Source organism: Streptomyces sp. NPDC030814 (assembly GCF_055572155.1).
This window is the reverse complement of sequence record NZ_JBVIDX010000004.1, coordinates 153,020-194,105: the sequence shown is the minus strand read 5'-3', so window position 1 is coordinate 194,105 and position 41,086 is coordinate 153,020. Positions and strand designations below refer to the sequence as shown.

34 protein-coding genes and 3 pseudogenes (1 of these 37 only partly in view) are annotated in these 41,086 nt (G+C 71.8%); 19 read left to right on the top strand and 18 right to left on the bottom strand.

Annotated elements, in window-relative coordinates; all coding sequences use genetic code 11:
• Positions 1 to 99: 99 nt before the first annotated feature.
• Positions 100 to 1,287: a hypothetical protein gene (locus ACZ43N_RS11105; protein ID WP_468096712.1), complete on the bottom strand. Its 1,188-nt coding sequence runs from the start codon at positions 1,285 to 1,287 to the stop codon at positions 100 to 102.
• 282 nt (positions 1,288 to 1,569) lie between these two features.
• On the opposite strand from ACZ43N_RS11105, the gene ACZ43N_RS11100 reads away from it, so the two are divergent.
• Positions 1,570 to 2,628 (top strand): hypothetical protein, encoded by a 1,059-nt coding sequence (locus ACZ43N_RS11100; protein ID WP_468096710.1) that lies wholly within the window; start codon positions 1,570 to 1,572, stop codon positions 2,626 to 2,628.
• Here the strand turns inward: ACZ43N_RS11100 and ACZ43N_RS11095 are convergent.
• Positions 2,603 to 3,196 carry a TlpA family protein disulfide reductase gene (locus tag ACZ43N_RS11095; protein WP_468096709.1) on the bottom strand — a complete coding sequence of 198 codons (594 nt, stop codon included), beginning with the start codon at positions 3,194 to 3,196 and terminating at the stop codon, positions 2,603 to 2,605. The genes ACZ43N_RS11100 and ACZ43N_RS11095 overlap by 26 nt on opposite strands.
• Before the next feature lie 164 nt (positions 3,197 to 3,360).
• Complete coding sequence (locus tag ACZ43N_RS11090) at positions 3,361 to 3,852, bottom strand: DUF3515 family protein (RefSeq protein ID WP_468096708.1); 492 nt, start codon at positions 3,850 to 3,852, stop codon at positions 3,361 to 3,363.
• A 158-nt stretch (positions 3,853 to 4,010) separates the two neighbouring features.
• Between ACZ43N_RS11090 and ACZ43N_RS11085 the strand changes: the two genes are divergently transcribed.
• Together ACZ43N_RS11085 and ACZ43N_RS11080 are read left to right on the top strand one after the other, a co-directional pair.
• Complete coding sequence (locus ACZ43N_RS11085; RefSeq protein WP_468096707.1) at positions 4,011 to 4,562, top strand: RICIN domain-containing protein; 552 nt, start codon at positions 4,011 to 4,013, stop codon at positions 4,560 to 4,562.
• Positions 4,563 to 4,815: 253 nt separating this feature from the next.
• On the top strand, positions 4,816 to 5,256 hold the full coding sequence (locus ACZ43N_RS11080) for a hypothetical protein (RefSeq protein ID WP_468096705.1): 441 nt from the start codon (positions 4,816 to 4,818) through the stop codon (positions 5,254 to 5,256).
• 265 nt (positions 5,257 to 5,521) lie between these two features.
• On the opposite strand, the gene ACZ43N_RS11075 is transcribed toward ACZ43N_RS11080, so the two are convergent.
• Entirely contained in the window at positions 5,522 to 5,872 is a 351-nt protein-coding gene (locus tag ACZ43N_RS11075; RefSeq protein WP_468096703.1) for a LuxR C-terminal-related transcriptional regulator, read from the bottom strand.
• A 240-nt stretch (positions 5,873 to 6,112) separates the two neighbouring features.
• Between ACZ43N_RS11075 and ACZ43N_RS11070 the strand changes: the two genes are divergently transcribed.
• Positions 6,113 to 6,841: a hypothetical protein gene (locus ACZ43N_RS11070; RefSeq protein ID WP_468096702.1), complete on the top strand. Its 729-nt coding sequence runs from the start codon at positions 6,113 to 6,115 to the stop codon at positions 6,839 to 6,841.
• Positions 6,842 to 6,994: 153 nt separating this feature from the next.
• Here the strand turns inward: ACZ43N_RS11070 and ACZ43N_RS11065 are convergent, their stop codons facing one another.
• From ACZ43N_RS11065 to ACZ43N_RS11050, 4 genes and pseudogenes are all read right to left on the bottom strand, one after another.
• Positions 6,995 to 9,043, bottom strand: a complete 2,049-nt coding sequence (locus ACZ43N_RS11065) for a SpoIIE family protein phosphatase (RefSeq protein WP_468097068.1) — start codon at positions 9,041 to 9,043, stop codon at positions 6,995 to 6,997.
• A 1,983-nt stretch (positions 9,044 to 11,026) separates the two neighbouring features.
• A pseudogene (locus tag ACZ43N_RS11060) lies at positions 11,027 to 11,194 on the bottom strand (hypothetical protein); the annotation flags it as partial.
• A 446-nt stretch (positions 11,195 to 11,640) separates the two neighbouring features.
• A complete protein-coding gene (locus ACZ43N_RS11055) occupies positions 11,641 to 12,033 on the bottom strand; it encodes an SCO5389 family protein (RefSeq protein ID WP_468096700.1) in 393 nt (130 codons plus the stop codon).
• 188 nt (positions 12,034 to 12,221) lie between these two features.
• Positions 12,222 to 13,187 (bottom strand): ATP-binding protein, encoded by a 966-nt coding sequence (locus tag ACZ43N_RS11050; protein ID WP_468096699.1) that lies wholly within the window; start codon positions 13,185 to 13,187, stop codon positions 12,222 to 12,224.
• A 476-nt stretch (positions 13,188 to 13,663) separates the two neighbouring features.
• On the opposite strand from ACZ43N_RS11050, the gene ACZ43N_RS11045 reads away from it, so the two are divergent.
• The gene (locus ACZ43N_RS11045; RefSeq protein WP_468096697.1) at positions 13,664 to 14,581 is read left to right on the top strand and encodes a hypothetical protein; all 918 of its coding nucleotides are present in this window, start codon (positions 13,664 to 13,666) and stop codon (positions 14,579 to 14,581) included.
• A gap of 106 nt (positions 14,582 to 14,687) precedes the next feature.
• On the opposite strand, the gene ACZ43N_RS11040 is transcribed toward ACZ43N_RS11045, so the two are convergent.
• Positions 14,688 to 14,831: a hypothetical protein gene (locus ACZ43N_RS11040; protein WP_468096695.1), complete on the bottom strand. Its 144-nt coding sequence runs from the start codon at positions 14,829 to 14,831 to the stop codon at positions 14,688 to 14,690.
• A gap of 543 nt (positions 14,832 to 15,374) precedes the next feature.
• Here ACZ43N_RS11040 and ACZ43N_RS11035 point away from each other — a divergent pair.
• Positions 15,375 to 15,773 (top strand): GtrA family protein, encoded by a 399-nt coding sequence (locus tag ACZ43N_RS11035; RefSeq protein WP_468097066.1) that lies wholly within the window; start codon positions 15,375 to 15,377, stop codon positions 15,771 to 15,773.
• A gap of 89 nt (positions 15,774 to 15,862) precedes the next feature.
• Positions 15,863 to 16,318 (top strand): hypothetical protein, encoded by a 456-nt coding sequence (locus tag ACZ43N_RS11030; protein WP_468096693.1) that lies wholly within the window; start codon positions 15,863 to 15,865, stop codon positions 16,316 to 16,318.
• A 7-nt stretch (positions 16,319 to 16,325) separates the two neighbouring features.
• Here ACZ43N_RS11030 and ACZ43N_RS11025 read toward each other — a convergent pair whose 3' ends face one another.
• Entirely contained in the window at positions 16,326 to 16,802 is a 477-nt protein-coding gene (locus ACZ43N_RS11025) for a DUF6174 domain-containing protein (RefSeq protein ID WP_468096691.1), read from the bottom strand.
• 514 nt (positions 16,803 to 17,316) lie between these two features.
• Here ACZ43N_RS11025 and ACZ43N_RS11020 point away from each other — a divergent pair.
• Positions 17,317 to 17,506, top strand: a pseudogene (locus tag ACZ43N_RS11020) (AbfB domain-containing protein); the annotation flags it as partial.
• 106 nt (positions 17,507 to 17,612) lie between these two features.
• Positions 17,613 to 18,209: a hypothetical protein gene (locus ACZ43N_RS11015; protein WP_468096690.1), complete on the top strand. Its 597-nt coding sequence runs from the start codon at positions 17,613 to 17,615 to the stop codon at positions 18,207 to 18,209.
• A gap of 215 nt (positions 18,210 to 18,424) precedes the next feature.
• On the opposite strand, the gene ACZ43N_RS11010 is transcribed toward ACZ43N_RS11015, so the two are convergent.
• On the bottom strand, positions 18,425 to 22,396 hold the full coding sequence (locus tag ACZ43N_RS11010; RefSeq protein ID WP_468096688.1) for a glycoside hydrolase family 2 TIM barrel-domain containing protein: 3,972 nt from the start codon (positions 22,394 to 22,396) through the stop codon (positions 18,425 to 18,427).
• Positions 22,397 to 22,647: 251 nt separating this feature from the next.
• Between ACZ43N_RS11010 and ACZ43N_RS11005 the strand changes: the two genes are divergently transcribed.
• The 5 genes and pseudogenes from ACZ43N_RS11005 to ACZ43N_RS10985 all read left to right on the top strand — a co-directional run bounded on the left by ACZ43N_RS11005 (position 22,648) and on the right by ACZ43N_RS10985 (position 26,715).
• Positions 22,648 to 23,559: a hypothetical protein gene (locus tag ACZ43N_RS11005; RefSeq protein ID WP_468096686.1), complete on the top strand. Its 912-nt coding sequence runs from the start codon at positions 22,648 to 22,650 to the stop codon at positions 23,557 to 23,559.
• A gap of 237 nt (positions 23,560 to 23,796) precedes the next feature.
• Positions 23,797 to 23,986 (top strand): annotated as a pseudogene (locus ACZ43N_RS11000) (hypothetical protein); the annotation flags it as partial.
• 165 nt (positions 23,987 to 24,151) lie between these two features.
• A complete protein-coding gene (locus ACZ43N_RS10995; RefSeq protein WP_468096684.1) occupies positions 24,152 to 25,591 on the top strand; it encodes a serine hydrolase domain-containing protein in 1,440 nt (479 codons plus the stop codon).
• Between the two features lie 52 nt (positions 25,592 to 25,643).
• A complete protein-coding gene (locus ACZ43N_RS10990) occupies positions 25,644 to 26,240 on the top strand; it encodes an exonuclease domain-containing protein (RefSeq protein WP_468096682.1) in 597 nt (198 codons plus the stop codon).
• 127 nt (positions 26,241 to 26,367) lie between these two features.
• Entirely contained in the window at positions 26,368 to 26,715 is a 348-nt protein-coding gene (locus ACZ43N_RS10985) for a DUF1330 domain-containing protein (protein WP_468096680.1), read from the top strand.
• Positions 26,716 to 26,841: 126 nt separating this feature from the next.
• On the opposite strand, the gene ACZ43N_RS10980 is transcribed toward ACZ43N_RS10985, so the two are convergent.
• Positions 26,842 to 27,321, bottom strand: a complete 480-nt coding sequence (locus ACZ43N_RS10980; RefSeq protein ID WP_468096678.1) for an HIT family protein — start codon at positions 27,319 to 27,321, stop codon at positions 26,842 to 26,844.
• A gap of 104 nt (positions 27,322 to 27,425) precedes the next feature.
• Here ACZ43N_RS10980 and ACZ43N_RS10975 point away from each other — a divergent pair, with 104 nt between their 5' ends.
• Entirely contained in the window at positions 27,426 to 27,932 is a 507-nt protein-coding gene (locus ACZ43N_RS10975; RefSeq protein WP_468096677.1) for a hypothetical protein, read from the top strand.
• A 68-nt stretch (positions 27,933 to 28,000) separates the two neighbouring features.
• Here the strand turns inward: ACZ43N_RS10975 and ACZ43N_RS10970 are convergent, their stop codons facing one another.
• The gene (locus tag ACZ43N_RS10970; protein WP_468096676.1) at positions 28,001 to 29,356 is read right to left on the bottom strand and encodes an outer membrane protein assembly factor BamB family protein; all 1,356 of its coding nucleotides are present in this window, start codon (positions 29,354 to 29,356) and stop codon (positions 28,001 to 28,003) included.
• Positions 29,353 to 29,916, bottom strand: coding sequence for a SigE family RNA polymerase sigma factor (locus ACZ43N_RS10965; RefSeq protein ID WP_468096675.1), 564 nt, complete (start codon positions 29,914 to 29,916; stop codon positions 29,353 to 29,355). The genes ACZ43N_RS10970 and ACZ43N_RS10965 overlap by 4 nt, the downstream gene beginning before the upstream one ends.
• A 169-nt stretch (positions 29,917 to 30,085) precedes the next feature.
• On the opposite strand from ACZ43N_RS10965, the gene ACZ43N_RS10960 reads away from it, so the two are divergent.
• On the top strand, positions 30,086 to 30,379 hold the full coding sequence (locus ACZ43N_RS10960) for a hypothetical protein (protein WP_468096673.1): 294 nt from the start codon (positions 30,086 to 30,088) through the stop codon (positions 30,377 to 30,379).
• 115 nt (positions 30,380 to 30,494) lie between these two features.
• On the opposite strand, the gene ACZ43N_RS10955 is transcribed toward ACZ43N_RS10960, so the two are convergent.
• Positions 30,495 to 30,671: a hypothetical protein gene (locus ACZ43N_RS10955; RefSeq protein WP_468096671.1), complete on the bottom strand. Its 177-nt coding sequence runs from the start codon at positions 30,669 to 30,671 to the stop codon at positions 30,495 to 30,497.
• A 129-nt stretch (positions 30,672 to 30,800) separates the two neighbouring features.
• Here ACZ43N_RS10955 and ACZ43N_RS10950 point away from each other — a divergent pair, with 129 nt between their 5' ends.
• A complete protein-coding gene (locus ACZ43N_RS10950) occupies positions 30,801 to 31,400 on the top strand; it encodes a hypothetical protein (RefSeq protein ID WP_468096670.1) in 600 nt (199 codons plus the stop codon).
• Positions 31,401 to 31,479: 79 nt separating this feature from the next.
• Here ACZ43N_RS10950 and ACZ43N_RS10945 read toward each other — a convergent pair whose 3' ends face one another.
• Complete coding sequence (locus tag ACZ43N_RS10945; RefSeq protein ID WP_468096669.1) at positions 31,480 to 32,550, bottom strand: SCO2400 family protein; 1,071 nt, start codon at positions 32,548 to 32,550, stop codon at positions 31,480 to 31,482.
• A gap of 387 nt (positions 32,551 to 32,937) precedes the next feature.
• Here ACZ43N_RS10945 and ACZ43N_RS10940 point away from each other — a divergent pair, with 387 nt between their 5' ends.
• Both ACZ43N_RS10940 and argG read left to right on the top strand, forming a co-directional pair.
• Positions 32,938 to 34,653 carry a lysyl oxidase family protein gene (locus ACZ43N_RS10940; protein WP_468096667.1) on the top strand — a complete coding sequence of 572 codons (1,716 nt, stop codon included), beginning with the start codon at positions 32,938 to 32,940 and terminating at the stop codon, positions 34,651 to 34,653.
• 455 nt (positions 34,654 to 35,108) lie between these two features.
• Positions 35,109 to 36,563, top strand: coding sequence for an argininosuccinate synthase (gene argG / locus ACZ43N_RS10935; protein ID WP_468096666.1), 1,455 nt, complete (start codon positions 35,109 to 35,111; stop codon positions 36,561 to 36,563).
• Between the two features lie 223 nt (positions 36,564 to 36,786).
• Here the strand turns inward: argG and ACZ43N_RS10930 are convergent, their stop codons facing one another.
• Positions 36,787 to 39,219 (bottom strand): non-reducing end alpha-L-arabinofuranosidase family hydrolase, encoded by a 2,433-nt coding sequence (locus ACZ43N_RS10930; RefSeq protein ID WP_468096665.1) that lies wholly within the window; start codon positions 39,217 to 39,219, stop codon positions 36,787 to 36,789.
• A gap of 575 nt (positions 39,220 to 39,794) precedes the next feature.
• Positions 39,795 to 41,086, bottom strand: partial view of an SDR family NAD(P)-dependent oxidoreductase gene (locus tag ACZ43N_RS10925; protein WP_468096664.1) — the 3' portion only. It continues 11,395 nt past the right edge of the window; 1,292 of the gene's 12,687 nt are visible here — the last part of the coding sequence; its start codon lies beyond the right edge, outside the window — the gene reads right to left on this strand; it ends in the stop codon at positions 39,795 to 39,797.

The following is a 41,086-nucleotide window of genomic DNA, read 5'->3' as shown; positions in this document are numbered from 1 at the left end:
TCACCAATGCCTCACCAGCTCCTCCGCCCCGGGACACGCGCGGCTCTGCCCCCCCCCCCCCCCCCCCCCCCCCCCCCCCCCACCCCCGGAGGGAACCCGTCAGAACTTGCCGTAGCGGCCCGTCAGGTCCGCCTCGGGGCAGGTCGCCGAGCCGACCAGGCATGCTGTGCTGCCGTGCTTACGGGTGTACACCTTGGTGACCCGGCCACCGTCGTAGATGTAGATGAAGTGGTTCGGGTACAGCCGGTGCTTGCCGGAGCGGATGGTCCAGTTGCCGCTCTTGGTCATGTTGATGGTGAACGCGCCGGACGCCGCGCCCTTCACCCCGCCGAGGCCCTTGCAGAACGGGTTGGTGGCGTGGACGTTCATCCTGATGTCCACGGAGTTGCCGCTCCCGCCCAGCTTCTTGGCGTAGACGTTCTTGGCGCTGGCGGTCTTCTTCGCGACGAACTTGCTCGTCTTCTTCACATAGACCGTGGTGGGGTTGATGTGCTTGTTGGCCACCACCTTCTTGTTGCTCCATGTGATGGTGGCGTGCAGCGCGAAGCGGTACTTGCTGGACTTCCAGTCGAAGTCGCTGTGGTTGTCGCCGCCGAACTTGAAGTTCCGGCCGTAGTCACAGCCGGCCAGCGGGGCGGCCACGTACTTCTGCGGGATGAAGCCCACCCAGCTCAGCGTGGTCGTCGAGGCCGCCGCCGCGGCAGAGGCCCGCTCGACGGCCGCCGCCCGCATGCCCGTCAGCGACGAGGACTTGGGCACGGCCACCTTCATGCCGTACAGCTGGGAGCCCTTGGCGCCGCCCTTCGGCAGGATCGGGATGATCTGGTACGTGTACTGGGCGCCCGCCTCGACCGCCGTGTCGCGGAAGGAGGTCACTCCCGCGCCCAGGGTCGCGATGTCCTTGCCGTCACGGGCGACGACATACCGGGCGCCGTCCGCGTAGCCCTTCCAGGACAGCTCCACGAAGCCCTTGCCGGCCGCCGCGGTGACACCCTGACGGGCCATGGAGGAGTCGACGACCGCCGTCTCGCCCGCCGAGGACCTCAGCACACCGAAGCCCTGCGCCTTCAGTTTCCTGCCCTGCGCGGAGTCCGCGGCGAAGCCGGAGACGTCCTTCAGACCGGTGTCGGCCTTCGCGGACAGCGCGGACGCGGAGAACGCCGCGGCGGCCGGCCGTGCGCCCGCCGCGTCCTGCCCGCCGAGCGCGTTCGCCTGGTAGGCGCCCGCGACGAGAGTGAGCGGAGCCACGGACAGGGCTGTTGCCTTCGCCAACCGGGAAAGCTGCATGTTCTTCTCCTTCGTCCACTGCGATGACGCCGGCGCCCGTGGGAGGGACAGCCTTCGGGTGTCTCGTGTCAGGCGCCTGTCATGACCCTAGGTAGGGGAGGTGACGGTGCGTAAGTGACTCCTGGGGCAGTGCCCTTGGGGGCAGTGGCCCGAAGGGCAAGGCGGCGCGCCGCGGGACGACGCCGTCCGGCGACGCTCACCCGTATGCCCCCCCTCCGCTGGTGGGCCGGACCGGGCGGTGCTGCGGTGGACCCAAACGCCGTGTCCCCGAAAGGCTCCGCCATGCGCCGTCGTACGCGTTCTCGTACGTCTCGTCGTACGCCCCGTACGTGCCGTGTCCTCGCCCCGCTTCTGGGCGCCGGGCTGCTCCTCGGCACGGCGACGGCCTGTGTGGCCGACCGGCCCGGACCGCCGCGCGGCTTCCCCGAGGCCGCCGTCGACGAGGCCACCCTCCCCGCCTCGCCGACCTCCGGGCCCGCCGCCGCCTTCACCGACGCCCGCGCCCGCAGCGCGCTGCTCCGCGAGGGCGACCTCGGCGGCGCCTGGTCCGGCACCCAGGGCGCGGCGACCTGGCGGGACGGCCTCCTCAAGGGCCGCACCGACCGCCCCGAGTGCCAGGAACTCCTCGACGCCTTCTACGCCGAGGATCTGTTCGGCCCGCCCGGGGGCGGCAGGGCCGTCACCGGCTTCGACGACTACGAGTACGGCTCCCAGCTGCGCTACCAGGTGGCCGCCTACGACAAGGCCCAGGTCGACGAACGGCTCGACCACTTCCGCCGGCTCGCCGAGGAGTGCCGAGAGTTCACCATCACCGGCTTCGGGGACCGCGAGTACGCCGCCGAGGCCGCCCCCATCGACCTCCCCGCCGGCATCGGCGACGCCCGGCAGGGCCTACGGCTGGTCGTCAGCGGCGACATCGGCGGCGAGGACGGCGCCCTCACCCTCGACCTCGCCGCGGTCCGCGTCGGCGACACCGCCGTCCTCCTCACCCACGGCGGCCTCAACGGCATCGACGAGACCGCCACCCGCGAGGCGGCCCGCGCCGGCGCCGAGCGGCTCCGGCAGGTGCTCGACGGGAAGAAGACGAAGACGAAGAAGGACGAGAACGAGACGCGGGCGAAGGACCTGGACGAGGAGGAAGAGGGCCGGGAGGAGACGGGTGAGCGGGGCGAGTCCTCGGACGAGTACACCGAGCAGGCCCCGGACGGTGACACCGACGGCTCCGTGGAGGAGCCCACCGAGGACGGCGACACCGAGTCCTACGAGTTCTACGAGTCCTACGACTCCTCGGACGGCTACCAGGACGAGGCCCTGGCTACTTCTCCTTCAGAATCGTCGTGACGGCGTCCCGCACGTCGTCCTTGGTCACCGGGGTCTGGGTCGCCCCGGCGATCCGGCCCTCGCGGTCGATGTAGAGGGTGAAGGGGAGGATCTGCGGGTTCACCAGGCCGCGCGGCAGCTTCAGGAACTGCTTGCCGCCCGGGTCGTGCAGGCTCGGGTAGGAGAGCTTCAGCTGCTTCTGGAAGGCGAGGGCGTTCTTCCGGCCGACGTCGGTGCTGACCCCCAGCACCCGTACGCCCTGGTCCTTCAGCTCCCGCTGTGCCCGGTCCAGCGCGGGTGACTCGGCACGGCAGGGGCCGCACCACGTGGCCCAGGCGTTCACGACGACGACGTCGCCCCGGTAGTCCGAGAGGCGGATCGGCCGGCCGTCGACGGTGGTGCCGGAGAAGTCGGGCGCGTCCTCGCGCTGGGCCACCGGAATGCGCCGGAGCGCGGACCCGCCCGACTGCTCGGACCGCCCCGTCCCGCGCGCGTCGGTCTGCAGCGTCTTCGTCGTCGTACAGCCGGAGAGCACGACACCGGCCGTGATCGCGCACACGACCGTCCGCGAGATCCTCTTCGTCGCCACCTGTGTCCCTACTCCCTGCCCCGGCTTCCCCCGGCAGTGCCCCGGCTTCCCCCGGCACTCCCTGCCCCGGCTTCCCCCGGCCTACAGCCTAAGTCGTCGTCCGTGGATCATGTCCCGGCCCGTGGGGCGCGGCAGGCACAGCCGCGGCGGCCCGGCGCCGGCCGCTACGGGGTGTCCGCGAGGGACAGGCACTCCCCGCTCTGCTCGATCGGTTTCACGATGCCGGACAGGCCGATCAGGACCGCGTCGGTGGCCGCCTTGTCGGGGGCGACCTGGACCTCGACGGCGGGCTCCCGGCCGTAGGTGATCAGCAGCTGTCTGCCCTCGCGCCGCTCGTCCGCGCGCCACACCCAGTCCACGCCGTCGACCTGGGTACAGGGGTCTTCGGTGGGCCGGGGCCTGGGGAACCCACAGCGCACGACGATCGCCCCGTCGCCCCACACCGCGGCGCTCTTCGTGTCGGTGTCCGCCCGGTCCAGCCCGGCCAGCCGGTCCGGGTACTCCGCGCTGACCCGGGCGCAGACGGGATCGGCGGCGCGGGGGGCGGCGGCGAAGCTGTAGGAGGGCTCGCTGAGCACACCCACCGTGACCGCGGTGGCGGCGGCAAGCGCGACGGCGCCTGTGGCCAGGAGGGCGATACGGGTGCGGCGAACCATGACGGGATCGTACGGCGGCCGGGTGCGGACACTGCGGGCGGGTCGGTGGCGACACCGTGACACGTTGCACTTTGGGGCAGTGCCCCAAGAGCCAATACCGCTATCACCAGGGAGAACCTAGGCTCCTGGTGATCTGAGTACGCGATTGCGAAGGGGACGTGGTCCTGGTGAAGAACGGGGCGAAGGGTCTGGTGCTCGCGGGTGTCGCGGGTGCGCTGCTGGCGGGCGGGGCCCTACCGGCGTCGGCGGCCTCCGCGGGGGCGCAGGACACCATTCCGAAGGGCTACGGCAACGTGCGCCTGGAGAAGGTGTGGGGTCAGAGCGGCATGTGCCTGTCGATGGACAACGCCAAGGGCAACGGGGCCGTGCTGAAGCTGCGCGGCTGTTCCCGGACGGCGGCCACCCAGCGGTGGGACCTCGTCTGGATCAACAACAACAAGCCGAACCAGACCCGGCTGTTCGTGATCAAGAACAAGCACTCGAAGAAGTGCCTGTCCGTGGCGTCGGCCGCGACGAACACCCAGGTCAAGCAGTCGAGCTGCAACAAGTCCAAGGGTCAGCAGTGGGCCCTCGGCGGCAGCAAGATCTACAGCAGGCTCGCCAACAAGGTGATCACGGCAGGTCGCGACGCGTCCGGCACGAAGATCACGATCACGCCGTCCGGCAGCTCGGACGCCGCGCGCAAGAAGCAGGAGTGGGGTCTGTCCTGACCCGCCCCCGTCGAACCCGCCGGCCGCGGCGGGGGACATGGCGAGCGGCCTGCTCATCCGAGGGGATGAGCAGGCCGCTCGCCGCGCACGTGGTGCCGGGCACCCGGGCCGGGTCCGTGGTCGACGCGCGGGCACCCGAGGCGTGCGGGCGGCGCGCCGGCTGACAGACTCCTGTCGTCCTCGTCCGGTCGACCACGGCGGGGACCGTCGCCGGTCGACCGCCGGCGGCGACGGGGACGCGAGGAGCGAGCGCATGCTGACACCGTGGAGCCGAGCGGCCGGATACGCCGCCCTGGTCACCCTGCCCTCCTGGCTCTGGGGCGTGCTCGTGGTGAACGTGGGCGGGGGCTTCTCGCTCTCCGCCATCGGCCCGGAGATGATCGCCGGGGGCGGGCTGTTCTTCCCTCCCGCGGCCATCATCGTGCTGACGGTCGTACGGAAGGCGCTCCCGGCGCTGTCACGTTGGCGCACGATGACCATCGACGTCTCGGTCTACGCGTTTTTGGTGCTGGTGTGCGCGGTGGTGAGCGGGGCGTGGGGCGAGGCCGGGCTCGCGCAGGCTGTGGACTGGGCCTTCGTGGTGATGACCGTCGCCCTGCTGGATCTGCAGTTCGTGATGGCGATGGGGTTGAGCGCCTGGGGGTACGACCGGCTCGTCCCGACGGCGCCCTCGGGCCGGGTGATCCGGGCATGAGTGGGGGCCCGCCTCCCGGCGGACCCCCACTCGCAGGTCAGCTCCGCGAGCCGGACACCGGTCCGGGTCTGGCCGCGATACACATGGCTTCGGATATTCGACGCATATTCATATTCACCCCGTAAGTCGTTTCCGTTGCTGATGAGTTGTTTGAGCTCTCCCGCTGCGGAGAGTCAAAATTTCCACAAGTGAACGTCAAATCCGCGCCGTGCAACGCCCTTCGGGGAAGCGTGGTCGAGGGCGCTGGGCCGGTCGCGGCCGACGCTCAGACCGCGGATGCCCCGACGAGTCGGGACGGCAGCGGCGCGGCCGAGCCGCACGCGCACCGGGGGTCGGCGCACAGCAGCTCATGGGCGAGGACGGAGAGCACCGCGACCTGGAGCCGGGTCTCCTGCTGCAACTTCTCCACTATCCGGGCGACATGCGCTTTCACCGTACGCTCGGCGATCCCGAGTTCACGGGCGAGCTGCCGGTTGCCCAGGCCCGTCCCCAGCAGTAGCAGGACTTCCTTCTCCCGGTCCGTCAGCGTCTTGAGCCTGCTGATGTCCCGAACCGGATCGGCCCCCGTGCGCCGGTAGGCGCAAGCGGTGTCCCCTGCGTCAGACCTCTTGGTCATGGGTCTGTCCTTCCCGATGCCGCTTCTCCCGACAGAGCCCCGTGCCCCGGGTGCGGCGGCGATCTCCCTCCAACTTAGCGTCCGCTACTGCCAAGAAGAACCCTGTAATGACACGGCCACGTCACAGTGAAGGGATCCCCCAAGGTCACTGCCCAAAGGGACAATTTCGGCCAACTGGTTTGATCCCTAAGCTCGTTCGCGAGCAGCACCAAACGGCACACCACCAACGGGGAGAACACTGTGCACAGCCGTTTCACCACGCGTCGCCTCACCGCCGCCGCCGTCGCCGGAGCCGCCGCCATCGCGGTGCTGGCGCCGGCCGCGTCCGCCACCGAGTTCGGCCCGCAGCAGGGTGTACAGACGGTCGCCGACCAGGCTTCCGGGAAGCTGCCGGCGAAGCTGACGGTCGGCAGCTACGTCGCCTACCTCAAGGCCCAGAAGACGCCCGAGGCCAAGAGCACCCTGAAGAGCTTCTCCGCGCTGCCGGCCGCCAAGAAGGCCAGGTTCGTCGGGTACCTCCAGGACGGGAAGATCTACGCGTCCCTCTTCAAGCAGCTCAAGGGCACCGTCAACCGCCCGGTGACGAACGTCACCTCATACAACGCGGACGTCAAGTTCGTTCACAGCGTGTCCTCGAAGGGCGGCCTCAAGGGGGGCCACCTGGTGACCTACTCGGCGACCGAGAAGATCTACGACATCCCGGTCACCACCGAGAAGCTGACCCTCCGCTACAACGTGGTCAAGGGCAAGGTCCAGCGCAACGCCCGCGCCCAGGCCCAGGTCACCAACGTCAACGCCGCGTACGCCATCAAGGGCGGCCCGGTCAAGGTCGCCGTCAAGGGCATCGCCCGTGCCGACGTCACGTGGAAGGCCACGCCGCGGGTCCAGGCCGTCGGCGAGGCCGTGGCGAAGGACCAGGCCGTCACCGGTCACACCAAGACCTGGACCGCTCAGCTCATCCACGGCTGACGTCCGGTCTCCCTCACTCTCCCGGGGGAAGTGGCTCCCATCCTTCCCCCGGGAGCCCCACCCGCCGGGACGCGCGCGGCACCCTCAGGCTCCTGGTCAGGGCCGATCCCATCCGGGGGTGCCGTGTCGCGTGACCGGGCACGGACGGGGTCGTCACCCCGGAGGGTCCGCCAGGGACTGTTCCGCCCAGATGACCTTGCCGTCGGGGAGGAAGCGGGTGCCCCAGCGCTGGGTGAACTGGGAGATGAGGAACAGACCGCGGCCGCCCTCGTCGGTGGTGCGCGGGTGACGCAGATGGGGCGCGGTCGCGCCGCCGTCGAACACCTCGCAGATCAGGGTGCGTTCGAGGATGAGCCGGAGCCGGATCGGTCCGGCCGCGTGCCGGATGGCGTTGGTGACGAGTTCGCTGACGACGAGTTCGGTGGTGAACGCCAGCTCGTCCAGGCCCCACACGCCGAGCTGACGAGCGGTGGTCTTGCGGGCCTCCGCGACGAGCGCCGGGTCGGCGGGGATCTCCCAGGAGGCGACCCGGTGATCGGGCAGCCGCCGGGTGCGGGCGAGGAGGAGTGCCACGTCGTCGGTCGGGCGGGCCGGGGCGAGGGCGTCGAGGACGTGCTGGGCACGCCGGTCGAGGGAAGGCTCGGGCCGGGCGAGGGCACGGCACAGGGCGTCGGGGTCGGCCTCGGCGAGGAGGCCGTCGGTGTGGAGGGCGATGACGGTGCCCTCGGGGAGGTCCAGCTCCACGGCCTCGAAGGGCTGCCCGTCGACACCCAGGGGCGGGCCCTCGGGCAGTTCGGGGCAGGTGACCGTGCCGTCGGGGGCGACCAGGGCGGGGGCCGGGTGGCCGGCCGTGGCCATGGCGCAGGTGCCGGACACCGGGTCGTGGACGACGTACAGACAGCGCGCTCCGACCGTCTCGACACTTCCCCCGCCCGGCTCCGCGCCCTCCTGCCGCGCCGACTTGGCGACCATGTCGTCCAGGTGGGCGAGCACCTCGGCCGGCGGCAGATCGAGGTCGGCGAGGGTGCGGACGGCCGTACGGAGGCGGCCCATGGCGGCGGCGCCGTCGATACCGTGGCCGGCGACCTCCCCGACGACGAGGGCGAGGCGGGCGCCGGAGAGCGGGATGACGTCGTACCAGTCGCCGCCGACGCCGGTGAGTTCGTCGGCGGGCCGGTAGCGGACGGCGACCTCGGCCGCGTCCTGGTCGGGCAGCCGGCGCGGCAGGAGGCTGCGTTGCAGGACGAGCGCGGCGTCCCGTTCCCGTGTGTAGCGGCGGGCGTTGTCGACGCAGACGGCGGCGCGGCCGACGATCTCCTCGGCGAGGCCCAGATCGACGGCGTCGAAGGGGTCCTGGCGGTCACGGCGGAAGAACGTGGTGATGCCGAGGGTGATGCCGCGGGCCCGGATCGGCACGATCATCACGCTGTGCAGGCCCAGCGCGTCCGCGGACAGTTCCCGGCCGCCGGGCACGGCCTGCGCCCACTCGGCCGACCTCGGGTCCAGGTTCGGCTCCGACCACGACCGTCCGTCGACCAGCACGCGCACGGGCGGCGAGCCCGCCGCGTACGAGGCGACGGCGCCGATCTCGACGACGGCCTCCGGCACTCCGGGGCGCACGGACTGCTGCCCGGTACGGCGCAGCGGGACGCAGCCGTCGCCGAGGGGGCCGGGCTCTGCGCCGCGCAGCACGGAGTCCAGCAGGTCCACGGTGACGAAGTCGGCGAGCGCCGGGACGACGACGTCGGCGAGCTCCTGGGTGGTGCGCCGCACGTCCAGGGTGCGGCCGATGTGTTCGCCGGCCCGGTCCAGCAGGGCGAGCCGGGTGCGGGCGCGGTGGCGCTCGGACACGTCCACCACCGTGTAGTACACGCCGATGGGGCGGCCCTGGTCGTCCTCCAGCCGGGTGAACGACATCGCGTGGGCGGTCTCGCGGTGCGGTGCGGACCTGACGCGGCCGACGTGTTCGTAGTCGAGCACGGGGACGCCGGTCTCCAGCACCTTGCGCATCTGGGCCTCGATGCGTTCCGCGTTCAGTCCCGGCTGCACCTCGCCCAGGCGCAGCCCCACCCTCTCGTACGCCCTTCCGCCGCCGAACCGCTCCAACGCCGCGTTCGACCACACGAACCGCAGATCCGTGTCCACGATCGCGATCCCGACCGGCGACCGCGCCGTCATCCGCTCCAACACGGCCCGACTCATGTCCCAACCGGGCGCCTCGGTCGCATCGGACACCAGAGCGATCCAGTGCGCGGGCCGGAGGGGACTGGGGTGGGCCGACGTGCTGGTGCTGGTGCTGGTGCCGTGGCCGGGGTCCGTGGGCCGGTGGGGAGTCGGGGTCCGATGTGACTCCGGCGGCAGGGCCGCTTCGGGCGCGGCGAGGGTCGCGTCCGGGTGCGGCTCCGGCAGGGCGGCGTCCCACGAGGCCGCGGAGGGCTGAGGCGCGGGCCCGTCGGCGGGCCTGGCGGCCGGGCGGGGAGTGCTGTGTGTGGGCTGGGTCGTTGGGCGGGGGGCTTGGGGCGACGGGTCTGTGGGCGCGTGCGGGGTGTCGTGTGTGGGCTGGGTCGTTGGGCCGGGGGCCCCGTGGGGCGGCCCTGTAGGCGTGTGTGGCATGCCCGCTGCGGGCTGGGCAGTCGGGCGTGGGGTCCTGGGGGAGGAGCCTGCGGGCGGGCGCGGGGGGTTGTGGGACGGCGACGCGGTCGGGCTGAGGGAGGCGTGGGGTGGGGGTGTGGTGCGGGGCGTCGGATTCGTCGGTGGGGGTGGCGTGCCGCGGGGCGGTTCCGTGGACTTGGTCCCGCGGGCCGGCCCCGGTTCGGCCGGCGAAGGTGAGGCCGGAGCACCGAACCGGGGTCCACTCGGGCCGGCGGGGCGCGGCTTGGCCGAGGGCGTGGGCCGCACGGGAACCGCCGTGGACCGCCACGACGACGGCGCGGGCCCGACCGGCTCGACCGGGGGACGCGCCGCATGGTCCCGGTGCGCTTGCCCGGCTGCCGGGCGGGCCGGCTCGGCCGGGGTGGTGTGGTCGGTCGCGGGGCGGATCGGTTCCGCTCGGTGGTGGGCCGGCTGGTGCTGGTCGCTCCGGCCGGGGGGCTGGGTGTGGCCGGGCGTGGGCGTCCGGTTGCCCTGGTCGGCGGGCCTGTCGCCGGTGGCCTCGTCCTGGCCGGTCGGTGTCACGCCGTCGATCCGACCCGTCGCGACGTCGGCCCTCGCGGTGATGCGCGGCCTGCTGGTCTCGGCGGGGATGCCCCGCCGACCGGCCCTGCCGGCCGCGGTGCCCGGGACTCCGGCGCCGGCGGCATCACCCTGCTGTCCGCCTCCGGTGGTCTCGAGCCGGTCGCCTCCACTGGCGGGGCCTTGCTGTCCGCCTCCGGTGGTCTCGAGCCGGTCGCCTCCACTGGCGGGGCCTTGCTGTCCGCCTCCGGCGCGCATCCCCGGCTGTCCGCCTCCGGCGCCGGCGGCATCACCCTGCTGTCCGGCCCCGTTGGTCCCGAGCCGGTCGCCCTCACTGCCGGGGCCCTGTTGTCCGCCTCCGTTGGTCTCGAGCCGGTCGCCTCGACTGGCGGGGCCTTGGTGTCCGGTCCCGTTGGTCTCGAGCCGGTCGCCTCGACTGGCGGGGCCTTGCTGTCCGGTCCCGGTGGTCTCGAGCCGGTCGCCTCCACTGGCGGGGCCTTGGTGTCCGGTCCCGGTGGTCTCGAGCCGGTCGCCTCCACTGCCGGGGCCTTGCTGTCCGCCTCCGGCGCGCATCCCCGGCTGTCCGCCTCCGGCGCGCATCCCCGGCTGTCCGCCTCCGGCGCGGATCCCCGGCTGTCCGCCTCCGGCGCGGATCCCCGGCTGTTCGCCTCCGGCGGTAGCCCCCCGCCCGTCGCCCTCGCCGGTGTCGCCCCGCACTTCAACTCCGGCGGCGCTTCCCCGGTGGTTCTCGGCGGCGCATCCCTGGGCCTCGGTGCCCAACCCGCGCTGTCCGCTCCCGGGGGCACCACCCAGCCCGTCGGTCTCGCCGGTGTCTCCCCGCTCGCCGACCCCGGCGGCGCTCCCCCCGTGGGTCTCCGCCGTGCTTCCCGGGGCGGCCCCGGCGGTCACTCCCCACTTCTCCGCGTCAGCCGTGGAGCCGGCCCCCTCGCTCCCCACGGCCTCGTGGGCCGGGACCACGCGCACCATCACCCGGATGTCGTGGCCGTCGTGGTGGCGGGCGGTGAGGAGGCCGGACCAGCCGCCGCGGGGGCGGTGGGTGTCGGCCAGGTGGGCGATGCGGGCGCCCTCCTCGGGAGTCAGGAGGACATGGACGCTGCGACCCAGGATCTCGGCAGCCGGGTACCCGAAGAGCCGCTCGGCGTCCCGGGTCCAGCCCGTCACGATCCCGTCCGCGTCGATGAGCAGCGGCGCGGCGTCGGCCACGTCGAAGCGCTGACGGGTGAGTGCACTGTCCCTGTCGGTCCCCACGGCGACCCTCTCTGTCGCTGAGACGCCCTCCGGACCCCATTATTCACCTTGTGTGATCGCGAATAGGCCAACTTGTGACGGCCTGATTCACCAGGCGACACACCATGGCGCGTCGACGGGGACACCACGGGCGCCCGCCCACGCCTGACACGGCGCCGGATCGGGCGGGAACGGGACGAAGCCGTACGTGCGAACGCCACGGAGCCACGGGGGCCTCGCCCCCGTCCCCGCCGGACGTGCGGCTGTACGCCGGTAATGCGCCCCCGTACGCCCCCCGCGCTCCCGTGTGTCGGACCGACCGCCCCCTCCGCGAGAGGGGGGTGGAGGGAACGGTCGGTCCTGCTCAGGGGTCGCGAGGGTCAGCAGTCGCGGAACTCCGGTGACTGGTTGAGGATCTGAGACCGCAGCGAGGTGAACTTCGTGTAGGCCGCCCCGCCGCGCGCCTCCGTCGGGAAGACCGCCACCCGATGGCAGTTCTGGAAGGCGAGCGCCACCCCGAAGTGCCGCTCCAGGCTGCCCCGGATCGCGTCACTGGACAGCGCCCGCAGCAACTGCCCGCGCTCCCTCTCCGACGGCGGCGGGGTCTGGTTGTCGGCGAACTCCGCGCTTGCGGAGCGCAGTTCCCCGACGAGGGAGGCGATCAGGTCGTACGCGTACGGCAGTGACGTACGCACCGTCTCCACGAACTCCTCCTCCCGTACCTCGCCCTTCTCTGCGTCGGCGAGCAACTGCGGGGAGACGTCGAGCGACATGGGTTTTCCTGTTCTGTGGACGTGCTTGAGGGATCGGGACGTGCGGGGAAGAGCCGGAAGGGGCCGGACGGGAGGCCGTCCGGAAAGGGCCGGATGCGAGGGCCGGACGTGCTGAGAGGGCTGGAGGGCCGGCCGGAGGTGAGGCCGGAGGGGCCGGCCGGGGGTGAGGCCGGAGGGGCGGCGGTCGCTCAGGACACCGTCGGGGCCGTCAGTGCCTCCGGGCCGTGCCGGAACTCCGGGTCGATCTGGGTGGCGAGGTCGTGCCCGGTTGCCGCGTCGGCCCAGGCCGCGGCGTTGCGCAGGTGGAACTCGACGGCGTGCCGCTGGAACGCCGCCCAGTCCTTCGTACGGGCGTCGACGGCGTCCTTGAGCCGCTCCAGCGTGCGCCGGTTGTGGGCCTCCAACTCGCCCTGTTCCCTGCCCTGTTCCTGTGCGCGGACGTAGGAGGACTGCACACAGTGCGCGAGCAGGTCGTCGCCGACGTGCTCCTTGAGGAAGAGGAGGTCGTCCTCGCCGGTGACCTTGTTGCCGACGACGGCGACGGGGACGCCGAACTCCGCCGCGTGCTCCTGGTACTGCCGGTACACCGACACGCTCTTCCGGGTCGGCTCCACCACCAGGAACGTCATGTCGAACCGGGTGAACAGCCCGGAGGCGAAGGCGTCGGCGCCGGCGGTCATGTCGACGACGACGTACTCGCCGGGACCGTCCACGAGATGGTTGAGGTACAGCTCCACCGCGCCGAGCTTGGAGTGGTAGCAGGCGACCCCGAGGTCGCTCTCGTCGAAGGCGCCGGTGACCATCAGCGGGACGCCGCCGACCTCGCGCACGTGCGTGCCGTGGACGTCGTCGTCGCCGAGCAGCCGCAGCAGCCGCGAACCCCGTCCGGGCGGGGTCGTCTTGACCATCGTCTCGCGGGAGGTGATCCGCGGGTTGGTACCGCGCAGGTGGTCCTTGATCTCGCCGGTGCGGGAGCTGAGCGGCGGGGCGCCGAACGTCTCGTCCTCGTCGAGGCCGAGCGCGTGCGCCAGATGCTGGTTGATGTCCCCGTCGATCGCCACGAGCGGAGCGCCGCAGCGGGCGAGATGGCGGGCGAAGAGCGCGGACAGCGTCGTCTTGCCGCTGCCGCCCTTCCCTACGAAGGCGACACGCACGGACGACCACCCCGCTCGGCGGCACGCGCGGGGAGCACGGCACCACAAATGAAAATGAATGTCATGAACGTAGACTCGGGAGCGGGTCGGGCGTTGTCAAATCACGCCCCGGCGGGTCGCCCTCGGACGGAACGCGTTGGTGAGGACTTTGCGGGCCGATGGGCGTTCGACGGGGCGCTCATGGGGAGCCGATGACGGCACCGGAGTGCGGGATTCCCTATGTGTCCCGAATGTGCGGGGGGTGTGCGCACGCCGCTGCGCCGACCCAAGTGACCTTGTGTTTACCGAGGTTGACAGCCCCTACTCGGTGGTAAACGATGTGCTCACTCCGCGGCTCATGTGACCAGTGGGCCCGGTGCTTCTTCGACGACCTCACGCTCCGGCGCGGCCCCGGTGACCCGGTGCTGCCCTGTGTCGCCGCGCGCCCGCCACCGTGCCCGGGGTCTCGCACCGCCAAGTTCGAGAATGGGATCTGCATGTCCATAGCGAGACGTGTCACCATGCGCCGCCTGCTGGGGACGGGCGCAGCCGCACTCGCCCTGACCGCTGCCGCCTCCGGCTCCGCCTGGGCCACCGGTACGCCCGGTGGCGACGGCTGGGGCGAGAAGAGCTACGCCCCCGGCCAGGGCGCGGGCACGGCCACCGAGACCGACCGCTGCGAGTTCTCCCTGGACGGTGTGCAGTTCGCCGACTGGGTCAAGCTCGACGACCAGAACCTCAAGCCCACCGAGGACGGCAAGGTCCACATCAAGGTCCGCACCGCCGCGGACGCCACGACCTGCACGGTCTCCCTCGCCTCCTACCTCGCCCACGGCCCGACCTTCGCCACCTCCGGCGAGCAGGTCTTCGTCGACTTCGACACGGTCACGGTGAAGCCGGGCGCCACGGACTCCCTGGACATCGCGGTCCCGGACGCAGGCTGCTACGCCCAGATCGACCTCTACCGCGGCAAGGTGAAGTTCGACGGCAAGCTGGACGCGGCCGACGGCTTCGAGCACGGCGACGTCCCCAAGGGCCCCGACCGCCCGGTCATCAAGGACAAGCTCATCGCGGCCTGGAACGGCGGCACCAAGAACTGCGTCCCGACCGAGGACCAGCCCCCGGCGGAGGAGAAGCCGCCCACGGACGAGAAGCCCCCGGCCGACGAGAAGCCCCCCACGGACGAGAAGCCTCCGGCGGACGACACCCCCACGCCGTCCGAGTCCCCGAAGACCCCGTCCGACACCGACACCCCGGACTCGACCCCGAGCCCCAACGGCGGCTCCGGCGATCTCGCCGAGACCGGCGGCGGCAACGCGATCCCGCTCGCGCTCGGCGCGGCCGGCCTGGTGGCGGCGGGCGGTGTCATCTTCGCGGTGACCCGCCGCAAGTCGGCGGGTCGTACGGGCGCCTGAGCCCCGGCCCTCCGCGGTCCGCGGGTGTCCCCGTGGTCATCCGCACGCGGTGACGTCCGAAGGCGCCCGGTCCCCTCCGCCCCGAAGGGACCGGGCGCCCGACCGTTCAGCGCACGTCGACGAGGTCCCAGCCCGCCTTGGCGGCGGAGGCCGTGCTGTTGCCGGCGAAGGTCCACCGCCGGTAGCCGTCGGCGGTCTGCCTGACCGTGGTCTTCCGGGCGCCGTCGGCGCCGCTGGTCACCGTCTTCACGGGCGTGTACGTGGACGTGCCCGCCGCGCGGAACGCAGGCGCACCGTACGGCCCGGGCATCCGCCGTACGTGCGGGCTTCCACTCCGCGCGGCTCAGCCTGCCGGTCACGGTGAGCGGCGCGTTCTTCCCCCACCGGCTCGGGGCCCGCGTCGGCCTGCAGCCTGGCGAGCCGGCGCACGGTGCAGGTGGCGGCCCGGTCCGTGTCGATCCAGTCCCCGTCCCTGCCGGTCACATGGGTGTCGATGAACCAGTGGTCATCGGCCGGGCCATTGCCGTGGAAGGGCGGTGCCCGGCGGACGGATCGGGCACCAACCGTCGCAGGGGAACGGGGCGATGAGAGGGAAATCACCCGAAACGACCGTCCGTCAGGCGCTGATGTCGTACGCGTCGGCAGCGGCGCGGTGTCACGGTGGAGTCCACCGCCGGGGCGCCGGCACGACAGACGCACCGACGGAGGGGCCCCAGCCGTGCAGCACGACCGAGGACCGGGTCCCGTGACCCACACTGCGCCACGAACGCAGGCGGGGGATCCGACGGCGCTCCTGGCCCCGCCGACGCGAGCGCCGCGACCGCTCGCGGGCCAGCTGCTCACCTTCGCCGTCATCGGTGTGATCAACACGGCCACGTACTACGGCCTCTACCTTCTGCTCCTCGCCGTCGTTCCCTATCTGGCCGCCCACCTCGTCGCCTTCGCGCTCAGCCTGACCGGTTCCTTCTTCCTCAACGCCCGGTTCACCTACCGCACCCGCCCGACGCTCCGGAAGTTCCTGCTCTTCCCGCTGAGCAACGCCACGAACTTCCTGATCACCACCGCGGGCATCCATGTGGCCGTCGACGTGCTCCACCAGGGCCATCGCTTCGCCCCGCTCCTGGCGTCCGGGGTGGCGATCCCGGTGACGTTCCTCGTCTCCCGCACCATCATGTCGCCGGGCCCGCGCTGAGCATTCCGGCGCCCGCCTACGTACGGAAGGGGAGCCCACGCGGCAGGAAGCACTCGGTACGAAGCACGCGGAACGGAGTACGGCACGTGGTGAGGAAGCTGACGCGCGGAGTCACGGTGGCGGCCGGGCTGGCCGTGCTGCCCCTGGTGACGGGGTGCGGCGGCGGTGACGGCGACAAGGCGGCGGAGAAGGCGACGGACAGGTCCAGCCCGGTCTCGGCGGTGGTGGCCCCGGCCAAGGTCGAGGTGCTCGCCGCGCTCACCGACTGCAAGGTCAAGATCCGTACCGAGGCGGAGGAACTCCGCGAGGGCGTCTGCCACACCCCGGCCGGTGACTACCTCATCACCACGTTCCCCAAGGAGGAACTCCTCCAGGTCTGGCTGGAGTCCGCCTCCCTCTACGGCGGCAAGAAGCTGGTCGGGCCCCGCTGGGCCATCTCCGCGAAGGAGGAGGTGCTGAAGCCGCTGCGGAAGAAGGTCGGCGGCACGATCCAGGACCTGAGCGCGTACGGCAGGACAGCCGGCCCGAAGCCGGGCGCCTCGTGACCCTCGCTCACCGTCCGTCCTGGCCGGGTCCGCCCGCCGGCCGGTAGTCGCCGAGGTCGTACACCGCCTCGTCGTCGATCGCGTTCTCGTCCCAGTCCAGGGAGATGTGCGTCGGCCGGCCGTCCCCCGCGCGGTCGACGTCCACCGTGTCGGCGTGCTCGCCCCTGGCCGCCTCGGCCTCCGCCAGCAGTTCCGCGATGGTCGGCACCTGCCCGTCCAACTGCCGCACCACGCGCCGCGAGTCCTCGTCGACCCCGACGGCATTCGTCACCCTCCCGTCCCGCACGGTCACCTCGAACGTCCCGATCAGGGCCCGTTCACCCCCGCTGGACGTGAGCGTGTACGTGTACGAGGAGGGCTCCCGCCACGTCGCGGACATCGACGCCGCCTCCGGGGGCGGCTCGCCCCCACATGCCGACACCACCCCCGACACCACCACGGCCAGGACGGCGAGAGCCGGCTTGCTGACATGCGTCTTCGACACGGAGAGCCTCCCTGGAGAGTCGGTCACCCCTGTGACGCAGCCGGGCCGGGGAACGTTCGACGAGGACGGCGGCACTCCCTGAAACTCCGTGCGGCGACGGCGAATTCGGCATCGTGGTCTTCCACCACAGCCGATGCGTTCGGCAAGCCGATCCTTCTTCGAGATATCGACCCCCCGGATATCCATCGAAGGAGCCGCATGTCCCCCGCTCCGGGCACCGATTCCCTCGGGTTCCGACGCCGCTGCAGATTCGCGGCCGTACGGCCCTCGCCCTCGCGACCACCGCGACGGCGGCTCCGCTCTTCGCCCAGCCGGGGCAGGCGCCGGGCCCCGGCACCCCGCGCGACGCAGAGTCCGCCACTGTGACGGGTCGTCAGATAACCGTCCTGGAAGCCCCGATGGTGCTGGGCCGCCCGGAACGCGTTCGCCGCCAAAGTGGACTACAACGTCATCAAGCAGCAGATCGACGCGTTCGTGGCCGCCGGGCCGCCGGGCCGCCGGGCCGCCGGAGGCCGGTACCTCCGCGTTCGCGGCCGACGCCACCTTCGTACGCACCGCCGGCCTCGCCGGACTCCACCTGGTCGTCCTACCGGTCGTACAACTTCCCGACCCGCTGCATCCGGCACCTCGACCACGCCCTGCGGATCGACCCGATCTCCACGGCGACGGAACGCGCGGACGCGACGTTCCGGGTCGGTTACTGAGCCGGCGGCATCCGCTCCGCCCCCGGTCGGCCGAACGTCTCGGCCGCTTCCCGCGTCACAGTGGGGACGCGGCCGCGCGGGAGGCCGCCCGGGGACGGAGGGACGGATGGACAAGGGGATGAAGGTGCGGGCGGGCACGGCCGTGGCCGGTGCGGTGCTCGCGCTGGGGGCCCTGCAGGGGTCCAGCGCGGGGGCGCAGACCGTGGCGGACGTGTCGTCGCCGGTCACGGTGTGCAGGGGCACCCAGCCGGAGGGCGGTCTCGCGGGGCTCGGCAGCCCGGAGGACACACCGCTGCAGCGGACTCTGAACCATGTGGACAGGCTGGCGCAGGGCCGCTACTCCGACGTCTTCACCGGCCTGGAGGTCGATGAGGAGGGCTCGGCTGTGAGCGTCTACCGCATCCCCTCCGCGTCCTTCGACGCCGCCCTCTGCGCGACCGCCGAGAAGGGCGTGACCGTCCGGCTCCACGACACGGACGTCACCGAGGCGGAGATCAGCGCCCTGGCCGACCGGATCAGCGAGGACATGACCCGCTGGGACGGCACGTTCCAGCTCCGCGCGGTCGGCCAGGACGGCACGGGGCACGTCCTCGTCGGCGTCGACGACCCCGAGACGGCCGAACCGATCCTGCGGGCAGCGTTCGGCGAGCGGAACGCCAAGTACATCCGGGTGGAGCACATGCCCCCGCTGGAGCTGCAGTGAGCGCGGGTCGATCACCGGTTCGCGGCCCCCGCGAAGATCCGCTATGGTTGAGCACGAGCCGCTCACCGGAACACCGGGAAGCCCTCAATGCGTTGGTCGTCTAAGGAAAGACGCCCCACTTCCCGTGGGGAAATGCAGGTGCAAGGCCTGCCCGGCGCTCCACTGCGAACCCCGTCCCGCTTCCGCGGGGCGGGGTTCGTGTCATGGGTGGCCCGCTACTCCGTGGCCGTCCACTTCCGGGAAGCCCTCATCGCCTCCTCCACGTCCCCCAGGGGCCGCAGCCGGTACGTGTACGCGTAGTCCCGGTCGGCGAAGAGCTTGTACTCGTCGTGGGTGTGGGCGCCCCAGCTGTCGTCGCCGCCCACACCCATCTGGCGGTGGTTGACGCGGAGGACGACCGCGTCCCGGGGAGTGAGCTGGTAGTCGTGGCGGACGCCGCAGGACAGGTCCTCCGGGGTGAAGTGAGAGGCGTTGACCTCCAGGAGGCTGCCGGGCTCGGCCGACACCAGGAGCCCGCTGCCGGAGCGGTCGGTGAGCGCGGCCCACCGGACATCGGTCTTGTTGCCGTTCTCCTGGGGGCGGATGTACGGAGTCCACTGCCCGGCGACCGAACCGGAGTAGCGGCCCACGTCGGTGGCGTCATTGCGGTCCCAGTGGTTCTCCTCCGGGCCCCGGCCGTAGTAGTGCAGCCGGTCCAGACGGCGCGGGAGGAAGAGCACGGTGCCCACCTCCGGGAGGTACGGCAGGGACGACGCCCCCGGGTGCAGGGTGTTGTCGACCCTGATCTCGCCGTTGCCGAACACCGTGTACGTGGTCGTGTACGTCGACTCGGTGGCCGTCGGGAGGGTGCCGCTGACCTTCACCTGCACGGCCCGGTCCGTGCCCAGGGCCCGCACCGTCACATCCGTCACCCTGCGCCGGGCACCCGCGTCCCGCCAGGTCTGGTTGCGGGTGTGCTGGCCGTTGCCCCGGTCGTTGTCGGTGGGCGCCCGCCAGAAGTTCGGCACGGCACCGGAGTCGAGGAGCCGGGCGCCGCGCGCCTCGTACGAGGTGAGCAGGCCGTCGGCCTTGTCGACGGTGACGGAGAAGGTCCGGCCCCTGACGGTGACCTTCCCGGCGGTCTCCTCGTGGCGGAGGGCCGGCACGGACGCCAGCCGGGTGGGTTTCACGGCGGGGACCCTGGCCCTGACGGGCAGCTGTTGCTTGGCCACCTCGAAGCCCGCCTTCGCCCACGGGGCGGGCTCCCTGGTGGTGAAGGACAGCTGGAGGAAGTACTCCGTGCCGGGGGCCGGGGAGGACGGGAGACGGAAGGGGACGGTGATGTCCTTGGCGGAGAGCGGGGCGACGTTCAGCTGGGCCCGGGTCAGGCGGCCGCGCTGGATCACCTCACCGTCGGCCACCAGTGACCAGTGGCCGTCGTACGCGCGGAGATTGGTGAAGAGGTTCTCATTGGTGAGGGTGACCGCCTCCCCGGGAGTGAGGGAGGCGCCGGTCCTGGGCGCCGCGTTGACGGCCTGGTAGATCTGTTTGACCTCGGCGGACTTGCCGGTGAGGCGGCGGTCGGCGGTGAGGATGCCGTCCGCGACGAAGGCGCCGTCGTTGGGGTTGTCGCCCCAGTCACCGCCGTACGCGAGGAAAGAACGTTCCTTCGGCTTCTTCTCCGTCACCTTCACGGTGGCCGCGTCGAACCAGAAGCGCACCCCGTCGTCACCCGGGCCCCGCCCGTCGGAGGCCAGCTCCGCCGCGCTCAGCGCCCTGGCGTACACCCGCGCCCGCCGTATCGTGCCGTTGAACTCCCGCGTCGGGTTGTCGATATCGGTGGCGAGGGAGAGCGGCGCGGTGTTGCTGCTCGGTCGCCGTGAGGTGGTCCGGGTCGCCTTCACCTCGCCGTCGACGTACAGGGTGAGAGAACCGGCGTCGGCGTCGAAGACACCCGCGACATGGTGCTCGCGTCCGGTCCAGCCCTCGTCCGGCACGTTCCAGCCGGCGCTGACCCACTGCCCGCCGCCGTGGATGAAGAACTCGACACTCCGGTTGGTCTGCTTCAGCGCGTACTGCGTGTCGCCCTTGGCCAGGATCGGCTGGTGGCTGAACGGGACGTGCGGGGTGAACCACGCCTCCAGGGTCAGCGACCCCGTCAGGTCCACGGAATCGTCACGCTCGAAGGCGGTCGCGCCGAAGAGGCCCTTGCCGCGGTCGAAGCGCCCGGCGGCGGCGAGGAGTTCGCCCTTCAGGCCGTTCGGCCCGGAGTCCGTGAAGATCTTCCGCATCGGCACCGGCGTCGTCAGCGACTGGTCGACGAAGTCCCAGATCCAGCCGCCCTGGAGGACGTCGTAGCGGCGTACGAGGTCCCAGTACTTCTTGAAGTTGCCGGTCGAGTTCCCCATGGAGTGCGCGTACTCGATCATCACGTACGGGCGGGTGTCCGAGGTGTCCTTCGCGCGCTGCTCGACCCGCTGCGGGCTGTCGTACATCTCCGACCTGATCTGGCTGATCGTCGGCCGGTCGTCGCCCTCGTACTGGACGACGCGCGTCGGGTCGTACGAGCGGATCCAGTCGTGCATGGCGACGAACGTGCTGCCGCCGCCCGCCTCGTTGCCCAGGGACCAGACGACGACCGAGGCGTGGTTCTTGTCGCGGTGCACCATGGCCTGGGCGCGGGCCACGCACGCCTTCGTCCAGTCGGCGTGGTTGCCCGGGTACCGGTCGCGGATGCCGTGCGTCTCCAGGTTCGTCTCGTCGACGAGGTACATCCCGTACTCGTCGGCCAGCTCCAGCCACAGCGGGTTGTTGGGGTAGTGCGAGGTGCGGATCGTGTTGATGTTCAGCCGTTTGGCGAGCCGCATGTCCCGCACCATGTCGGCGCGGGTCAGCGCCATGCCCCGGTCCGGGTGCATCTCGTGCCGGTTGGTGCCCCGGAACGACACCGGCTGCCCGTTGATCCGCATCAGCCCGTCCTTCAGGGCGAACTCACGCAGACCGACGCGGTGCGACAGCGTCTCGACGACCTTGCCGCGCGCGTCCCGCAGCCGGAGCACCGCCGTGTAGAGGGTCGGGCGCTCGGCCGACCAGAGCGCCGGGCCCGGCACCGGCTTGCCTGCCCGCACGGTCACGTCCTCGCCGGCGGGGGACGCGGACAGGTCGACGGACTGGGTGAGGGGGCGCGACCAGACGGCGTGCCCGCGCTCGTCGTAGAGCTGCGTCTCCACGGAGTACGTGCCCCGGCCGGCCCCGGTGCCGGTTCCGTAGGCGCGGACGCTCGCCGTGACCGCCAGCTCGGCGGCCTTGTAGCCGTCGCTGAGCGGGGTGTCCAGCTTGAAGTCGCGCAGGTGTACGGACGGAGTGTTGAAGAGGTAGACCGAGCGGAAGATGCCGCTCAGCCGGATCATGTCCTGGTCCTCCAGCCAGTCGCCGTCCGAGTAGCGGTACACCTCGACGGCGATCTGGTTGGTGCCCGGCCTCAGATGCTCGGTGATGTCGTACTCGGCCGGGTCGAACGAGTCCTCGTGGTAGCCGACGAGCTCGCCGTTGATCCACACGTAGTGCGCGGACTTGACGCCCTCGAAGTGGAGGAAGGTCCGGCGGCCGTCCGCCCTCCAGTTCTTCGGGAGCGTGAAACGGCGCCGGTACTGCCCGATCGGGTTGTACCGGGTCGGCGCGGCAGGCGGCTGCGCCTCCTCGCCGCCGCCGTTGGGGCCCCACCACGGATAGGTGATGTTGACGTAGATCGGGAAGTCGTAGCCGTGGTTCTGCCAGCACGACGGCACCGGGATGGTGTCCCAGCCGCTGTCGTCGACGTCGGTGCGGTAGAAGTCCTCGTCGCGGTCGTCCGGCCGGTCCGCGTAGGCGAACTTCCACCGGCCGTCGAGGCTGAGGCGGTACGGGGAGTCGGTGCGGTCGGCCTTGAGCGCCTGTCTGACGTCCGCGTACGGCATGAGGGTCGTGTGGGGCGGTTCGGCGCCGACCTGGAAGAGGGCGATGTCGCCGTTCCACTCGGTGCCGTCGACCGTGACCGCGGCCGGGGCTCCGGCTGCCGCTGTCGTCGCGGTGCTGGCCGCGGCCCGCGCGACGCCGCCCGGCAGGGCGAGGGCGCCGAGGAGAGCGGCGCCCCCCTCCAGGAGACGGCGGCGGCTGACTACGGGGCGCGCGGGCGTGTCCGCGTGGGCGCCTGGGTGCGGGTGGTGCATGACCGGGGCCTTCCTCGTGACGACTTGGGGGAGTGCGCGTACTGAGGACCGTCGGATGCTGTCCGTTGTTGTTGAAAAACCGGGCTCACACTAGGACTTCGAACAGAAGTGGAGCAATGAGTCTGTCGGACTCTGTGTGATCCTGGGGGTGATCGGGGCGGGGGAGGGCAGGGTGAAGGGACGACACCCGTGCGGGTGCGTCCGGCTGGTGTCGCCCGGGACCGGGCCCGTCGCGCCGCTACGGTGCCCGGATGGTGGCAGGTCTGGCGTTGGCGCTGTGCGCTGCGCTGTGCATGGGTACGGCGACGGTGTTCCAGGCGCTGGGGTCGCGGCGGACGGCGAAGAACGGTGCCGGTGCCGATGCCGGTGCGGATGCCGTCGGTGCGCGCGGGAGATGGGGGACGGTCGTGGCGGTGCTGCGGGGATGGCCGTTCCTGCTCGGAGCCGGGCTGGACACGGCCGGGTTCGGGGCGCAGGTGGGGGCGTTGCTGCTGGTGCCGCTGTTCCTCGTAGAGGCAGCTGTCGCGGCGTCCTTGGCGATCACGGCGGTCGTCGGGACGTTCGTCCTGGGGCTGCGGCTCAGACGTGGTGAGTGGGCGGCCGTCGCCGTGGTGTGCCTGGGGCTCGCGACGCTGGCCGTATCCGCCGGGCGGGAGGGGGACGGCGACGGTGACGAGGCGCTGCGCGTGACGGCGCTGGCGGTGTCCCTGCTGGTGGTGGTGCTCGGCTGGGTCGTGGGCGGACGGCTGCGGCGCGGTCGGGCCGTCGTCCTGGGCGCCGCGGCGGGCATCAGCTTCGGTCTGACCGCGACCGCCGTCCGGCTGCTGCCCGAGATGTCCGTCCCCGCCCTGCTCGGCCAGCCTGCGGCGTACGCCGTGGTCGTCTCCGGTCTCGGCGGCTATCTCCTCCTCGTCCAGGCCCTCCAGTCCGGCTCCGTCACGGCGGCCACCGCGGCGATGGTGATCTGCGAGACCGTCTGGCCGGGCCTGTTCGGGGTGGTGTGGCTCGGCGACAGCACCCGGCACGGGTACACGGGGCTGGCCGCGGCCGGATTCGTGGCGTGCGTGGCGGGAGGGGTGGCCCTCGCCAGGTTCGGTGAGGCGGGGGACGGCGGCGGCGAGGGGAGCGGTGACGACGAGTCGGTGGCGGTACGCGAAGCCTGAGGGGCCCTTTCACCATGAGCGTCCGATCAGGTCGCGTGGTCAGGTGCGGCACCAGACCACGCGACCCGGACGGGCATAGTGAAAGGACCCCTGAGGCGGGGACGGCAACCTCCAGGTGGTCGGCGCCGACCACCGGTTGATGTGAAGGCACGTGAAATCCCGTCCCAACAGAGGGAGTTCACTCATGCACACCCGGAGCACAGGACTGTTCACCGTGCCGGCCGCCGTCGTGGCCATGGCCAGGAGAACATCCCCATCCAGTTGCACGAGGGCGGTCACACCTTCGGCCTCGACGACTTCCACGACTGGACGCCCACCGGCCAGTGCTGCTTCCTCATGAAGGGGGCAGTGCCGCCCAGATCACCGAGTCGACACGTGGATGCTCCGTGACTTCTGGCGCCACCTGAAGTCCCGGTACGGTCTCTGACCCCGGCGGTCGACTTCTTCTGCGGTGCCGTGGAAGCCGCCTGACGGTCCGCCATGACAGATGTCATGGCACCGCTGTGAAGGTGATCGTCCGGCGGAAGGATGTAACGCCCACCGGTCCCGGCGAGACTCAGGACATCGAGAGCCGGAACCGGGAGGAACAACCATGCGCCTCAAGCGCCTTGTGGGTACCGCCGTGGGCACCACCCTTCTGATGCTCACCGCCGTACCCACGGCGTCCGCCGCCGACACCGGGACCCCGACCCGGCCCGCCGCCCCCGGAGGCTTGGACCGCACCGCCCTGCGCGGCACGCTCGACGCCATCCACGAGGCGGGCATGTACGGCACGTACTCCGCCGTGCGCGAGGGCCGCGACCGCTGGAAGGGCGCCTCCGGCCTCGCCGACGTGGACACCGGCCGCAAGGTCACCCCGAACATGCGGCACCGCATCGGCAGCATCAGCAAGACGTTCACCGCGGTGGCGATCCTCCAGCAGGTGGAGAAGGGGCGGATCAGCCTCGACGCCCCGGTGACGCGGTACGTGCCGGACCTCTTCCCCGGGGCCGACCGGGAGCGCGGCGACGCCATCACCGTACGGATGCTGCTCAACCACACCAGCCACCTCGGCGACTACGTCCTCGGCGCCTTCCCCTCCCTCGCCCAGAACTCCACCGCCAGCCTCGACGAGCACCGCTTCCGCACGATCCGTCCCGAGGAGCTCGTACGCCTGGGCCTCGCCGCCCCCGCCACCGGCCGCCCCGGCGCGCAGCCCGGCTCGTACTCCAACACCAACTACGTCGTCGCCGGCCTCATCCTGGAGAAGGTCACCGGCCGGAAGGCGGCCACGTACCTCACCCGCCACGTCATCGACCGCGCCGGGCTGCGCCACACCGCGTTCCCGCGCACCCCGTACATCAAGGGCCCGCACGCGAAGATGTACGAGTCGTTCTACGGCCTGATCGACCCGCCGCGCGACTACAGCGTCTACGACATGTCGTGGGGTTACACCGCCGGCGCCCTCACCTCCACGATGGACGACCTCAACCGCTTCTACGCCAAGCTGCTCGCCGGGAAGCTGGTCGGCCGGGACTCCCTGGCCGAGATGCAGCGGACGGTCCCGGTGAACGTCGGTCCCGGCGCCGCCATCGACTACGGCCTCGGCATCTACACCCTGGAGATCCCCGGCTGCGGCCGTTTCTGGGGCCACGACGGCGGGGTCTTCGGCGCCGGCACCCTCAGCCTCACCAGCGCGGACGGTGACCGCCAGCTCAGCCTGGGCTTCAACCTGATGAAGTACCAGCGCCTGAACGCGGACGGCACGGCCCTGGAGCCGAGCCCGATCGACGAGGCGCTCAACGTCCATGTCGCGGCGGCGCTGTGCGATGCGCCGGAGACGGGCGCGGGCACGGGCGCGGGGACGGAGTCGAAGCCGTCGTCGAAGTCGTCGGAGTCGTCGGAGTCGTCGGGGTCGTGGGAGTCGTCGGAGTCACCGGGGGCCTCGGCCGGGGAGGCGGGCCGTGAGCGGGTGCTTCCCGAGGGCCTGGTGGGCGTGGACCTGTCCACCGGGAGCCGGGCGGTGGGCCCGGCCGTCCCGGTCCCGAACTGACACCTTCCGGGTGGGTAGGCTGATCCGCCCACACCACCGGGAGAGTGCCGCCTTGCGCAGCTTCGTCATCTTCGACCTGGAGTTCACGACCTGGCCGGGGGCTGCCGCGGAGGACTGGTCGGCGCCCGGCCAGCTCCGCGAGATCGTGCAGATCGGGGCGGTGCGGCTGGACGAGCGGTACGCGGTGGTGGAGGAGTACGAGACGCTGGTCCGCCCCGTGGCGAACCCTCGGCTGTCCTCGTTCTTCACCGAACTCACCGGCATCGGCCAGGAGTCCGTCGACCGGGACGGCCTGCCCCCCGCGGAGGCCCTCAGCGCCTTCCTGGCCTTCTGCCGGGGCCGGTCCGTCCTCTCGTACGGCAACGACATGCTGGTCCTGGGTGAGAACATCGGCTGGGCCCGCTCCCGCGGCGAGCACATCGAGCACACGCCCCTCACCCCCGGCTTCGTGAACATCCGCCCCTGGCTGAACAGCGTCGCCCCGGTGACAGCCGGCATCAACTCCGGTCGCCTGTGGGAGGCGTTGGGGCTGCCGCGCCCGGTCGCCGACGGCACGGAGCACTCGGCGCTCTTCGACTGCCACTCGATCGCGGCGGCGCTGCGACATCTGGCGGCTGCGGGGGCCGCCCTGCCGGCGGGGCTGCTGTAGCCGGGGCAATGACCCCTTGGGTAATCGACGCCCGCGAGCGCGGCTGCCAGGCTCGTCCGTGCGAGGGACCGCCGGAGTCAGGCACCCTCCACCGAGTCCGCATCGACCGGAAGGACCCGAGGACACCATGCCCGCCTATGTGATGGCCCACCTGCGCGACGCCGCCCCGCACCCGGACATCGCCGAGTACATCGAGCGCATCCCCGGCACCTTCGAGCCGTACGGCGGTCGCTTCCTCGTCCATGTCACGCCGCACGAGGTGAAGGAGGGCAGCTGGCCGGGCCATGTCGTGATGATCGGCTTCCCCGGGATCGCGCAGGCCCGTGCCTGGTGGGACTCACCGGCCTACCAGGAGATCGCCCCGCTGCGCTCCCGGCACATCGAGGGCGACATCATCATGGTCGAGGGGGTGCCCGCGGACTACGACCCGGCAGCCACGGCGAAGGCGATGCGGGAGGCCCTGTCCGCCGACTGACCCGTCGCTCGGCGAGACGACTGACCCGTCGCTCGGCGAGACGACGGAGACGGCCCCTCCGCGGGGCACCCGTTACTGGTCCCCGCCGCGGAAGCCGCCGCCCCACGCCGTACGGGACCGCCGACGTCAGGTCTCGGCCGCGAGGCGGTCCAACTCCTCCCCGATGCCCCTGCGCAAGGGCTCGTGGCGAGATCCGAGGGCGTGGCGCGGGTCGGCCCAGCACTCCCGCGGGTAGAGCCATACCGGCCGCCCCACCGACTCGGCCGGCTCCCAGGAGTACCGCGGCCACACATGCGCGTGCAGAAACGGGTCGGTGTTGCCGAGAATCTCCAGGTTCACCCGCCGGAACCCGGGGTCGAGCCGCCCGCAGACCCGCTCGACCGCCTCACCGAGCCGCTCCATGTCCGACAGGAACGCCAGCCGCCGCGCCCTCGGCAGCTCCGAGAGCCGCGTCACGGCGGGGTCGTCGGCGAGCAGTACGGCGTACCCCGGCAGGAACTGCACATCGCCGATCACCGCGAACCCGGCGTCCAGCCTCCGCAGCACGGTGGGGTTCTCGCCGCGAAGGGCGCTTTTGATCCGATCACTCCGCCAGCCGTCAGCCATGACCGGTGACCCTATCCGCGGGCGCGCCATGTGACCTGACCGGTACCGCTTCGATACGTCCCGTGGAACCGCCGCCCCACGCGTGCCCTCATAGACTCAGCGCCATGAAACGGGGAAGGGCCTTGAGTCTGGCGGCAGTTGTGGCTCTTGTGCCCCTGCTGACGGCCTGCGGCGCCGAGCACGACCCCCTCTTCGTCACGGGCAGCGCCGCGGTGCCCACGCTCGCCTGGCGTGACTGCCCGCGCTCGAAGGACGACGGGATCACCGAGGCCGCGCTCTACGAGTGGGACGACTCCAGCACCGCGGACGACCCCGGCCGGACGCTGTGGCACATCAGGGCGACGGACGGAAAGACCCTCTCGCAGCGGATACGCCTGGGCACCGCCCCGGACGGCTTCACGACCGAGCGGCCCCTCACCGCCACCCTGAACCCCGCCACGACCTACGCCCTGCGCACCAACATGACCTCGGACGACCAGGTCTCCGGTTTCCTCACCTTCCGCCCGGAGCAACTCACCGACGGCCGCGTCGTGTTCAGCGACTCTAAGTCCGAGTCGCGGGCGGACTACGACGACCGGGACGACGAGGAGTTCGGCTGCTTCACCGAGTGAGTGACGGAACGCCCGTGGCCGGACAGGGAAGTTGTACGCCCGGCCCGGCCCGGCCACGGTTCGGGCGGTCAGTCCGTGATGCGGGGGAGCAGGGAGATCATCTTGTTGCCGTTGCGGGCGATCAGTACGTCGTCGTACTGGAGGAGCTGGGGAGGCATGCCGTAGTTCCGTGCCGGGCCCTTCCCGAAGAAGTCGACGCGGTCGCGCCAGACCTGCTCACCCGTGCGCAGGTCGAGGCCGGACAGGTCGCCGGTGGGGCTGAGGAAGAACACGACTCCCCGCTTCTGAGACACCACGGGCGAGGCGATGCCCGTCATCGAGTCGTCGTCGGGCATGGGGACGCCCACCGGGCGGGTCCACAGGGTTCTGCCCGTCCGCAGCGAGTAGGCGCGGGCCTCGCCCTCCCAGTTCACGGAGATCACACGGTCACCGATGACGTCCAGGTCGGCCGGTGCCGCCCACAGGGGGAACCAGTGCGAGATCCGCTTGCCGGAGCCGTTGACGAGGGTCAGCCTCAGCTTCTTGCCGGCCGCGTCCTTCTCCCCGCCGAAGACCATCCGGTTCCCCGACATCCCCATGAGCTCCTGCCCGCCGGGGAGGGAGGTGACCTTCACGGCCTTTCCGGTGGCGGGGTCGAGCCGGAAGACGTCCGTGCTCCTCGGCCGCTTGATCTCCCGCCTGCAGGACAGGTACGGCACCCCGCTCAGCACCGCCCGATCACACCAGATGCCCTTGCCCGCGGTGTGGCGCCACTTCACCTTGCCGGTCCTCGGATCGAGGGCCGACGTGACGCGGTCGGTCGGGGTGTTCGCCAGCACCGCGCCGTCGATGAGCATGGCGGACTGCGGGTCCCGGTTGTCGCTCGCCATCTTCACCTTCCACAGCACCTTCCCGGTGCCGGCCTTCACCGCCATCAGGTCGGTGCCGCCCGCGTAGTCGCCGTTCGGCTGGTTCTTCGCGGTGTGGTTGCGGTACGCGTAGACCACGCCGTCGCGCACGGCGAACGGGTGGTCGTTGCCGTAGCCGCCCTCACGAACGATCTTGACGGTCCACTGCCGTTGGCCGGTGCCGGCGTCGAACTTCGCCGCGTCATAGGTGCTCCCGGCGCAGTACAGCGCGGCACCGTCCACCACGCAGCCCCGCTCGGCGGCGCCCTTGGCGCTGATGTTCCACGGCTGCCAGCCCTGCGGCGACGCCGCGGGCCGCGCGGGCCGGTCCTGGTCGGCCGCGCCGCCCCCGAAGCCCAGTACCGCCCCGGCGGTGATCGCGGCGACGGCCACCGTCGACCCCGCGGCCTGCGCGAAACGGCGTCGGCCGCGCCGCCGCACGACCTTGTCGACCAGGTCCCCGGGCGCCCGCACCCGGTCCAGGTCGACCGCGCGCAGCGTCTCCCGGACCCTCTCCTCGACCTGCTCCGTCGTCATCCCCCGACCCCCTTCGGCGTGGTGTAGCTGAGCGGCTTGACCTGTGCCACGGGTGCGGTGACGCCCTCGGGCCCCAACTCCGGTACGAGCGCGCGGAGCTTGGCGAGCGACCGGTGCGCGGTGCTGCGGACCGTGCCGATCGGGCAGCCCAGCAGTGCCGCGACCTCGCGCTCCGGCAGATCCTCGAAGTAGCGCAGCACGATCACGGTCCGCTGCCGCTTCGACAACCGGCCCAGCGCCGCCCACAGCGCGATCCGCAGCTCGGCCCCCGCCCCGGCGTCGCCCTCCGCGGCGGAGTCGGGCAGGACGGGCACCGTCGTCTCCGCGCGGTGCCGGCGCAGCCGCCAGCGGCTGACCTGCTGGCGGTAGATGATCTGCCGGACGTACGCCTCGGGCTGTTCGATGCTCCCCCAGCGCCAGTAGGCCTTCATCAACGCGATCTGCAGCAGGTCCTCGGCGGCATGCCGGTCCCCTCCCGTGAGCAGCACCGCGAGCCGCAGCAACGCGGTGGACCGCATCGCCACGAACTCCCGGAACTCGTCGTGCCCAGAGGCCTTCATCGACCCTCCCCTTCTCAACACCCACCACGACGAGCCGAGCCGTCCACGGCTATCCCTCCACGGACGAGATTCTTCGCTCAGTGCGTGCAGGCGCCGGCACGGGCCCTACGGCTCCGGGCGGGGCGGGCCTACGCGAGTTCAGGGTCGCGGGGGCCCGCCTGCGCTCGGCATGGCGCCGCTGGTGCTGGCCGGTATCGCCGTGGCCGCGCCGATTGCCGGTGCGACCGCTGCCGGCGCCGCGCCGCACGGGTGCCAGGTGGGCAAGCCCGACGAGAACACCGGGTTCGCGATCTGCCGGCGGGGCACCGGCCAGGTGTGCGTCAAGGTGCCGTGTGAGGACGGCGTCACGGGCAGGACCCACTTCGCGTACGGCCCCTGGGCCGGCATCAACAGGACGTCGAAGGTGGCGTGCGGCGCGGTCCAGCGGTACTTCGTGAACCTGGTCCACTGCCAGACCCGCTGAGCCCACGCTTCCTGCCGGGCTCGCCCGGTGTGAAACGGGCGGCCCGGGACTCGTTCCCGTGGCCGCCCGTTCGTCGTGCGGGGCCGTCCGGTCGCAGGCCGAACCCCCGTAGCGGTCAGTCCTCTTGGGAGCTGTTCTTCTCGGTGTCCATGGCCCGGGCGAGTTCGCCGGCGGCGAGGGTGACGGTGGCTACGGCGCGGACCGAGCGGAGGCCGCCTCGCGCGGCCCGGAAGACGCAGGCGCAGCCGCCGATGACGAGTGCGAGGGCGCCGGACAGCACGAGCACGGCCATGCTCGTTCCCCCTTCGCTTCTTCAGCGGTCGTGCGGGCATCCTCTCAGGCGGCCCCTGTCCACGGCGACGACAGCCGACGCGCGCTGACCAGCGCGGTCGCTGTCAGCGCCGCGCTGTACCTTCCGGCCATGGGCGTGTATCTCGTGAGCGTCGGCGCGGAGGAGTGGTTCGAGGGATGCGGGGACGAGGAGGAGGACGGGTGGGCGCATGTCGCCTCGGCACTGAACGAGGAACTGGGGCGGCGAGGGCTGCCCGCCTATGAATCGGTGCCGGAGGAGGCGGAGTTCGTCCGCGGGTCGGGGCAGAACTTCGAGGAGAAGCTGATCCCCTCCATGGACGGGTTCGTCGCGCTGTGCAAGGCGCATCTGTCGGCCGAGGAGGCGGACGTCTTCTGCGGCTGGTCGGTGCTGGTGCCGTTCCCGCTCGACGAGGCGATCTTGTTGCCCGTCGGGTCCGGCTACACGGACGAGACCCTCGTCGCCGGGGCACCCCAGATGCTGGCGCTCGCCGAGCGGCTGGCCGCGGCCGTCGACCTGCCGGCCGAGACCCCGGCCATGTGCGACAACCTCGACCTGACCATGTGGTTCATGGACGGACCGGCGAGAGAACTGGCCGCGTCCCGGCCGGGGCCGTGGGGCGAGGACCTCGACACGGCCTTCTACGTGGCGCTGTACCTGCGCGCCGCCCAGCACTCGCTCCGGCGTGGCTGCCCGATCGTCTACACCTGACGACGCCGGGCGGTCCCAGCCCGGCGCCCTGGAGGGCGGACGCCCGACCGCCGGTACCGAAGTCCTCGGGGGTGTGGCGTCAGCTGACGCAGACGATTCCGCCGAGCAGGCACAGGCCCGACGGGGAGGTCGCGTCCGAGTCCGAGGAGCCCGAGCCGTCGGAAGCCCCCGTGTCCGAGCCGGAGCCCGAACCCGACCCCGTACCGGAATCCGAGCCGCTCCCCGTCTCCGTACCGGAGTCGTTTCCCGACCCTGATCCGGAGCCCGTCCCCGTGTCCGAGCCGGCGCCGGAACCCGTGGAGTCGTCGGCGGCCGGGGGTGTGGTCGACCCGCCCGCCGGGGTGTCGGAGGAGGTGTCCGCGCCGGACCCGCCGTGCGACGAGGAGCCCGTCTGCGCCCGCTGATCCGACGGCGGCGTCGTGGCCGTACGCGGTGAGTTGCCCGTGTCGCTGCCGGTGTCCCGCGACTGTGCGCCGGACCGGTCGTACGAGGAGCCGCCCCCGGGCGTCCGGCCCGGGGAGCGCCGCGTCTCGTCGGGGCGCGTCTCCGGAGTACGGCCGCTCTGCGAGCCCTGCTCCTCGACACCGCCCAGGCCCTCGGCGTCCGGGGCGGTGGCCGCCTGCGTCCGGTCGGTGGACTGCCGGTCCATGCCCATCACGGTCAGGCCGCCGCCGACCAGCGCCACCGCGGTCGCGACCACGGCCCGGCGCTGGTTCTTCTTCCAGCGGGCCAGCTGCCGCCGTCGCGCCGCCCGCCCCTGTGGCGCGACCGGCACGCCCTGCACGTCCTCGATGTCCTCGGCACTCGCGGCACTCGCGGCACTCGCGGCACTCGCGGCACCCATGGCACTCGTGGCACTTGCGACGCTCTCGGCGCCGCCGAGGCCCTCGGCGTCACGGGAACCGGACGGGGACACACCGGTCGGCACCCTCTCCGTGGCCGGCCCGGACTCCGCCCGCCCGCCGTCGAGCCAGGTCTCCTCGGCGTCCGACGCCGCGTACCCCCAGGCCGCCGCCGGCACCGTCGGGGCGACGGCCGTGGAGGCCGTCGTGCCGGGCGCCGCCGGGGCTATGTCCGGTGCGTAGGCGCCGCAGCCGGGGCAGACGAGGGCGCCGTTGAGATGTCGGCGACATGAGGAGCAGTAGTCCATGGAGGTCTTCCTGTGTCGGCATGCCGTCGACCCGGCGGGCCGCGGCCCGGTCACGTCGTTCGCACGTGGGATCGAGCGGATCGAGCGGTCAGCAACGCTAACGATCCATTCTCAGAGCTCTGTGCACAGTGTGTGATGCTCCTGCGTGGGTTCTCCGGGGACTTGGCGCCGGTGCACGGAGCGGGGTTTGAGGGTGACCGTCCGCGCTTTTCGTTGAATTCCTCCTCAACAGGCAACCCCCACGCGGCTTTCACCTGTCTCACAGGGTGCTCACAGACCGGCGGCGCCGAAGGCGTTCGGGGGAAGCGCTCGCATCATCGGCGGCCGGTCGTCCGTGGGTTGTCCAGTCCGATGCCACTGACCATGGCACTCGCAGACGAGGAACCGATGACCAGTCAAGAACACCGCAGCCTCCTGAGGCGTCCCGGGCTCGCCGCCCTGGCGACGCTCGCCGTCGTCGCCACCGTGGCGGGGGCCGCCCCCGGCGCGGGCGCGGCTCCCGCGGCCAAGGCCGGAACGCCGCAGCTCAAGCTGATCGCCGCCTCGAAGTCGGTGACGACCTACCGCTACCCGGAGGGTGGCACCATCCTGGAGCTCGGGACGTACGTCACGGTCGACGGCGCCCCCCTGGAGTTCAAGGTGACGCGGAAGTCCTACAAGGACCCCATCGTCGCCCAGCAGATCCTCCGCGACGGCAAGAAGACGAAGACGAGGACGCTGCCCGCCGGGATGGTCACCGACCACTCCGGGCTGTCCGGCTTCCTGGAGATCTCGCTCAAGAACGCCGCCGGTGAGCAGGTGCTCAAGACCGCGAGCGACTTCTGCCCGAACAACGCCTCCGGCCGCCTCCGCCCGGACGCCCCGTCGACCTCGCACTACCCGCAGAGCTGCTCCCGGAACCCGTGGACGCTGGGCTCGGTGTGGGGTGTGGAGAAGGGCTGGGCGGTCAACACCACCCAGTACCGCTACGACGACACCGTGGACATCCCGGCGGGCGAGTACACCGCCCAGGTGGGCGTGGCGAAGAAGTACCGCGACCTCTTCGGCATCCCGAACGACCGCCCGACCATCAAGGTGACGGTGCGGCAGTACGACGAGGGCGGTGAAGGCGGTGAGGGCGGCGTCGGCGCGGGCGCCAAGTCCTCCGCCCACCACGCCGCCGGTCACGGCGGCGGTCATGGCGATCACGGTGCCGCCCCGGTCGACCCGTCCCAGCCGCCTCTGCACGGCTTCGGCCCGCGCGGCGAGGACGTCCCGATGCCGCCCGCCCTTCCCCACGTCCTGGAGGACCGGGGCCAGGCGAAGCACCTGGGCGACGGCCCCGGCCACACCGACGGCTCCCGCATCGCGCCCGCGCTGCAGCCGGCCGCCAAGCGGCCCACCGGCAAGGCCGGCGCCCCGGCCGACGTGCCCAAGCCCGACCTGCGTTCGCTGCCCGCCTGGGGCATCTCCATCACCGACGGTGAGGACGGCGACGTACCCGGCAAGGACTACCTCGCCTTCAGCGCCAACGTGTGGAACGCGGGCCCCGCGCCCCTCGTCGTGGACGGCTTCCGCAAGCCGGGCGCCGACCTGATGGACTCGTACCAGTACTTCTACGACGCCAAGGGCAAGCAGGTCGGCTACTCCCCCGCCGGCACCATGGAGTGGGACCCGCGCGAGGGCCACGAGCACTGGCACTTCACCGACTTCGCCAGCTACCGCCTGCTCAGCGCGGACCAGAAGAAGGAGGTGCGCTCCGGCAAGGAGGCGTTCTGCCTGGCCAACACCGACGCCATCGACTACACGGTGAAGGGCGCCAACTGGCACCCGGAGAACACCGACCTGGGCTCCGCGTGCGGTTCGCAGGAGGCCATCTCCGTCCGTGAGGTCCTCGACGTCGGCTCCGGTGACACCTACACCCAGGAGCGCCCCGGCCAGTCCTTCGACATCACCGACCTGCCGAACGGCACCTACTACATCAAGGTCATCGCCAACCCGGAGAACCGTCTCAAGGAGAGCAACACCAAGAACAACGTCGCCCTCCGCAAGGTGGTCCTCGGCGGCAAGCCCGGCGCCCGCACGGTGCAGGTGCCGCCGCACCACCTGGTCGACGCCCCGTAACCGACGGCCGCACGGTCATCACACAGAGACGAGCCCCCGGGTCCCGGCCCGGGGGTTCGTCGTACGGCCCGCCGTCGCCGTCCGTCACGGCGTGGGGATGCCCGCCGGGCGTGCCGGACGGCCGAAGCGGGCGGGGACACCGGGCGGGTAGAGGACGCTCACCGGCGGGCCGGCGGGCCGACGGGAGCGGGGAGCCCGGCCGAGGCCACGGGTCCTCCTCGCACTCGACCAGGTCGGCCCGGTGCAGCGGCCGGCGGGGGTGGGCGTCGGGCAGGAACACCGACCGCCCGAAGAAGGCGCCGGGCATCCCCCGGCGGGCGGTCGGGAAGTGCTCCGGCGCGGTGGGGCCGGGCGGGGCGGTGCGGCCGTCCCGACGGTGCCCGGCGGGCGGGTGGGACCTGCATCACCCGAAACGGGGCTTTGCATGATCATGCATAGTTGTGCATACTCTTCCTATGTCCAAGGTCCTCACCTCCCTTCCGGCCGGCGAGCGCGTCGGCATCGCCTTCTCGGGCGGGCTCGACACCTCGGTCGCGGTCGCGTGGATGCGCGACAAGGGCGCCGTCCCGTGCACCTACACCGCTGACATCGGCCAGTACGACGAGCCCGACATCGCCTCGGTGCCCGGCCGCGCGAAGACCTACGGTGCCGAGATCGCGCGCCTGGTCGACTGCCGGGCCGCGCTGGTCGAGGAGGGCCTGGCCGCGCTGACCTGCGGCGCGTTCCACATCCGCTCCGGCGGGCGGGCGTACTTCAACACCACGCCGCTGGGCCGTGCCGTCACCGGCACGCTGCTGGTGCGGGCGATGCTGGAGGACGACGTCCAGATCTGGGGCGACGGCTCGACCTTCAAGGGCAACGACATCGAGCGGTTCTACCGCTACGGTCTGCTCGCCAACCCGCACCTGCGCATCTACAAGCCCTGGCTGGACGCGGACTTCGTCACCGAGCTCGGCGGCCGCAAGGAGATGTCGGAGTGGCTGGTCGCGCACGGCCTGCCCTACCGGGACAGCGCCGAGAAGGCGTACTCCACCGACGCCAACATCTGGGGCGCCACCCACGAGGCGAAGACCCTGGAGCACCTGGACACCGGTATCGAGATCGTCGAGCCCATCATGGGCGTCCGGTTCTGGGACCCCGAGGTCGAGATCGCCACCGAGGACGTGACGATCGGCTTCGACCAGGGCCGCCCGGTCAGCATCAACGGCAAGGAGTTCGCCTCCGCCGTCGACCTGGTGATGGAGGCCAACGCCATCGGCGGCCGCCACGGACTCGGCATGTCCGACCAGATCGAGAACCGCATCATCGAGGCGAAGAGCCGCGGCATCTACGAGGCCCCCGGCATGGCCCTCCTGCACGCCGCGTACGAGCGCCTCGTCAATGCCATCCACAACGAGGACACCCTCGCCCAGTACCACAATGAGGGCCGTCGCCTGGGCCGGCTGATGTACGAGGGCCGCTGGCTGGACCCGCAGGCCCTGATGATCCGGGAGTCGCTCCAGCGCTGGGTCGGCGCCGCGGTCACCGGCGAGGTCACCCTGCGGCTGCGGCGCGGCGAGGACTACTCGATCCTCGACACCACCGGTCCGGCGTTCAGCTACCACCCGGACAAGCTCTCCATGGAGCGCACGGAGGACTCCGCGTTCGGCCCGGTCGACCGGATCGGCCAGCTCACCATGCGCAACCTCGACATCGCCGACTCGCGCGCCAAGCTGGAGCAGTACGCCGCGATGGGTCTGATCGGCACGGGCGGCCCCGCCGCGATCGGTGCCGCGCAGGCCGCCGCGACCGGGCTGATCGGCACCATGCCCGAGGGCGGCGCCGAGGCCATCGCCGCCCGCGGCGAGTTCACCGGCTCCGACGACGACGAGCTGCTGGACCGCGCCGCCATGGAGTTCGGCACGGACTGACCGTCTGCCGAAGAGGACCGGACCACGAGGGGCCGGGCCGACGCCCACGCGTCGGCCCGGCCCCTCGCGTCGTCAGCGGGTTCCGTCGTCAGGGGGTCCGGGCGCGGTGCGCGACGACGGCCGTACGGGCTTCACCACGGAGAAGAGAGAAACCCCAGCCGACGTGCGGCTGGGGTTCTCGGGGTGGGGGTATCGGTCAGGCGATCACCGTGGAGCGGGCGGGTCAGTGCCGCAGGGTGAGGACGCCCGGCCGGTACGGCAGCTTCGGGTAGTCGGTGCCGTCCGAGGCCGGGTTCCTGCCCTGGTAGAGGAACTGCAGGTTGCAGGGGTCGATGGTCATGGTCTGGTCGGGGTTGTCGCGGACCAGGTCACCGTGGCTGATGTCGTTGGTCCAGGTGGCGCCGCTGTTGGCCCTGCCCGCGAAGGGGGCGCTCTCGCTGTCGGCCTGCGGGGTCCACGTACCGCTCAGGCTGGAGGCGGTGAAGGAGCGGAAGTAGCGTCCGCCCGCACCCATGGCCTCGACGATCATCAGGTACTGGTTCCGGTCCTTGACCTTGTAGACCTCCGGCGCCTCGAACAGCCTCGCCTTCGTGTCACTCATGATCTTCGTGAAGGACGAGCCGAAGCTGCCGGGGAAGTTCCCGATCGGAATGATCGACCGGTAGATGCCGCCGTTGTCATCGGCGAAGAACAGGTACATGTTCTTGTCGTCGGCGATCACGGTCGGGTCGATCGGGCCGCCCTCGGAGCCGGCGGGAAGGCTGCCGGTGAACAGCGGCTGCGGCGCGGACCAGCCGTTGGGGTTGGCCGGGTCGCCGGACGTGCGGTAGGTGAAGGTCCAGGCGGTGCCCCACCCGTTGGAGACCAGCACCCAGGTCTTCTTGGGCGCGAAGTAGAACAGCTTGGGCGCCACCGCGCCCTGGCTCATGGCCTTCTGTCCGGCCGAGGCCATGTCCGACCAGTTCGTGAAGGGACTGAATGCCATGGAGCCCCACGACGATCCGTTGGAGGTGGTCCCGTAGACGAGGTGCTTGCCGTTGTACGTCACGGTGGTGAAGTCCTTCAGCGCGACCGAGCCGTTCGCCGGCTGCGCCAGCGGACCCGTCGAGGTCCACCGGTACGTCGACGGAAGCGCGCACGTGCCGCCCTTCGTCGAGGCGGGGCTGAACCTCCAGTGCTGGTTGGCGCCGCCGTTGGCGTCCCAGATCTGCACGGGAGTGCCGTTGGCGGTCCGGCCGCGGGGGGTTTCCAGCACGCGGCCGCTGGCGACGTTGGTCAGCGTGTAGGAGCCGTCGCTGTTGCGGTGGGCCCGCCAGCGCTGGTTGGCACCGCCGTTGGCGTCCCAGAGCTGTGTCCTCGTCCCGTTGCCGGTCTGGTTGCCCGGCTCGTCGAGGACCCGGCCGCTGGCGACGTTGGTCAGGGTGTACGAGCCGTCCGCGTTCCGGTCGGCTCGCCACTGCTGGTGGGAGGTGCCGCGGGCGTCCCATATCCGCAGCGGGGTCTGGTTGCCGTTCTTCTTCGCGGGCTTGTCGAGAACGCGTTTGGCGGCGACGTCGGAGAGCGTGTAGACGGCGCCGGAGGTGATGCCCCCGCTCGACGTGCTCTGGCCGCTGCCGCCGCCCAGGGCCTTGAGCACCGCGCTGTAGGCGGGCTTCTTGTTGCCGCTGTTGTCGAACAGCAGCGCGTTCTCACCGGTGCGCCAGGAGTCGCTGTCGCGGATGCCCCACACGGTGATGCCCTTGCAGCGGCCGACGCTCAGGCATGCCTTGACGGCGTCGGAGTACGCGGTGGCGGGCGCCTGGGCGATGTCCAGTTCGGTGATCTGGACGTCCACGCCGAGCGCGGCGAACTCGGACAGGGTGGTCCGGAAGTTCGCCGGCGGGCCACCGGTGCCGAAGTGGCTCTGGAAGCCGACGCAGTCGATGGGCACGCCGCGGGACCTGAAGTCCTTGACCATGCGGTAGACGCCCTGGGTCTTGGCGTCCGACCAGTTCTCGATGTTGTAGTCGTTGTAGCAGAGCTTGGCCGCGGGATCGGCTTTCCGGGCGGTGCGGAACGCCTCCTCGATGAACCCGTCGCCCAGCACGTCCTGGAACACCGAGCTGCGGTGCCGGCCGCTGCCGCCGTCGGCGAACGCCTCGTTGACGACGTCCCAGGCGTAGATCTTGCCCTTGTAGTGGCTCATCGTGGTGGTGATGTGCTTGTTCATCACCTCGCGCAGGGTGGCGGCATCGCGGATGGCGCCGACCCAGCCGGGCAGTTGGGAGTGCCAGACGAGGGTGTGGCCGCGCAGGCGCTGGCCGTGCGCGGTGGCCTGGCTGACGATCCGGTCGGCGGGGGCGAAGTTGAACGAGCCGCGGGAGGGCTCGACGGCGTCCCACTTCATCTCGTTCTCCGGGGTGATCATGTCGAATTCCCGGTCGAGGATCTTGGAGTACGTCGCGTCGCCGAGCCTGCCCGCGGCCACCGCCGTACCGAAGTAGCGGCCGTTGGCGGCCGCCCCGTCGGCGAGCTCGGTCGGCTCGGGGCGCTCCGGCGTGCGGGCGGCCTGGGCGACCAGCGGGATGGCGGCACCCACGGTGGCGAGCACCAGGGCGGCGGCGAGCACGTGACGGGTCGCCGGGCGTCGGCGATGTGAACGGTGCTGATCTGGCAACGGATTGTCTTTCTGGCGCGGTGGGGGCCTCGGCCCCTGACACCCCGCCAGTCGACGCCGCACACACAAAGGTTGCCGGAAAGGGCGGAGTTTTTCGACGCCACGACCATCACCGGCGCCACCGGCAAGTCCCGCACCCTGACCTCCGCCGACTACAAGCACCAGGTGTCCTGCCGGGCCAAGGTCGCCAACGGCGCCGGGTCCGTCACCTCCACCCCCACCGCCGTCACCGTCGCGGTCGGACCCAGGTCGTCACCCCGCCCGCCGTCACGGGCACCGCGAAGGTCGGCTACCGGCTCACCGCCGCCCACGGCACCTGGTCGCCGGCCGCCACCTCCTACACGTACTCCCGGAAGCGCGACGGCACCTCCATCACCGGCGCCACCGATGCGACGTACGTCCTGGTCAACGCCGACACGGGCCACACCATCACCGTCAAGGTCACGGCCAAGCGGTACGGCTGGACCAACGGGGTCGCCCACGACCGCCGGGGTCGTCGTGCGCGGAGACCACGAGGGCCTCGACGGACACCCGGACGGGAACTCCCGGCCGGGCGTAGTCTCTTGGGCACGAAGCTAGGACCCGGACCCGGACCCGGAACCGGGCCGGGGCAGGGGCCGGGGCAGGGCTTTCAGGGCGGTCTCGGGGATCACGTGGTCGAGGAGGTGCAGGGGCGCGGCGCGGACCCCCGCGGACTCGGCGGCGTCCCAGTGGGCCAGGGCGTGGGGGAGGTCCACCAGGCCGCGCGTCGGGGGGAGTTCCGACCCGTGGTGGTGGGCGTGGAGGAGTGACTCCAGACGGCAGGACGCCAGGGTGCCGGGCAGGTGGGGCTGGAACCGGCTGCCCTTGGCGGGGCCGGTGCGTGCGAGCGGCGGGAGGTCCGTCGACAGCCGTGTCTCGGTGGTCTCCAGGGCGAGCAGTCCGCCGCCGACGAGCAGCACGTCCCGCTCGCGCCGCATCCGGTCGAGGGCCCGCGCGGTGTCGAAGCAGTGCGGGAAGGAGTCGTCCACGACGATCGTGCCGGGGCGGAGCCGGTCGACGTCCAGGAGCGCCGTCGGGCCGCTCACCGCGGTGACGATGACGTCGGCCGCCTCGTACAGCTCCGCCGGCAGGCCCTGGGCTCCGGTGGACTCCAAGACCCGTACGGCCATGACCGGATGGTCCGCCGACAGTTCGGCGGCGAGACGCCGCAGCCGTGGCGTGCTGCCGGGCAGGTCGCACAGGAGCAGCCGGGCCGGCGGGCGGGGACTGCGGGCCAGGAGCAGCCGGAGCGACGACGTGCCGATGGAACCGCAGCCGACGACCGCGAGGGTCAGAGCGGCGAGGTCCCGGCCGGTCGCGGCGAGCGCCGCGTGGACGGTCTTCACGACGGCGACGGTGGTCGTGGCATGGCCGGTGGTCAGCACGGCGGGAGTTGCGGAGAGAGGTGAGGCGGCCGCTTCCCGCAGGACGTCGTAGCCGTAGCCGGTCAGCGCCGGGATCACACCGGCCAGGGAGACGGAACGCGCGCCGAGGGAGAGGGCGTGCTCCACGGCTCGGGCGGTGCGGACGGCCAGAGGGGTGTGGACGGCCGGGTCGGCGGGGGCGTCCGGGGCCGTCAGCTCGTCGGCGAACACCGGGAGGGCGAGGAAACCGGACGTGCCGAGGGGCGTGGTCGTGGTCTCCAGCAGCCTCGGGCGGCCGTCGGGGAAGAGGAGGGCGCGGAGCTGTTCGCGCCCCGGCACGGCGTGCGGGGGCAGACCGGCGTGGGCGGCCAGGTCGCGGGGCGCGGGCAGATAACCGATGAGCGCGGCGTCCAGGGGAGCGCTGTCCTCCAGCTGGCGTCGCACCTCCCGTACGAACGCCGCCAGACGCTCCTCGGTGAGGG

Excerpts from the sequence above, each read along its gene's own strand:
- ACZ43N_RS10960 (WP_468096673.1), top strand. The coding sequence starts at position 30,086 with ATGGCGCCGCTGGTGCTGGCCGGTATCGCCGTGGCCGCGCCGATTGCC.
- ACZ43N_RS10995 (WP_468096684.1), top strand. The coding sequence starts at position 24,152 with ATGCGCCTCAAGCGCCTTGTGGGTACCGCCGTGGGCACCACCCTTCTG.
- ACZ43N_RS11100 (WP_468096710.1), top strand. The coding sequence starts at position 1,570 with ATGCGCCGTCGTACGCGTTCTCGTACGTCTCGTCGTACGCCCCGTACG.
- ACZ43N_RS11015 (WP_468096690.1), top strand. The coding sequence starts at position 17,613 with ATGGACAAGGGGATGAAGGTGCGGGCGGGCACGGCCGTGGCCGGTGCG.
- ACZ43N_RS11055 (WP_468096700.1), bottom strand. The coding sequence starts at position 12,033 with ATGTCGCTCGACGTCTCCCCGCAGTTGCTCGCCGACGCAGAGAAGGGC.
- ACZ43N_RS11090 (WP_468096708.1), bottom strand. The coding sequence starts at position 3,852 with ATGGTTCGCCGCACCCGTATCGCCCTCCTGGCCACAGGCGCCGTCGCG.
- ACZ43N_RS11075 (WP_468096703.1), bottom strand. The coding sequence starts at position 5,872 with ATGACCAAGAGGTCTGACGCAGGGGACACCGCTTGCGCCTACCGGCGC.
- ACZ43N_RS10940 (WP_468096667.1), top strand. The coding sequence starts at position 32,938 with ATGACCAGTCAAGAACACCGCAGCCTCCTGAGGCGTCCCGGGCTCGCC.
- ACZ43N_RS10985 (WP_468096680.1), top strand. The coding sequence starts at position 26,368 with ATGCCCGCCTATGTGATGGCCCACCTGCGCGACGCCGCCCCGCACCCG.
- ACZ43N_RS10945 (WP_468096669.1), bottom strand. The coding sequence starts at position 32,550 with ATGGACTACTGCTCCTCATGTCGCCGACATCTCAACGGCGCCCTCGTC.
- ACZ43N_RS11010 (WP_468096688.1), bottom strand. The coding sequence starts at position 22,396 with ATGCACCACCCGCACCCAGGCGCCCACGCGGACACGCCCGCGCGCCCC.
- ACZ43N_RS10965 (WP_468096675.1), bottom strand. The coding sequence starts at position 29,916 with ATGAAGGCCTCTGGGCACGACGAGTTCCGGGAGTTCGTGGCGATGCGG.
- ACZ43N_RS11005 (WP_468096686.1), top strand. The coding sequence starts at position 22,648 with ATGGTGGCAGGTCTGGCGTTGGCGCTGTGCGCTGCGCTGTGCATGGGT.
- ACZ43N_RS11080 (WP_468096705.1), top strand. The coding sequence starts at position 4,816 with ATGCTGACACCGTGGAGCCGAGCGGCCGGATACGCCGCCCTGGTCACC.
- ACZ43N_RS11045 (WP_468096697.1), top strand. The coding sequence starts at position 13,664 with ATGTCCATAGCGAGACGTGTCACCATGCGCCGCCTGCTGGGGACGGGC.
- ACZ43N_RS10950 (WP_468096670.1), top strand. The coding sequence starts at position 30,801 with ATGGGCGTGTATCTCGTGAGCGTCGGCGCGGAGGAGTGGTTCGAGGGA.
- ACZ43N_RS10970 (WP_468096676.1), bottom strand. The coding sequence starts at position 29,356 with ATGACGACGGAGCAGGTCGAGGAGAGGGTCCGGGAGACGCTGCGCGCG.
- ACZ43N_RS11065 (WP_468097068.1), bottom strand. The coding sequence starts at position 9,043 with ATGAGTCGGGCCGTGTTGGAGCGGATGACGGCGCGGTCGCCGGTCGGG.
- argG (WP_468096666.1), top strand. The coding sequence starts at position 35,109 with ATGTCCAAGGTCCTCACCTCCCTTCCGGCCGGCGAGCGCGTCGGCATC.
- ACZ43N_RS10975 (WP_468096677.1), top strand. The coding sequence starts at position 27,426 with ATGAAACGGGGAAGGGCCTTGAGTCTGGCGGCAGTTGTGGCTCTTGTG.
- ACZ43N_RS11105 (WP_468096712.1), bottom strand. The coding sequence starts at position 1,287 with ATGCAGCTTTCCCGGTTGGCGAAGGCAACAGCCCTGTCCGTGGCTCCG.
- ACZ43N_RS10955 (WP_468096671.1), bottom strand. The coding sequence starts at position 30,671 with ATGGCCGTGCTCGTGCTGTCCGGCGCCCTCGCACTCGTCATCGGCGGC.
- ACZ43N_RS10980 (WP_468096678.1), bottom strand. The coding sequence starts at position 27,321 with ATGGCTGACGGCTGGCGGAGTGATCGGATCAAAAGCGCCCTTCGCGGC.